54 protein-coding genes and 1 tRNA gene (1 of these 55 only partly in view) are annotated in these 57,024 nt (G+C 55.0%); 31 read left to right on the top strand and 24 right to left on the bottom strand.

Annotated features, from left to right (window positions below):
• From aspA to WFP70_RS24580, 6 genes are all read left to right on the top strand, one after another.
• Window positions 1–1,264, top strand: the 3' portion of a protein-coding gene (gene aspA / locus WFP70_RS24605; protein WP_007886584.1) for an aspartate ammonia-lyase. 173 nt of this gene lie to the left of the window's left edge; only the last 1,264 of its 1,437 coding nucleotides appear in the window; its start codon lies beyond the left edge, outside the window; its stop codon occupies window positions 1,262–1,264.
• A gap of 117 nt (window positions 1,265–1,381) precedes the next feature.
• Entirely contained in the window at window positions 1,382–2,683 is a 1,302-nt protein-coding gene (locus WFP70_RS24600; RefSeq protein ID WP_058961867.1) for an anaerobic C4-dicarboxylate transporter, read from the top strand.
• An 83-nt stretch (window positions 2,684–2,766) separates the two neighbouring features.
• Window positions 2,767–4,467 (top strand): protein-disulfide reductase DsbD, encoded by a 1,701-nt coding sequence (locus WFP70_RS24595; protein WP_337024664.1) that lies wholly within the window; start codon window positions 2,767–2,769, stop codon window positions 4,465–4,467.
• 66 nt (window positions 4,468–4,533) lie between these two features.
• Window positions 4,534–5,112 carry a division control transcriptional repressor DicD gene (gene dicD / locus WFP70_RS24590; RefSeq protein WP_337024665.1) on the top strand — a complete coding sequence of 193 codons (579 nt, stop codon included), beginning with the start codon at window positions 4,534–4,536 and terminating at the stop codon, window positions 5,110–5,112.
• A 190-nt stretch (window positions 5,113–5,302) separates the two neighbouring features.
• Window positions 5,303–5,378, top strand: a tRNA-Phe gene (locus WFP70_RS24585).
• Window positions 5,379–5,638: 260 nt separating this feature from the next.
• Window positions 5,639–5,968: a helix-turn-helix domain-containing protein gene (locus WFP70_RS24580; RefSeq protein WP_045831892.1), complete on the top strand. Its 330-nt coding sequence runs from the start codon at window positions 5,639–5,641 to the stop codon at window positions 5,966–5,968.
• A gap of 195 nt (window positions 5,969–6,163) precedes the next feature.
• Here WFP70_RS24580 and WFP70_RS24575 read toward each other — a convergent pair whose 3' ends face one another.
• Entirely contained in the window at window positions 6,164–6,463 is a 300-nt protein-coding gene (locus tag WFP70_RS24575) for a helix-turn-helix domain-containing protein (protein WP_034826692.1), read from the bottom strand.
• Window positions 6,456–6,815: a type II toxin-antitoxin system RelE/ParE family toxin gene (locus tag WFP70_RS24570; protein ID WP_034826694.1), complete on the bottom strand. Its 360-nt coding sequence runs from the start codon at window positions 6,813–6,815 to the stop codon at window positions 6,456–6,458. The genes WFP70_RS24575 and WFP70_RS24570 overlap by 8 nt, the downstream gene beginning before the upstream one ends.
• Window positions 6,816–7,111: 296 nt before the next feature.
• Between WFP70_RS24570 and WFP70_RS24565 the strand changes: the two genes are divergently transcribed.
• Window positions 7,112–7,936: an SDR family oxidoreductase gene (locus tag WFP70_RS24565; RefSeq protein WP_160834328.1), complete on the top strand. Its 825-nt coding sequence runs from the start codon at window positions 7,112–7,114 to the stop codon at window positions 7,934–7,936.
• A gap of 329 nt (window positions 7,937–8,265) precedes the next feature.
• Window positions 8,266–8,961 (top strand): RraA family protein, encoded by a 696-nt coding sequence (locus WFP70_RS24560; protein WP_034826696.1) that lies wholly within the window; start codon window positions 8,266–8,268, stop codon window positions 8,959–8,961.
• 79 nt (window positions 8,962–9,040) lie between these two features.
• Here the strand turns inward: WFP70_RS24560 and WFP70_RS24555 are convergent, their stop codons facing one another.
• Complete coding sequence (locus tag WFP70_RS24555; protein ID WP_337024666.1) at window positions 9,041–9,961, bottom strand: DMT family transporter; 921 nt, start codon at window positions 9,959–9,961, stop codon at window positions 9,041–9,043.
• 259 nt (window positions 9,962–10,220) lie between these two features.
• Here WFP70_RS24555 and WFP70_RS24550 point away from each other — a divergent pair, with 259 nt between their 5' ends.
• Genes WFP70_RS24550 through WFP70_RS24535 form a run of 4 tightly spaced genes read left to right on the top strand, consistent with a single transcriptional unit; the run spans window position 10,221 to window position 13,548 of the window.
• Window positions 10,221–11,060 (top strand): transporter substrate-binding domain-containing protein, encoded by an 840-nt coding sequence (locus tag WFP70_RS24550; protein WP_058961861.1) that lies wholly within the window; start codon window positions 10,221–10,223, stop codon window positions 11,058–11,060.
• 11 nt (window positions 11,061–11,071) lie between these two features.
• Complete coding sequence (pxpB, locus tag WFP70_RS24545) at window positions 11,072–11,773, top strand: 5-oxoprolinase subunit PxpB (protein ID WP_442956369.1); 702 nt, start codon at window positions 11,072–11,074, stop codon at window positions 11,771–11,773.
• A complete protein-coding gene (locus tag WFP70_RS24540) occupies window positions 11,770–12,756 on the top strand; it encodes a biotin-dependent carboxyltransferase family protein (protein ID WP_337024668.1) in 987 nt (328 codons plus the stop codon). Before pxpB ends, WFP70_RS24540 begins: the two co-directional genes overlap by 4 nt.
• 21 nt (window positions 12,757–12,777) lie before the next feature.
• The gene (locus WFP70_RS24535) at window positions 12,778–13,548 is read left to right on the top strand and encodes a 5-oxoprolinase subunit PxpA (protein WP_182056997.1); all 771 of its coding nucleotides are present in this window, start codon (window positions 12,778–12,780) and stop codon (window positions 13,546–13,548) included.
• Window positions 13,549–13,612: 64 nt separating this feature from the next.
• Here the strand turns inward: WFP70_RS24535 and WFP70_RS24530 are convergent, their stop codons facing one another.
• Complete coding sequence (locus WFP70_RS24530; protein ID WP_034826708.1) at window positions 13,613–14,815, bottom strand: pyridoxal phosphate-dependent aminotransferase; 1,203 nt, start codon at window positions 14,813–14,815, stop codon at window positions 13,613–13,615.
• Between the two features lie 456 nt (window positions 14,816–15,271).
• On the opposite strand from WFP70_RS24530, the gene nac reads away from it, so the two are divergent.
• The 6 genes from nac to WFP70_RS24500 all read left to right on the top strand — a co-directional run bounded on the left by nac (window position 15,272) and on the right by WFP70_RS24500 (window position 19,836).
• On the top strand, window positions 15,272–16,195 hold the full coding sequence (nac, locus tag WFP70_RS24525; protein WP_034826712.1) for a nitrogen assimilation transcriptional regulator NAC: 924 nt from the start codon (window positions 15,272–15,274) through the stop codon (window positions 16,193–16,195).
• A 114-nt stretch (window positions 16,196–16,309) separates the two neighbouring features.
• Window positions 16,310–16,726 (top strand): acetyl-CoA carboxylase biotin carboxyl carrier protein, encoded by a 417-nt coding sequence (locus WFP70_RS24520; RefSeq protein ID WP_337024669.1) that lies wholly within the window; start codon window positions 16,310–16,312, stop codon window positions 16,724–16,726.
• Window positions 16,727–16,857: 131 nt separating this feature from the next.
• Window positions 16,858–17,610, top strand: a complete 753-nt coding sequence (locus WFP70_RS24515) for an SDR family oxidoreductase (RefSeq protein ID WP_058961855.1) — start codon at window positions 16,858–16,860, stop codon at window positions 17,608–17,610.
• A 22-nt stretch (window positions 17,611–17,632) separates the two neighbouring features.
• Window positions 17,633–18,328: an amino acid ABC transporter permease gene (locus WFP70_RS24510; protein WP_058961854.1), complete on the top strand. Its 696-nt coding sequence runs from the start codon at window positions 17,633–17,635 to the stop codon at window positions 18,326–18,328.
• Window positions 18,329–18,333: 5 nt separating this feature from the next.
• A complete protein-coding gene (locus WFP70_RS24505; protein ID WP_337024670.1) occupies window positions 18,334–19,089 on the top strand; it encodes an amino acid ABC transporter permease in 756 nt (251 codons plus the stop codon).
• A gap of 9 nt (window positions 19,090–19,098) precedes the next feature.
• A complete protein-coding gene (locus WFP70_RS24500; RefSeq protein ID WP_045816006.1) occupies window positions 19,099–19,836 on the top strand; it encodes an amino acid ABC transporter ATP-binding protein in 738 nt (245 codons plus the stop codon).
• A 49-nt stretch (window positions 19,837–19,885) separates the two neighbouring features.
• On the opposite strand, the gene WFP70_RS24495 is transcribed toward WFP70_RS24500, so the two are convergent.
• The 3 genes from WFP70_RS24495 to WFP70_RS24485 all read right to left on the bottom strand — a co-directional run bounded on the left by WFP70_RS24495 (window position 19,886) and on the right by WFP70_RS24485 (window position 23,269).
• Entirely contained in the window at window positions 19,886–21,055 is a 1,170-nt protein-coding gene (locus tag WFP70_RS24495) for a Gfo/Idh/MocA family protein (RefSeq protein WP_337024671.1), read from the bottom strand.
• Between the two features lie 10 nt (window positions 21,056–21,065).
• Window positions 21,066–21,989 (bottom strand): TIM barrel protein, encoded by a 924-nt coding sequence (locus WFP70_RS24490; protein ID WP_166933820.1) that lies wholly within the window; start codon window positions 21,987–21,989, stop codon window positions 21,066–21,068.
• A gap of 254 nt (window positions 21,990–22,243) precedes the next feature.
• Window positions 22,244–23,269, bottom strand: a complete 1,026-nt coding sequence (locus WFP70_RS24485; protein WP_337024672.1) for a LacI family DNA-binding transcriptional regulator — start codon at window positions 23,267–23,269, stop codon at window positions 22,244–22,246.
• Window positions 23,270–23,601: 332 nt separating this feature from the next.
• Between WFP70_RS24485 and WFP70_RS24480 the strand changes: the two genes are divergently transcribed.
• Together WFP70_RS24480 and WFP70_RS24475 are read left to right on the top strand one after the other, a co-directional pair.
• Entirely contained in the window at window positions 23,602–24,639 is a 1,038-nt protein-coding gene (locus tag WFP70_RS24480; RefSeq protein WP_337024673.1) for a Gfo/Idh/MocA family protein, read from the top strand.
• 16 nt (window positions 24,640–24,655) lie between these two features.
• The gene (locus WFP70_RS24475; RefSeq protein ID WP_034827178.1) at window positions 24,656–25,537 is read left to right on the top strand and encodes a sugar phosphate isomerase/epimerase family protein; all 882 of its coding nucleotides are present in this window, start codon (window positions 24,656–24,658) and stop codon (window positions 25,535–25,537) included.
• A gap of 35 nt (window positions 25,538–25,572) precedes the next feature.
• Here WFP70_RS24475 and WFP70_RS24470 read toward each other — a convergent pair whose 3' ends face one another.
• The gene (locus WFP70_RS24470) at window positions 25,573–26,583 is read right to left on the bottom strand and encodes a Gfo/Idh/MocA family oxidoreductase (RefSeq protein WP_337024674.1); all 1,011 of its coding nucleotides are present in this window, start codon (window positions 26,581–26,583) and stop codon (window positions 25,573–25,575) included.
• Window positions 26,584–26,683: 100 nt separating this feature from the next.
• On the opposite strand from WFP70_RS24470, the gene WFP70_RS24465 reads away from it, so the two are divergent.
• The 3 genes from WFP70_RS24465 (at window position 26,684) to WFP70_RS24455 (ending at window position 28,977) form a co-directional block, all read left to right on the top strand.
• The gene (locus WFP70_RS24465) at window positions 26,684–27,703 is read left to right on the top strand and encodes a LacI family DNA-binding transcriptional regulator (protein WP_337024675.1); all 1,020 of its coding nucleotides are present in this window, start codon (window positions 26,684–26,686) and stop codon (window positions 27,701–27,703) included.
• 102 nt (window positions 27,704–27,805) lie between these two features.
• The gene (gene yghU, locus WFP70_RS24460; RefSeq protein WP_337024676.1) at window positions 27,806–28,687 is read left to right on the top strand and encodes a glutathione-dependent disulfide-bond oxidoreductase; all 882 of its coding nucleotides are present in this window, start codon (window positions 27,806–27,808) and stop codon (window positions 28,685–28,687) included.
• Window positions 28,687–28,977 carry a DUF1330 domain-containing protein gene (locus tag WFP70_RS24455; protein ID WP_034826742.1) on the top strand — a complete coding sequence of 97 codons (291 nt, stop codon included), beginning with the start codon at window positions 28,687–28,689 and terminating at the stop codon, window positions 28,975–28,977. Before yghU ends, WFP70_RS24455 begins: the two co-directional genes overlap by 1 nt.
• A 73-nt stretch (window positions 28,978–29,050) precedes the next feature.
• Here WFP70_RS24455 and WFP70_RS24450 read toward each other — a convergent pair whose 3' ends face one another.
• From WFP70_RS24450 to WFP70_RS24435, 4 genes are all read right to left on the bottom strand, one after another.
• The gene (locus WFP70_RS24450) at window positions 29,051–30,502 is read right to left on the bottom strand and encodes a methyl-accepting chemotaxis protein (protein ID WP_160834337.1); all 1,452 of its coding nucleotides are present in this window, start codon (window positions 30,500–30,502) and stop codon (window positions 29,051–29,053) included.
• A gap of 207 nt (window positions 30,503–30,709) precedes the next feature.
• Window positions 30,710–31,624, bottom strand: a complete 915-nt coding sequence (locus WFP70_RS24445; RefSeq protein WP_034826747.1) for a substrate-binding domain-containing protein — start codon at window positions 31,622–31,624, stop codon at window positions 30,710–30,712.
• Window positions 31,625–31,697: 73 nt separating this feature from the next.
• The gene (locus tag WFP70_RS24440; RefSeq protein WP_034826749.1) at window positions 31,698–32,477 is read right to left on the bottom strand and encodes a TIM barrel protein; all 780 of its coding nucleotides are present in this window, start codon (window positions 32,475–32,477) and stop codon (window positions 31,698–31,700) included.
• Window positions 32,477–33,496, bottom strand: a complete 1,020-nt coding sequence (locus tag WFP70_RS24435) for a Gfo/Idh/MocA family oxidoreductase (protein ID WP_337024677.1) — start codon at window positions 33,494–33,496, stop codon at window positions 32,477–32,479. Before WFP70_RS24435 ends, WFP70_RS24440 begins: the two co-directional genes overlap by 1 nt.
• Before the next feature lie 197 nt (window positions 33,497–33,693).
• Between WFP70_RS24435 and WFP70_RS24430 the strand changes: the two genes are divergently transcribed.
• Complete coding sequence (locus WFP70_RS24430; protein ID WP_176505789.1) at window positions 33,694–35,652, top strand: sigma-54-dependent Fis family transcriptional regulator; 1,959 nt, start codon at window positions 33,694–33,696, stop codon at window positions 35,650–35,652.
• A 191-nt stretch (window positions 35,653–35,843) separates the two neighbouring features.
• Here WFP70_RS24430 and WFP70_RS24425 read toward each other — a convergent pair whose 3' ends face one another.
• The 4 genes from WFP70_RS24425 to WFP70_RS24410 form a co-directional block, all read right to left on the bottom strand.
• Window positions 35,844–36,521 (bottom strand): SDR family NAD(P)-dependent oxidoreductase, encoded by a 678-nt coding sequence (locus WFP70_RS24425; protein ID WP_337024678.1) that lies wholly within the window; start codon window positions 36,519–36,521, stop codon window positions 35,844–35,846.
• On the bottom strand, window positions 36,518–37,711 hold the full coding sequence (locus WFP70_RS24420; RefSeq protein WP_337024679.1) for a sialidase family protein: 1,194 nt from the start codon (window positions 37,709–37,711) through the stop codon (window positions 36,518–36,520). Before WFP70_RS24420 ends, WFP70_RS24425 begins: the two co-directional genes overlap by 4 nt.
• A 1-nt stretch (window position 37,712) precedes the next feature.
• The gene (locus WFP70_RS24415) at window positions 37,713–39,134 is read right to left on the bottom strand and encodes a sodium:solute symporter family protein (RefSeq protein ID WP_097118993.1); all 1,422 of its coding nucleotides are present in this window, start codon (window positions 39,132–39,134) and stop codon (window positions 37,713–37,715) included.
• A 253-nt stretch (window positions 39,135–39,387) separates the two neighbouring features.
• Window positions 39,388–40,293 (bottom strand): LysR family transcriptional regulator, encoded by a 906-nt coding sequence (locus tag WFP70_RS24410; protein ID WP_337024680.1) that lies wholly within the window; start codon window positions 40,291–40,293, stop codon window positions 39,388–39,390.
• Window positions 40,294–40,377: 84 nt separating this feature from the next.
• Between WFP70_RS24410 and WFP70_RS24405 the strand changes: the two genes are divergently transcribed.
• Both WFP70_RS24405 and WFP70_RS24400 read left to right on the top strand, forming a co-directional pair.
• The gene (locus tag WFP70_RS24405; protein ID WP_337024681.1) at window positions 40,378–41,448 is read left to right on the top strand and encodes a tartrate dehydrogenase; all 1,071 of its coding nucleotides are present in this window, start codon (window positions 40,378–40,380) and stop codon (window positions 41,446–41,448) included.
• A 102-nt stretch (window positions 41,449–41,550) separates the two neighbouring features.
• Window positions 41,551–42,033: an Hcp family type VI secretion system effector gene (locus tag WFP70_RS24400; RefSeq protein ID WP_337024682.1), complete on the top strand. Its 483-nt coding sequence runs from the start codon at window positions 41,551–41,553 to the stop codon at window positions 42,031–42,033.
• 11 nt (window positions 42,034–42,044) lie between these two features.
• Here the strand turns inward: WFP70_RS24400 and WFP70_RS24395 are convergent, their stop codons facing one another.
• From WFP70_RS24395 to WFP70_RS24375, 5 genes are all read right to left on the bottom strand, one after another.
• Complete coding sequence (locus tag WFP70_RS24395) at window positions 42,045–42,317, bottom strand: hypothetical protein (RefSeq protein WP_337024683.1); 273 nt, start codon at window positions 42,315–42,317, stop codon at window positions 42,045–42,047.
• Window positions 42,301–42,834, bottom strand: coding sequence for a DUF2778 domain-containing protein (locus tag WFP70_RS24390; RefSeq protein WP_166933842.1), 534 nt, complete (start codon window positions 42,832–42,834; stop codon window positions 42,301–42,303). Before WFP70_RS24390 ends, WFP70_RS24395 begins: the two co-directional genes overlap by 17 nt.
• A gap of 132 nt (window positions 42,835–42,966) precedes the next feature.
• Window positions 42,967–43,782: a carbohydrate ABC transporter permease gene (locus WFP70_RS24385; RefSeq protein ID WP_337024684.1), complete on the bottom strand. Its 816-nt coding sequence runs from the start codon at window positions 43,780–43,782 to the stop codon at window positions 42,967–42,969.
• Window positions 43,782–44,654 (bottom strand): carbohydrate ABC transporter permease, encoded by an 873-nt coding sequence (locus tag WFP70_RS24380; RefSeq protein WP_337024685.1) that lies wholly within the window; start codon window positions 44,652–44,654, stop codon window positions 43,782–43,784. The genes WFP70_RS24385 and WFP70_RS24380 overlap by 1 nt, the downstream gene beginning before the upstream one ends.
• Window positions 44,655–44,712: 58 nt before the next feature.
• Window positions 44,713–46,056 (bottom strand): extracellular solute-binding protein, encoded by a 1,344-nt coding sequence (locus WFP70_RS24375; protein WP_337024686.1) that lies wholly within the window; start codon window positions 46,054–46,056, stop codon window positions 44,713–44,715.
• A gap of 531 nt (window positions 46,057–46,587) precedes the next feature.
• On the opposite strand from WFP70_RS24375, the gene WFP70_RS24370 reads away from it, so the two are divergent.
• Both WFP70_RS24370 and WFP70_RS24365 read left to right on the top strand, forming a co-directional pair.
• Window positions 46,588–47,187 carry a GNAT family N-acetyltransferase gene (locus tag WFP70_RS24370; RefSeq protein ID WP_166933850.1) on the top strand — a complete coding sequence of 200 codons (600 nt, stop codon included), beginning with the start codon at window positions 46,588–46,590 and terminating at the stop codon, window positions 47,185–47,187.
• 13 nt (window positions 47,188–47,200) lie between these two features.
• Window positions 47,201–48,292 (top strand): ABC transporter ATP-binding protein, encoded by a 1,092-nt coding sequence (locus WFP70_RS24365; RefSeq protein WP_337024687.1) that lies wholly within the window; start codon window positions 47,201–47,203, stop codon window positions 48,290–48,292.
• Between the two features lie 99 nt (window positions 48,293–48,391).
• Here WFP70_RS24365 and WFP70_RS24360 read toward each other — a convergent pair whose 3' ends face one another.
• Window positions 48,392–49,513 (bottom strand): ROK family transcriptional regulator, encoded by a 1,122-nt coding sequence (locus tag WFP70_RS24360; protein ID WP_058961835.1) that lies wholly within the window; start codon window positions 49,511–49,513, stop codon window positions 48,392–48,394.
• Between the two features lie 26 nt (window positions 49,514–49,539).
• Window positions 49,540–50,415, bottom strand: a complete 876-nt coding sequence (locus WFP70_RS24355) for a BadF/BadG/BcrA/BcrD ATPase family protein (RefSeq protein ID WP_337024688.1) — start codon at window positions 50,413–50,415, stop codon at window positions 49,540–49,542.
• 267 nt (window positions 50,416–50,682) lie between these two features.
• Between WFP70_RS24355 and WFP70_RS24350 the strand changes: the two genes are divergently transcribed.
• Complete coding sequence (locus WFP70_RS24350) at window positions 50,683–51,843, top strand: Gfo/Idh/MocA family protein (protein ID WP_337024689.1); 1,161 nt, start codon at window positions 50,683–50,685, stop codon at window positions 51,841–51,843.
• 101 nt (window positions 51,844–51,944) lie between these two features.
• Here the strand turns inward: WFP70_RS24350 and WFP70_RS24345 are convergent, their stop codons facing one another.
• Window positions 51,945–53,183, bottom strand: coding sequence for an MFS transporter (locus WFP70_RS24345; protein ID WP_337024690.1), 1,239 nt, complete (start codon window positions 53,181–53,183; stop codon window positions 51,945–51,947).
• A 417-nt stretch (window positions 53,184–53,600) separates the two neighbouring features.
• Here WFP70_RS24345 and WFP70_RS24340 point away from each other — a divergent pair, with 417 nt between their 5' ends.
• Both WFP70_RS24340 and WFP70_RS24335 read left to right on the top strand, forming a co-directional pair.
• Window positions 53,601–54,194, top strand: coding sequence for a hypothetical protein (locus WFP70_RS24340; protein ID WP_337024691.1), 594 nt, complete (start codon window positions 53,601–53,603; stop codon window positions 54,192–54,194).
• Between the two features lie 289 nt (window positions 54,195–54,483).
• Window positions 54,484–56,874 (top strand): glucose/quinate/shikimate family membrane-bound PQQ-dependent dehydrogenase, encoded by a 2,391-nt coding sequence (locus tag WFP70_RS24335; RefSeq protein WP_337024692.1) that lies wholly within the window; start codon window positions 54,484–54,486, stop codon window positions 56,872–56,874.
• Window positions 56,875–57,024 lie beyond the last annotated feature (150 nt).

Genomic DNA, 57,024 nt, shown 5'->3' with positions numbered 1-57,024 from the left:
CGCGCTCGCCAACAAAGAGCTGCAAACAATCCCTCGCAACATCGCAAACACCATTATTCAGGCCTGTGATGAAGTGCTGAATAACGGTAAATGCATGGATCAGTTCCCGGTTGACGTCTATCAGGGCGGCGCGGGCACCTCGGTCAACATGAACACCAACGAAGTGCTGGCAAACATCGGTCTGGAACTGATGGGCCACCAAAAAGGTGAATACCAGTACCTCAACCCTAACGATCACGTGAATAAGTGTCAGTCGACCAACGATGCTTATCCCACCGGATTCCGTATTGCGGTTTACGCTTCAATTCTGAAACTGCTGGACGGCATCAGCCAGCTCAGTGAAGGCTTCCAGCGTAAAGCGGTCGAGTTCGAAAATATCCTCAAGATGGGTCGTACCCAGCTGCAGGATGCCGTACCGATGACGCTGGGCCAGGAATTCCACGCGTTTAACGTGCTGCTGAATGAAGAAACCCGCAGCATCCTGCGCACCGCAGAACTGCTGCTGGAAGTAAACCTGGGCGCGACGGCCATCGGGACTCGCCTCAACACCCCGGATGGCTATCAGCAGCTAGCCGTTCAGCGTCTGGCCGAAGTCAGTAATCTGCCTGTCGTCCCGGCAGAAGACCTGATTGAAGCGACCTCTGACTGCGGTGCTTACGTGATGGTGCACTCTGCGCTGAAACGTCTGGCGGTGAAACTGTCGAAGATCTGTAACGACCTGCGCCTGCTCTCTTCCGGCCCACGTGCGGGTCTGAACGAAATCAACTTGCCAGAATTGCAGGCCGGTTCATCAATCATGCCAGCCAAAGTTAACCCGGTGGTGCCCGAAGTGGTGAACCAGGTATGCTTCAAGGTTATCGGCAACGACATTACCGTGACCATGGCGTCAGAAGCGGGTCAGTTGCAGCTCAACGTGATGGAACCGGTGATTGGCCAGGCGCTGTTTGAGTCGATCAGCATTCTGACCAACGCCTGCTTCAACCTGCTGGAAAAATGCGTCAACGGCATCACGGCTAACAAAGCCGTATGTGAAGCTTACGTGTTCAACTCCATCGGTATCGTCACTTATCTCAACCCGTATATCGGCCACCACAATGGCGATATCGTCGGCAAGATTTGTGCGGAAACCGGCAAGAGCGTACGTGAAGTGGTATTGGAGCGCGGTCTGCTGACCGAAGCGGAACTGGATGACATCTTCTCGATTCAGAACCTGATGCATCCGACCTACAAAGCCAAACGCTACACCGACGAAAACGAACAGTAATCCGTTCCGGATCAAGTTGCCAAAAGCACGCCTGTATACAATACGGCGTGCTTTTTTCTTATTGGCGGCTACAACTTTAAGAGTCGAGATTTCCCCCACGGCTCAGGAGCGGAATGAATGGTGTTAGTGGAATTATTGATTGTCCTGCTGGCGATCTGGCTGGGTGCACGTCTAGGCGGCATCGGAATTGGATTTGCCGGCGGATTGGGCGTACTGGTGTTGACGCTGTTCTGCGGCATGAAGCCGGGCGCGATTCCCTTCGATGTGATCGAAATTATCATGGCAGTGATTGCCGCAATTGCCGCGATGCAGATTGCAGGCGGACTCGATTACATGGTCGGTTTGGCCGAGCGCCTGCTGCGCCGTCATCCGCGTTACGTCACCTTCCTCGCCCCACTCGTCACCTATGTAATGACGCTGCTGGCGGGCACCGGACACACTGCGTTCTCGACGCTACCCGTCATCGCTGAAGTGGCCAAAGAGCAAGGTGTACGCCCTTCACGCCCACTGTCGATTGCGGTGGTCGCCTCGCAAATTGCCATTACCGCCTCGCCGCTCTCTGCTGCAGTGGTGTTCTTCGCGTCGATTCTGGAACCGCGCGGTGTCAGCTATCTGGCGCTGCTGGGCGTATCGATCCCAGCCACGATGGCCGCGATATTCTGTGCCGCCGTGATCACCAGCTTTCTTGGTAAAGAGTTAAAAGAAGACGAGGTGTATCAGGCGCGCTTAGCCAAAGGTGAAGTCACACTGCGCGGAGAACGCGTCTATGACATTAAGCCTGGCGCCAAACGTGCCGTGCTGCTGTTCCTGATCGGCATAGCGGCAGTTGTGCTCTACGCCACGGCGATCAGCGACAGCGTTGGATTAATCAGCAACCCAGTGCTGCCTCGTAACGAAGCGATTGTGGTGTTTATGCTCACCGTTGCCACACTGATTTGCCTAACCTGCAAAGTCGATACCGGCGAAATCCTCAGCGCCAGTACGTTCAAATCCGGTATGAGTGCCTGTATCTGCGTGATGGGCGTGGCATGGCTAGGCGATACCTTTGTCAAAGCCCACCTGGCGGACATCCAGACTGCGGCTGGCGATATGTTGCAGAGCTACCCGTGGATGCTGGCGTTGATATTATTCTTCGCTGCTACCCTGCTCTATTCACAGGCAGCGACCACCAAGGCGTTGATGCCTGCCGCCCTCATGCTTGGCGTATCCCCTCTCGCCGCCGTTGCCTCCTTTGCCGCCGTCTCAGCCCTGTTCGTGTTGCCAACCTATCCCACCTTATTGGCAGCAGTAGAAATGGATGACACCGGTTCGACCCGAATCGGCAAGTTTGTGTTTAATCACTCCTTTATCATTCCCGGCGTGTTGGCGATTGCCTTCTCCGTGGCGTTTGGCTTCCTGTTTGGTAGCCTGATTCTGTAGCGCCGTTACATCCTGAAAACCTCGTGGCGAGGCGGCCGTGCTATCATCGCGGCTCATTCGCCACCGGAGCTGATTACATCCTCATGGCTGCACGACTTTCTCGCCTGATGGGCCTTTGCCTCGCATTGCTGTTTTGTTTTTCAGCACAGGCCAATATCTTCTCACCGAACAATAACAGCCGCTTTGTGCCGGTGGATCAGGCATTTGGCTTCGATTTCAGCCAGCAGGGCAACCAACTCACACTGAGCTGGAAGGTGAAGGACGGCTATTACCTTTATCGTCAGCAGATTCATGTGACGCCGCAAAAAGCACAGATGGCACCGTTGGCTCTGCCGCCAGGACAGCCGCATGAGGATGAGTTCTTCGGCAAGAGCGAAATCTATCCGCAGGATTTACAGGTGCCGATCACTCTGCATCAGGCTGAGTCCGGTGCCACGCTCACGGTGACCTATCAGGGCTGTGCGGCCGCTGGTTTCTGCTACCCGCCCGAAACCCGCTCAGTGCCGCTCACTCCGGTTGCTGCCAATCACGACGCAACCGCCGTTAACGCGCAGCCTGCGCAACAGCGTACGCCACTGCCGTTTTCACCGCTGTGGGCGCTGCTGATTGGCATCGGCGTTGCCTTCACGCCGTGCGTATTGCCGATGTATCCGCTGATCTCCAGCATCATTCTCGGTGGCCAGCGTCGCTACTCTGCTGGACGCCTGTTCGCACTGGCGATGGTCTATGTGCAAGGGATGGCGCTGACCTACACCGTGCTCGGCATGGTGGTGGCCGCCGCAGGTTTACGTTTCCAGGCGGCGCTGCAGCATCCTTACGTGTTGATTGGCCTGTCAGCGCTGTTCATCGTGCTGGCGTTGTCAATGTTTGGCCTGTTCTCACTGCAACTGCCTTCCAGTCTGCAAACGCGCCTGACACTGTGGAGTAATCGTCAGCAAGGCGGTTCATTGCCGGGCGTGTTTATGATGGGCGCACTGGCGGGATTGATCTGCTCGCCCTGCACCACCGCACCGCTGAGTGCCATTCTGCTGTATATCGCGCAAAGCGGTAATCTGTGGGCCGGTGCGGGCACGCTGTGGCTGTATGCCTTCGGCATGGGCCTGCCGCTGATCGCCGTCACGATGTTTGGTAATAAGCTGCTGCCAAAAAGCGGGCCGTGGATGCAAAGCGTCAAAGAGGGCTTCGGCTTTGTGATTCTGGCGCTGCCGGTGTTCTTACTGGAGCGTGTAGTGGGTGATGTCTGGGGCTTGCGTCTGTGGAGCCTGCTCGGCGTCGCGTTCTTTGCCTGGGCGTTCAGCCTCAGCCTGCGTGCTAATGGCAAATGGCGCATTCTACAAATCATCATGCTCGCTGCTGCGCTGGTGGCCGCTCGTCCGCTGCAGGATTGGGCTTTTGGCAGCAGCGCCAGCGTGCAGTCTGTGGCGCATCTGCCGTTCAAAACCATTGCCAGCAGTGAACAACTGGATAGCGCACTTCAGCAGGCACAAGGTCGCATTACCATGGTCGATCTCTACGCCGACTGGTGCGTTGCCTGCAAAGAGTTTGAGAAATATACCTTCAGCGATGAAGGCGTGCGTGCCGACTTAAGTCAGCTACAATTGCTGCAAGCCAACGTCACCGCGAATAACGCGCAGGATAACGCCCTGTTGCAGCATTTACAGGTATTAGGCTTGCCCACCATTCTGTTCTTTGATGCACAAGGCAAAGAAATCCCTGACTCACGCGTCACCGGTTTCCTTAACGCTGCCGACTTCCGCGCGCATTTGCACAATCTGTCGCGTTAAACGACACTGGTTGCAGGACACTGCCCGTTCGTGCGCGAGCGGGCCCGCACTCCAGAGGAGAGTCACTTGCAACGTGAACAGATTCTTGAGCATGCGCTGAATGTGCTTGAGCAAAGCGGCCTTGCCGCCACCACTTCCCTGCAGCAGTTGGCCGGTGAGACCGGACTTGATGCAGTACATCTTGAGCGTTTCTGGCCCGACCGTGACGCATTATTGTATGACGCGCTGCGCTATCACGGTCAGCAGATTGACAGCTGGCGCCGCCAGATACAGCTCAATGAACATCTCACTGCCCAACAAAAATTGCTGGCGCGTTACGACGTGTTAAGTGAGCACGTGAACAAAGGCCGCTTTCCCGGCTGCCTGTTTATCGCCGCCTGCAGCTTCTATCCGCAGCCTGACCAACCCGTACATCAGTTAGCCGAGCAGCAGAAACGCAGCTCATGGCAGTTCACTCATGAAATTCTGGTGGATTTGGCGCTGGATAATCCGACGATGGTGGCCGATCAAATGGAGCTGATTCTCGAGGGTTGTCTGAGCAAGCTGCTAGTGAAACGCAACGTGCAGGATGTCGCCACCGCGCGTCGTCTGGCAGAGGATGTGCTGAGTATCGCGCTGTGCCGGCAGAACGGGGCACTGGCCTAAACTTTCGCAGGAGGCCCTTAAGCCCGTGCATCATGCAGGTCACGCAATCCTGAATACCGCTTTACCACCAGCAGGCACGTTGAGATTTTGCACACCCTGTCTGAAAAGCAAGCAATCAGTCACGATTGCTACGCTTTTTTGACGAAAGCCGTTGACGGCTGAAAGCCATTAAGGTTTAATGCGCCCCGTTGCCCGGATAGCTCAGTCGGTAGAGCAGGGGATTGAAAATCCCCGTGTCCGTGGTTCGATTCCGCGTCCGGGCACCAACATTCTGAAAACCCAGCTTATGGCTGGGTTTTTGCTTTTCTGCGTTTGACGTTTTCAAAACTTAATCCCTTAGCCCCCCCCCCCTCAACTTTATTATGTCCCACTTTAAGGACTTAACTCACCTTTAATCCTCATAAAGTGCTATATAAGGGACTCTACAATACATCCATTTATCATGACAATGATCCGATAGAGTCCTATAATTTGGACATTAAACGCATGACCGACGATAAAGTGTCTACATTGGGACTTTAAAGATATGACTACTCCTTCCGCATCTGCACTGGCTGAAGAAATTGGCCAGCGACTCAAGCAAGCCCGTCTAAATCGTGACTTAACGCAGACGGAGGTTGCTGAGCGCGCAGGTGTTGCACGTAAGTCTGTGCTCAATGCTGAAAAAGGAAAAGTGCCGTTCGATGTCTTTATCGCCATCATGGTAGCGTTGGATCTCACCGAAAAGCTGGAGCTGTTTCTGCCGCGTCAGGAGATATCCCCGATTCAACTTGCAAAGCTGCAGGGTAAACAAAGGCGGAGAGCTTCAGGGCAACGAAAAGATAAACCGCTCAGGGAGGAGAAATCAGAATGGTAATGGAAGTTATCAATGTTACCTATGCACAACAAGAAGTGGGTGCTTTCTGCAAAGCCGCTGTCTTAGATATTTAAACAGCATCAATGAACATAATCGCATCAAGATAAGCTGCAGGATGCCTCACGGCATCCTCAAACGACCTGCAACCGAAAATCTTCACCATTCATCCAAATGAAATAGAGAAACTTATTAATGTCAAAGCAGAAAAGTTCGCCCATCGCCCGTAGGTAGTTCAACGTTCAAGCTCAGCTTTCCGCCTAATGCCTCAACATACTTTTTTAGGCTTGAGAGTTTTATATCATCGCCTCGGGCTTCAATAGCTGCTATGGCTGGCTGTGAAACGCCCATTTTCTCGGCTAATTGTACTTGTGAGAGCTCAAGCTCTTCGCGTAAGTGTCGTAATTGAACCTCAATAATTTTATCCGCGACTTTAGCCTTAATTCTCTTCTGTGATTCTGGAGATCGTTGTGCAATGAGTTCTTCCAGTTTAGGCATGTATTATTCCTCTCAAATGCTTGCTGTATTCTTGATCTGCTAATTTGATCATTGATCGGTAAAACCGCTTCTGATTGATCCCCGTTTTGTCCCCTGCACACAAGACGATCCCCTTCCTTCTGGGATCGAATGCGAAGAACGCCCGAACAGGCCTACCATTACTTTGCACGCGCAATTCTTTCATGTTTGCATATTGAGAGCCGATGATGGTGTCTACATCAGGCCGCCCTAAATGAGGGCCGAAGATTTTCAACACTTCCAGGCTTGCGAGTACATCTTCAATCATTTCATCATCCTGCGCTTTTAGCCACGCTGCAAAATGCTCCGTTGTATCAACGCTCCAGTTGTTCAAAAGTCCCTCACATGAACTGTAGTTTATACGCCTTGGATATAAACTAGAAGTTATATTTGAAGCTTACCCTTTTTCAATACCTGAACGCTTAAGTGAGTTTGAAATAATGTTGAACTGAGATACATCGCGAATAAAACTGCAAACAGCCTGCAAAGTGCAGTTAGTCATAGGTCCCGCCCCTAAAGCTCAGAACCCATGAGCAGCATTCATAAGCTCATGCCAATTGGCCCTACAGTCATCAATGGCCTTCCCCGCTATGCTTGCCGCATCACTTATTCCTCAAGGCAGGAGAGACAATGAAAGAGATTATGGTGGTTATTGGCGCGGGTGCGATTGGACAAGCCATCGCGCGTCGCGTGAGTCAGGGCAAAACTGTGCTGCTGGCGGACCTCAATTCGAGAAAATGTGCGGCTGCCGCACAAACCTTACGTGATGCCGGCTTTACGGTAGAAACCAGCCAAGTCGATGTCAGTTCGCGCCAATCGATTCAACATCTGGTGCAGCAGGCCACTGCGCTGGGTGTTATCAAAGGAGTGATTCACTCGGCTGGAGTCTCGCCTTCTCAAGCCAGCCCCGCCACCATTTTACAAGTCGATCTTTACGGTACTGCCGTGGTGCTGGAAGAGTTCGGTCCGCACATGGCGTCAGGCGGTTGCGGAATCGTGATTGCCTCTCAATCCGGCCATCGACTGCCTGCGCTCACGGTTGAACAAAATGAAGCGTTAGCCATCACGCCAACAGAGGATTTGCTCAGCCTGCCATTTTTGCAGAACACCGCTTTCAGTGATCCTCTGTTGGCCTATCAATATGCCAAACGCGGTAACGCTCTGCGGGTTATGGCCGAAGCGACGAAGTGGGGCCAGCGTGGCGCGCGTGTCAACAGCATCAGCCCCGGCATTATCTTTACACCCTTAGCGAATGATGAGCTAAATGGCCCACGCGGCGCGGGCTATCGCAATATGCTGGCAAAATCACCCGTCGGTCGCGGCGGCACCGCCGACGAAGTTGCAGCGCTGGCAGCCCTCATAATAGGACCAGAAGGCGGCTACATCAGCGGCAGTGATTTTCTGATGGATGGCGGCGTGACGGCATCTTATTGGTACGGTGATTTGAAGCCTTGATTGATTTCCCCGCCGTACATGTCCTTCGGCGGGTTAAATATAAAATATGCAATACACCTGACCATACTTTAAATATATCTAGCCATAACCATATCCAATAAAATTATTAATCAGTAAGTTAAATACGGTGTGAATATTATTCCGTGATCCTGATTTTGTTAGCTGTAACAACGCATTCGTAACACATCACTAATCCTTTACACTCTCCTGAATTCAGAAAATCATTCATCACATGATCATCTACAAATAAAGTTAAATTTATTAACCGGCGAAATTTGCTGGTCATCCTTTATCGATCACAAGTTAATAACCCTGACAGGAGAAATAAAATGACCGCAGGAAATCGTATTTATTTACGCCGTCCCTCCGATGCCGAACCGTTACTTGAAGCGTTCCGCCGTTTACCCGCGGCGGTAGTCGCCGACTGCATGAGTCGCTTGCCTGCGCTATCGGCAGAGATCAGCCTGAAAACGGCGCCTAAAGCCCCCATCATGTGCGGCCTGGCGGTGACGGTAAAAGCGCGCTCTGGCGATAACCTGATGTTGCATAAAGCGCTGGATATGGCCGGGCCGAACGATGTCATCATCCTGTCGAATGAGGGTGACCGCAGCCAATCATTGATGGGTGAAGTGATGGCCACTTATGCCAGACAGCGCGGTATGGAAGGCATCGTGCTGGACGGCCCGGTGCGTGATATTGAGGGCTTATCACGTATGGATTTCCCGATTTATGCCGCCGGACATACGCCAGGTGGCCCTTTCAAAGATGGCCCAGGCGAAATCAACGTGCCGATTGCCTGCGGTAAAATTCACGTTTCACCTGGCGATATCGTATTAGGCGATGCCGACGGCGTGATCGTCATTCCCCGGCAGGATGCCGCGCGCATTCTCGAAGCGGCACAAGCTTACTTGATTGTTGATGAGCATAACTTTGAGCTGGCGAAAACCGGTTCACTGGAACGCGGTTGGCTGGCGGAAGCACTGCAAAACAAGCAGGTAGAAATTATCGATGATGTTTATCGATAAGCGCACGAGCGCTGTGTTATCCAGGTCGCCCGCTATGGCGACCTGGTATTGCAAACTGCGCAGCGGCTAACACACCGCATCACGGTGTACTGCTCACCATCGCCAATTTGCGCTGACGGTTTTCCCGCCATACCGCAAAGATTCCTGCCAGTGCCACAATCGATGCACCGAAGAGGGTTGTCGTGCCTGGCAGGCTGTTGAGGAACAGATAGCCAATCAGCATCGACCACACCAGCGTAGTGTAATCAAACGGTGCCAGCAGCGAGGCATCAGCATAGCGCAGGCTGAGTGTCACCAGAATCTGTGCCAGACCGCCAAACAAACCACAGCCCACCAACAGCAGCCACTGCAAGCCAGTGGGCTTTATCCAGCCGAAAAATGCCGTTGCCAGGCCAATCAACGTCGTCATCAGCGAAAAATAGAACACGATCGCGCCCGGTTTTTCGATGCCATTCAAAAAACGGATTTGCACATTCGAGGTGGCCGTACAGAGTGCGGCAATCAATGCAAAAGCAACACCAAGGCTGGCCGTAGTACTGCTGGCGCCACCTGCCAGCACGCCGCCGCTAGCCGCAAGACTGGAGGAGAGCATAATCAGTATGCCCGACAATCCCACCACCACGGCCACCCAGCGCGACACGCGCACCCGTTCCTTCAATAGCATCGCCGCCATGATTACCGTGAAAAGCGGTGCGGCGTAACTCAGTGCCGTGGCATCAGCCAGCGAGATATACACCAGCGCCAGATAGTTAAAATACATGCCGCCTGTGCCGGAGAAACCGCGAATGAAATGGCCAAACAAATTGCGCGTTTTGAGATTCTCCAGCACGTTCCCCTGCACTCTCAGCCAGATTAACAGGGGAAATAGCGCGATAAAGCTGCGGAAAAAAATCACTTCGCCGGTGGGGATAGCACCGTTCAGACCTTTAACACAGGCCAGCATCAGCGTAGCGCACAGTGCGGCGAATATCTTTAATAACACGCCTAATCGGGGATTCATGCTCTCACTCTTCTCTCTCTACCACGTGCAATCGGAGGGGTTGCCGAGAGGACAACGCGGCTTACACTAGGGAGAAAAATGTGCGCTGGATAACACTTTTTCGCTCTGCCTGAATAGAAATAACTTATCGCCATCGGTCATATCATTTCCCTATTGCATAACACGCTTTCCCTCTTTTTCGCCGCAAAACAAAGCCGATATAGTCCAGAAAAGCGAGATTTTGCGCTCCTAAGCAGTATCCACCATTGAGGGAATGCACATGACCATGAAAAGAGTGACCACCATTGGCTTGGCAATGCTGCCGTTGCTGGCTGTTTCGGCGGCGCAGGCAGATATGATGGCGAACATTAAATCGAGCGGTGAATTGAAATGCGCCGTTTACTCCGACGTACCGCCCTTCTCTTCGCCGGATCCACAAACGCGCCAGCTGGCTGGCATGGATATCGACCTGTGTCACGCTCTGGCCAAGCAGATGAACGTCAAACTGACTCTGGTGCCGACCTCTGTTGAAGCGCGGATCGCGGTGATCGCCACCGGCCGTGCCGATGTGTTGATTGCTAACCTGGCCTACACCAAAACGCGTGGTAATCAGATCCAGTTCAGCGATCCTTACTACGTGGCGAAAGAGATGCTGCTGGTGAAAGCGCCGCTGGCAGATAAACCACTGGACTATTTCAAAGGCAAACGTATCAGCGCCACCAAGGGCACCACGTCAGAGCAATCGATCCACATCAAAGGCGGTAAAGCCGTCACCTTCCAGGATTCTGCCTCCGCCTTCCTGGCGCTGGAGCAGAACAAATCGGTGGGCTTTGTCACTAACACCATGACCGGGATGAAAACCATCGCCCAGGCGAAAAAAGACGGCATCAATCTGGCGATGGTGAAAGAGCCGATGGCGCTGGAACCGATTGGTGTCGGCATGAAAAAGGATGAACCGGCCCTGCTGGCCAGCGTTAACAGCGGCCTGAAAGCGATGGACGACGATGGCACCATCGACAAAATCTGGAACACCTGGATTGGGCCAAATACCGAATACAAAATGGTGCGCGAAGAGCGCGTACAACCGCTCTCCAGCCTGAAATTTGAACCACTGGAATAATCATGCCCGTGATGTCGCACTCTGATATCCAGCCCGCCAGCGCACCCGCGCTGGCTTGTTCCTCTGCGATCGCCCTTTCCACCATTGGCGCCCGTGCGTGGCTGGTGGAAGCACCGGGCGGATTCGATCTCTCCGCTCAACGCCGCATCTGGTCACTGGCACGTTTGCTGCAGGCGGATGCGGCGGTTGAAGCCCTGATCCCCGGCGTCACTAATCTGCTGGTGCTGTTCCGACACATCCCCGAGGACGAAGCCGCCGTTCGTGCTTCGCTGCATGCCGCCTGGGATCAGGCACAGGCGATTAGCCCTCAGGGCAAACTGATTGAAATCCCGGTCTATTACGGCGGCGAGCACGCCACCGATCTGGATGCGGTTTGTCGTCACACCGGGTTCAGCGCACGCGAAGTGGTGCGCCGTCACCATCAAAGCGAATACACCGTGTTTGCTCTTGGCAGCGCGCCGGGATTTGGTTACTTGCATGGGCTCGATCCGCAATTAGCCACGCCACGCAAGAAAGTCCCCTCGCTCAGCATGTTGAAAGGCACCGTTACCATTGGCGGCGCCCAGGCCGGTGTTTCAGCGCTGACCGGCCCCAACGGCTGGAACGCCATCGGTTTTGCCGAGCTGGAAGTGTTTGATCCAATGGCAGAATCCCCCGCGCTAATGGCACCGGGCGATCGTATCCGTTTTCTGCCGCAGAGGATTGAACTGTGATCGAAATTGAACAGAGCGGCGCCCTGAACACGGTTCAGGATCTGGGGCGTTTCAACTTTCGCCATATGGGCGTCTCGGTGAGTGGTGTGATGGATCCGCTGGCACTGCGCGCCGGAAATCTGCTGCTCGGCAATGAAGAAAATGCCGCCGCCATTGAAGTTCAGCTGTTCCCGTTCCGTGTGCGTTTTTTGCAGGACAGCAGCATCGCCGTGACGGGTGCCGATTGCCGCGCCACCTTAGACGGTGCGCCATTGCCGCCCTGGTGGGGCTGCGGCGTGCGTGCCGGACAGGTGCTGGAAATGCGTTACCCGCGCAGTGGCGCACGCGGTTATCTCTGTATAGCAGGCGGCATTGATGTGCCAATGGTGCTGGGTTCGCGCAGCACGGCACTTCGTGGTGGCTTTGGTGGCCTGGAAGGCCGCCCGCTGCAGCGTGGCGATCGGTTGGCGCTGGGTGAAACACAGGCATCCTCGTTGCCCAGCAGCGGTATTGGCATTGAGCCGCCCGACAGCGCCCTGCGTGCACATTTCCCGCGTAACAGCGCAGGTGAGATTCAGCTGCGCGCCATTCCATCCGGCGAATATCCCTTGTTTGCTGCCGATGCCGGTCGCTTCTGGCAGCAATCATGGCAGGTCTCCAATCAAAGCAATCGCACCGGATATCGACTGGCGGGCGATCCGATTTTCCCGTCAAAAACCATTGAGATGCGTTCTTACGGGCTGATTCCCGGCATTGTGCAGGTGCCGCCTGGCGGCGAGCCGATCATTCAGCTCAGCGATGCCAACACGGCGGGCGGTTATCCCAAGATCGCCGGGGTGATTGAGCAGGATCTGTGGCGTTTAGGACAGGTATTACCCGGCCAATCGATCCAGCTGATCCAGAGCGATACGCGTGAGGCCATCGCCATCGAGCAACAGGTCGCAGGCTGGCTGAGCCGCTTACGTGTGAGCTGCCCACCGCTGCGTAAAGCGTTAACCGCATAATTTTCCGAAGGAACCCAAACCATGAAGATTGATGTGAACTCCGATATGGGCGAAGGCTTCGGCGTTTATCAACTGTGCGATGACGCCGCGCTGATGAAAGTGGTCTCCTCAGCTAATATCGCCTGCGGATTCCACGCCGGCGATCCGGCGATCATGACCCGAATGGTGCGACTGGCGAAAGAGAATGGTGTCGGCATTGGTGCGCATCCTGGCTTGCCCGATCGTCAGGGTTTTGGTCGTCGCGAGCTGCCGTTCAGTGCCGAAGAGATCTGCCAGCAGGTCGCTTATCAACTCGGCGCGCTGACAGCGATTGCTCAGGCAGAAGGCACGAAGGTGTCGCACTTCAGCTTCCACGCTGCGATGGGCAATATCGTCAACCGCGACGAGGCATTAGCGCACCAGGTCATGACGCTCGTCGCCCGTATTAATGCGGATCTGATTGTGTTCGCACAACCCGATACCATCATTGAGCGAGCGGCACAGGCAGCGGGCTTGAAAACCCTGACGCTGTTCCTCGCCGACCGCGCTTACGATGCTCAAGGGCGCTTAGTGCCGCGCGGCATTGCCGGCTCGGTGATCAAAGAGGAAGCGGCGCTGCGTGCCCGCGTGCGGCAGTTCCTGCAGCATGGCACCGTCACCACCTTCGAAGGGGAAGTGATAGCCGTGCGTGCCCGGTCGATCCTGGTGCACAGCGATACGCCAGGCTCACTGGCCCTCGCCACCATCGTACGCAGTGAAATCGAAGCCAGCGGCCATCAGGTGGCGCCGGCGGCAGAGGTGCTTGCTCAATAAGTTTTTTTGAATCGCCCAAATAAAAATGGCTGCCCCATCGGCAGCCATTTTTTTCGCCTTTCGTTTAACGGCAGCCAGCGCAGAATGCCGCAATACGATCGCAGCCCGTCTCTAAGCGCTCCATGCTGGTGGCGTAGGACAAGCGGAAATACGGGCTCATGCCATAAGCCGCACCCTGCACCGTCACCACATGCTGCTCTTCAATCAGCGCCAGCACAAAATCGGCATCGTTGCTGATGAAGCGTCCACCGGCACTGGTCTTGCCGATCAGCCCTTCAATGTTCACAAACAGATAAAATGCGCCTTCTGGCTTATGGCAGCGCAGGCCATCAATCGAGGTCAGACGCTCCAGCACGTAATCACGACGTTCACGGTAAATGCGCGCGCGCTCCTGCAACAGATCTTGTGGACCTTCCAGCACCGCCACTGCTGCCGCCTGCGTCAGGGTACAGACGCCGCCGCTGTTCTGGGTGTTCACATTGCTCATGGCTTTAATTAATGGCGCAGGACCACCGCAAAAGCCCAGACGCCAGCCTGTCATCGAATAGGCTTTCGACACGCCGTTCACCGTCAGTACACGGTCATACAGGCGCGGTTCAACCTGCGCCAGGGTATAGAAACGCACATCGTCATAGATCAGATGTTCATAGATATCATCCGTCATGATCCACACCTGCGGATGGCGCAGCAGCACGTCACCCAGCGCCTGCAACTCGGCTTTGCTGGCCACCGAACCGGTTGGGTTGCTCGGATAGTTCAGCAGCAGCCATTTGGTCTTGTCAGTGATCGCCGCATCCAGATCCGCTGGCAGCGGTTTAAAGCCATTCTCCTGCGCACACGGCAGCGGCACCGGCACACCACCGGCAAATTTCACGATATCGGCATAGCTGATCCATGACGGCGTCGGGATCACCACTTCATCGCCCGGATTGATGGTCGCCAGGATGGCGTTAAAGATGATCTGCTTAGCGCCACCGGCCGTCAGAATCTGGCTGACGTCATACTCCAGTTGGTTATCCCGTTTGAATTTCAGCTGGATAGCTTTGCGCAGCGCAGGCGTACCGTCGGTCGGTGGATAGCGCGTGTCGCCCGCGCGTGCAGCGGCGTAGGCGGCTTCAATCGCATGTTCCGGCGTGGGGAAATCCGGTTCGCCGGTAGAAAGTGCTACCACATCAACGCCCTGCGCCGCGAGATCGCGCGCTTTTTGGGTCATGGCAACGGAGGCGGAAACGGTCACATTCTTTAAACGATCGGCTATCTCGGGCATGTTCAATCCTGGGTTCGGGGGATGTCAGTTTTCCCTGAGCATAGGATTAGGGCCGAAGCCACGGATAATAGTGCTTTGTTGTGGTGATATAACACAAAGCGATGACTGGACCGACTGCACACTTCTGCCATAAAGGCGGCAGATTGACTCAGAATTGCGCGACAGGTCACGCCCGCACGCCTGACGGAATGTTAATAAAGTGTTACTTTCTTTCCCAGGTTACATCCCGAACCCACGATTTTCCTTGCCCGTCACTGGCAATGCTGATGGGTCAACTGCACTTATTCGGTGCAGCGCTGCATTTTTCAACACCCGCCATGCCGGCGGCTCACTAGCTCAGCACCAGCCTCAGGAGGCCCGGTAGCCGTACCCTCCTGTCTGAGTTCAATAACGAAAGCTTATCCTGGCATCAACTTTGCTTGATGAGGATATGCGTTCTGTTTGAGGGAAGTGTCCATGAATCTTCGTCGCCTGAAGTACTTTGTTAAAATTGTTGACGTCGGAAGCCTGACGCAAGCTGCCGATATCCTGCATATAGCCCAACCCGCGTTGAGCCAGCAGCTGGCTACGCTGGAAGGTGAAGTCAATCAACAGCTGTTGATTCGCACCAAACGCGGTGTCACGCCTACTGAAGCCGGGAAAACACTCTATTCCCATGCACAGTCCATTTTGCGCCAGTGCGAACAGGCGCAAAGTGCGATTGATCTGGTCGGCGCTGCGCTGAGTGGCAGCGTTTCCGTCGGGCTGGCACCGGGCACAGCGGCGCAAAACCTGGCGCTACCGCTGATGATGGAAGTGCAGCAGCAGCATCCTGGCATCGTGCTCTATTTTAACGAGAACTTCGGCACCACCCTGAGCGAGCTGATCATGAACGGGCGTATGGATATGGCGGTGATTTACGATCATCGCACCATCCATGGCCTGCGCTTCATGCCGCTGATGAAAGAAGATCTGTGCTTCGTTTGCCCGTTCAGCCTGGCAAAACCGGTGAAAGAGATCCCGCTGTCACAGGTCGCGCAATATGATCTGTTCCTGCCACGTATCTACAACATCATGCGCAAAGTGCTGGATGACGCCTTCGTGCAGAACAATCTGCAGTACCGCGTGAAGTGCGAAATTGAGTCGCAAACCACCCTGAATGCGGCGTTGAGTGCCGGTCTGGGCACCACCATCATGCCGGAATCCGCCGCACGCGCGATGCTGAAAAATGGGGATACCTGGATGGCGAAGATCATCGAGCCGGATGTGCAGGCTTCGCTGTCGTTCTGCATGTCAGATCATCTGCCGCTGTCCCAGCCTGCTGAAGCAGTGAAATCGATTCTGCTGTCGCTGATGTCGCGCCGCAACGTGGAGAATCATCCACTGACCCTGGTGGGATAAGACCCGCTTATCACCGCAAAGCGAAACCCTCTTACTGCCCGTCTGACGAACGCGCTAGATTGATTCGGTCTGTTGCCCGCTTCGGCGGGCGTGTTTCGCTTTGACGGGAACCCCATGGAAAAAACTGCGATACCGCTGCCGACGCTGCGTGCGTTGGCGCGCAAGATGCAACGATCCGGCCTTAACCGCCTGGCGTTAGAGGGCAAACAGTGGTCGGTGCGTCTGACGTTTGACCCGCCCTCCTTCTCATCCCCAACGGCGATCCCGACGCAAGCGTGCCCGCCCGTGACGCATCGCATTGGCGCGCCCCTGCCCGGCACACTGCTGCGTCGCCACCCACACAGCCAGCAAGATTTTGTCCAGCCTGGACAGCAGGTAGAACCTCAGGATCTGCTGGCGATGGTGCAGGTCGGCCTCCTGTACGTGCCGGTGCTCAGTCCCTGCAAAGGGCGGGTGCAGCCATTCCCCTCTGCAACGCGATCTGCGGTTGAATATGATGAAGAAATTCTTATTCTTCAATCGGATAATTAATCATTAATCCGGTTATAAGGGGCTCTTATCGCCTCACAGTTTTTATGTCTTATGCCCTTGCGGCATAACTGCATAAAGTCAAAAAAGACCCATTACGCCGGACACACACCTGGCGAGACGAGGAAACACAAATGCCATTCTCAGATTACAAAACCGCGCTGGTGACCGGCGCATCGGCTGGTATGGGCGAAGCGATTGTTGAGCGCCTGTGCAAAGAAGGGATCACCGTGCACGCGGTGGCACGTCGTAAAGAGCAACTGGCCGCGCTGGCCGATCGCACTGGCTGCATCCCGCATGCCGTGGATGTCAGTGACGTCAATGCGCTGACCGCGCTGTGCAAAGACCTGGAAATCGATATCCTGGTCAACAATGCAGGTATCTCTCATCCTGGTTCGATTCTTGATGCCGACGAAAACGTGGTAGAAACCCAGGTCGATGTCAATCTGCGTGCCGTGCTGCACCTGTGCCGCTTGCTGGTGCCAGGCATGATGGCGCGTGACCGTGGCCACGTGTTCAACATCACCTCGATTGCCGCCATCTACAACTTCAACGGCAACTCGGTGTATCACGCCACCAAAGCCGGGGTGCATGCCCTGTCACGCCAGCTGCGCGTGGACTGCTATGGCAAACGTGTGCGCATCACCGAAATCTGCCCAGGCCGCGTCGCCACTGATATTTTCGGCAACGTTTCAGGCGATCACGATGAGGCGCGTCGCCGCTTTATCGATGGCTTCGAGCTGCCACAGGCCAAAGATATTGCCGACTGCGTGGCCTTTGCGCTGTCTGCGCCAGTCGCCGTCAACATCGGCAACATCGAAATTACCCCGACGCTGCAGGTGCCGGGCGGTCTTTCCACTATGCGACCGGGCGACCGCACCGCGTAAAACCGTACAATGAGGTAACTGTATGGCACTTGATTTCAGCAGTGTGATAACCGGCCATTACGGCCAGATGATCGTTGACGGAACGGTGGTCACCCTTGAACTGGCGTTGGGTGCCTGGCTGCTGGCGATGGTTCTCGCCCTGCTATTGGTGGTGGTCCGCCTGACGGAGAATCGTCTTGCCGTTGGGCTGGTTAAGGCGTATGTCTCCTATCACCGCAATGTGCCCACGCTGATTCAGTTGATGATGTGGTACTTCGCGATCCCCACCCTGCTGCCGGAATCGCTGCAGATGATGATCGTTGACTACAACGCCGAGTTTTTATTTTCTCTTATCGCGCTCGGGCTGTGCCAGGCCGCTTACTTCTCTGAAGATATCCGTAGCGGCCTGCGGGCCATTCCAGACGGACAGAATGAGGCCGCCCGCGCGCTTGGCATGAGCTATGTCCGCGCCATGCACTCGGTGATTTTGCCGCAGGGTGTGCGCAATGCGCTGCCATCCGTGGTCAATCACACCGTGCTGCTGTTCAAAAACACCAGTCTGGCGATGGTGATTGGCGTGGCAGACCTCACCTATGTGACGCGTGATATCGAGAACCAAACCTTCCGTACCTTCGAATCCTACTTAGTGGCAACCGTGGGTTACCTGTTCTTCTCCCTGCTGCTGATGGGCTTGGGCGCGCTGCTGGCCCGCCGCTTCCAGCGCGTTTACGCGAGGTAATGGCGATGTTTGAGATCTTCACCATTTTGCATGACAACGGCATGCTGCTGTTAATGGGCCAGTATCCTAACGGTCCGCTGGGCGGCGTACTCTGTACGCTTTTGATCTCCGTGCTGGCAGTATTGCTGGCCTTCCCCATCGGTGTGTTGCTCGGCCTGGCGCGTCTGTCGCCGTGGCGCTGGCTGAGCTGGCCCGCCACCTGTTGGGTGTATCTGCTGCGCGGCATTCCGCTGATGATGGTGGTGTTCTGGACCTACTTCTGCGTCCCGTTGCTGATTGGCCACAACATCAGCGGCTTCGCCACCATGCTGTGTACGCTGGTGATTTACGAGAGCGCCTACATCGCTGAGATCGTGCGTGGCGGCATTCAGGCACTGCCGCACGGCCAGTATGAAGCGTCACGCGCGCTGGGTATGAGCCACCTGAAAACCCTGCGTTTAGTGATTCTGCCGCAGGCGCTGTTTAACACTTTGCCGAGCCTGGTGAGCCAGCTGGTTTCGATCATCAAAGACTCCACGCTCGGCTACGTGATTAACGTGCCGGAGCTGACCTTTGCCGCTAATCAGGTCAGCAATCAACTGCTGACCAAACCGTTCCAGGTGTTCGCCATTGTGGCGCTGAGCTACTACATCATCTGCTTCAGCCTCACCTGGCTGGCTAACAAACTTGAAGCGCATATTGCGCAGAAACGTCGCCAACCGCCGCAGGCGAATGCCAGCGTTGCACCCGCGGTGATGCTGACTAAAACCTCTTCGCAATAAGGAACCACTATGAGCCCAATGATCATGTTTAACCAGGTCAACAAATGGTACGGCGCGTATCAGGCGCTGACCGACCTGAGTGCCGAAATCAATACCGGTGAAGTGGTGGTGGTGTGCGGTCCTTCCGGGTCGGGGAAATCCACCTTGATCCGCACCGTTAATCGCCTGGAACCGATTGATAATGGCCAGATCGTGTTTGATGGCACCGACATTCACGGCAGCAGTACACGCCTCAACCATCTACGCACCCGCATTGGATTTGTGTTTCAGAGCTTCAACCTGTTCCCCCACGTCTCGGTGGCAGAGAACATCATGATGTCACCCATGAAAGTATTGGGCGTGAAGCGTGCCGAAGCGCGTAAACAAGCGGGTGAGTTGCTGGAGCGCGTTGGCTTATCACACAAAGCAGACGCCTATCCGGCGCAGTTGTCTGGCGGCCAGCAGCAGCGCGTGGCGATTGCACGTGCGCTGGCAATGAAGCCGCCGGTGATGCTGTTTGATGAACCGACCTCGGCACTCGATCCTGAAATGGTCGGTGAAGTGTTATCGGTGATGCGCAGCCTGGCGCAGGAAGGGATGACGATGATGTGCGTGACGCACGAGATGAATTTCGCGCGTGAAGTGGCGGACACCATCTGGTTTATGGATCAGGGGCAAATTCTGGAAAAATCGACGCCAGAGAAGTTCTTCACCCAACCGCAGCACCCACGTGCCCAGCGCTTCCTGAGCGATTTGCGTTCGCATTGATGCATCCCGGTCGGCAGAGCCGCCGACCGGTTTGTTGACTTCATCTCAATCAGCAATCCACCCACACCGCACCGGCATCCGCTGACTTCACGCACTGCTCTACCCAACGCACGCCCATCAATCCGGCATGCACATCGGGATACCAGAAGTCAGCCAGAAACGCCTCATTACCGCGATCGGTGGCATCCATCGCCAGCGCAAAACGGCGATAGAGATTTGACCAGGCTTCAAACAGCCCCTCCGGATGGCCGCCGCCGATACGGTCATCAGCCAGCGCACTTTTGTGCAGATAGCCCATACCACGCTCCAGAATCTGCAGCGGCTCACCCTGCACTTCATAGCGCAATTGGTTCGGCTGCTCATCCCACCACTCCAGACTGGCCTTCTCACCAATCACTCGCACTTTCTGGCCGTGCATCGAGCCACAGTTCACTGCCGAGGCCCACATGGTGCCGACGGCACCGTTGTCGTACTCCATCATCACAAAGGCGTTATCTTCCAGCGGCGCACGGGTTTTCACGAAGCTCTGGCGGCTGCACAACAGACGTTTCACCTGCAGTTTCGGCACCATGGTTTCGGCGATAAACAGCGGGTGCGTCGCCAGATCGCCCAGCACATAGCTAGGGCCAACAAAGCGTGGATCGACGCGCCACCTGGTACTTTCGTTTTGCAGTTCGACCGCTTCGTTATGGAAACCGTGCGCGAACTGCATATTGATAATGCGGATCTCACCCAGCAGCCCTTCCGCGATCATCTCGCGCGCCTGTTGGATCAGCTGATGGCCGGCATAACCGTAAGTCACACCGATGATCTTCTTCTTCTCGGCGCAGAGTTTTTCCAGCTCGTCCGCTTCTTCGGTGGTGAAGCACAGCGGCTTCTCACACACCACATGCAGACCGGCATTGAGCGCCGCACGGCAAATGGTGAAGTGGGTATTGTTCGGCGTGGCGATAGAAACGGCTTCGATGCCGTCTGCACGCGCCGCTTCCGCCGCAAACATCGTTTCGTAATCCGGATAGCAACGATCCGCGTCGACGCCCAGTGATACGCCAAACGCGCGACCGCGTTCGGCGTTAAGATCAAATGCGCCCGCCTGCAACACAAAGTTGCCATCACGCAGTGCCGATGAACGATGGATGTAGCCAATCTGACTGGTACCGCCGCCGCCCACCATGCCCCAGCGCAGTGAACGATCCAGAGCTTTAATGCCGTTAATCATGATGATCTCCTCAGAATCCGACCGATTGCAGGTAGTGAAGGCTGGCAGTGACGTCGCGCAGGCTAGTATCGGCGTTGCGCGGATCGCGCTCCTGCTCGATGGTGATCCAGCCCTGATAGTTGCGCTCAGCGAGAAACGCGCGCACTGCCGGATAATCAATCGCGCCTTTGCCAATCGGGCACATCACCCCTTCGGCGCAGGCGGCAAAGAAGTCCACGCCACGCGCAATCACATCGCGCCAGACTGCGTCATTCACATCTTTAAAATGCAGGTAATCGATGCGATCCCAGTAACGGCTCAGATAAGGGATCGGATCCATACCGGAGTAGTAGAGATGCCCGGTGTCGAGACACAAACCGGCTACCTCGTGTGGAATGTCCTGCACCAGTTGCTCCAGCTCGTCGGCGAACTCAATGCAGCCGCCCGCATGCGGATGGATCACCGCGCGCACGCCATACTCATCCCAGGCAATCTGGCTCAGGGTGGTGATGTGCTGCATCATGCGCTGCCACTCTTCACTGGAGAGGCGCGGCGCTTTATCTGACTGCCCGGCAAATCTGGCACGCTCAGGATTACCGAAATCGATAATCACCAGGTAAGGCGCGGGCAGATTATCCGCGTGGGTTTTCTCGGCAGTAGGAACCTGCGACAGGTTGCGACAGATGTTGTGTGTCAGTTCAACCATCGCCGGGAAATTGGCTTCGCTGACCAGATCGTCAAAGATCGTGCCCGCCACCAGTGAAAGCTGATGGGCTTCCAGCTGGTGACGCAGTTCAGCGGCATCGGTCGGCAGATAGGTCCACGGACCCAGCTCAATGCTTTTGTATCCGGCCTGAGCGGCTTCCGACAGGACTTTCTGCCAGGGCGGCAGGAAAGGGTTTTTAGGATCGTCGACACCCCAGCTGCAGGGCGCATTAGCAATATGAATCGTCATGATCGTTCCTTGCGGTGTTAGATAGCGCAAGTATCAAATAAAAATTTCACCAGCAGCAATCATGAAACATTCATTTTTTGATAGCGATCATGTTATATTTCATCATCAAAATGATAGATAATCTATCAAATCCATAACTGGCGCCACTTTCAGGCCAACCACTCAAGTAATGCCAACGCATTCCCGGTCAGCCAGCCTGAGAGCGAATCAGGCTGACGCTTCTCATCGCGTCGCCAGATTTCGGTGCTTAGAGGCTAAAGATTCTCACGCGTGATGATCTCAAACGGCAGCGTGACCTGAGAGAAATGCTCCCCTGATTCGACAGTTTGTTGAGTCGTGCGGACAAATTGCCGCACCATTTTCTCAATTTCATGGCGAATCATCACGGTGATTGTGCCGTCAATCAGTGCCAGTTCGCCCTCTTTCACCGGGCCGTGACAGATTAACGCCACCTTGCGCTGCGGCTGCTGGCGTAACGCATGAATCACGCCTTCAATACCGCCACAGGGCGCGTAGATTAAGGCGAGATCGGCATGCTCTTCCAGCAACTGACGCGTGGCGTGATAGCCGCCATCAATCGACTCATGGGTTTTCAGCGGCTCTAATACGCGTCGGGTGCTGTCCTGCTCGCGCAGATAGGAGCGGAAGCTGATTTCGCAGCTCTCCTGACAGGTAAAACGATGGTCGCCCACCAGCACGCCCACCGATCCCGGCTGATGCAGCAAATGCGAGGCCACCCAACCGGCAGTGCGTCCGGCTTTCTGATTATCCAACCCGAAATATCCCGCATGTCCGCAGGGCGAGAAGTTGGAAAACAGGGCGTAAACCCGCACGCCCTGGCGTGATATCTGCTCGATGGCATGGCGGATCAGTGGGTGATCCAGCGCGACTAAGCCAATCACATCCACCTCTTGCGCCAGCTTGTGCAGTGAGGCCACCACAGCTGCCACATCATCAATGTCATGCCAGTAAAACCGTGGCTCACTGCCCGCAGGATGCAACGGTTGCGTCTGTTGCCTGAGGGCATCTGTCAGCGAGTGATAGAACGAATACGATTTTGATAGCAGCACAAAACCCATGCGCAGCGTCACGTGCGCGGACTGCGACTCAGCGCTGACAGGCATAACCGGCGCCATGCGATAACCCAGTCGGTTGGCAGCTTCTAACACCTTCTGCTCGGTGGCCGCTCGAACCGGAGCCCGCCGATTCAGTACCCGATCCACCGTGGCGACGCCAACGCCAGCCGCATTGGCGATAGCGTTCATGGTGATTTTGCTCATCAACAGATTCCAGTTTGATAGTAAGTTATCAAAATAATGCCCGAAATGGACCGGGAGTGCGAAGACATTGCGGAGTAAATCGTCATCAAATCTCAATATTTGATAGAGAATCTCTCAGTAATTTGATCGTTATCGCAAAAATGAAATGATCCATTTCATTAAATTACCTACCGGAATAAATGTTTGATATTTTCCTGTTCGAGGACAGAGGTGAGGGCTGATGGATTTGCATCAGTAAATCCATAGAGGCGGCGGTCGCGCCTTTCTATAGTGAAAGCGATCTGCCTTATCGGCTCCCGGCACATGAACGACTCAACAATAACGGAGATGATATGTTCCCTCAGACCCTACCTGCACCTCGCCGTCCCCTTGAAAACCAGATCCCCGCGCTGCGCTGGGGCATTGTTGGACCCGGCTGGATCGCCGACCACTTTGCCAATGCGTTGCGTCATCATACTCAGCAACAGCTGGTGGCCGTATCGTCACGCAGTCTGGAGAAAGCACAAGCTTTTGCCAGCAAATGGGATATCCCGCACGCCGTTGAAGGCCTTGACGCACTGCTGAGCCGGAATGACATTGATGTGGTGTATATCGCCACACCGCACAATCATCACTTCCCTGATGGGCTACGCACGCTGCAAGCGGGCAAGCATGTGCTGATTGAGAAGCCGCTGGCGCTCAATGCACAGCAGGCGTTGCAGTTGCAGCAGGAAGCGCACAAACAACAACGCTTGTGCGTGGAAGCGATGTGGTGTGATTTTGCGCCGAAATACGATGTGATCCGTCAATTGCTGGCCGATGGCGCGTTAGGAGATGTTCATACATTGATCGCCGATCATGGTGAATATTTCACCCAGGATCACCGCATTTTCAATCTCGATCTGGCGGGCGGGCCGATGCTGGATCTCGGCAGCTATTTGATCGGCTTCAGCGTGCTGGTCGGCGGCGCACCCGATAGCATTGTGGCGCAAGGCCAGCCTGCACCTGGCGGTGTGAATGGGCAAACATCAATGCTGCTGACCCACGGCAACGGCATGCACTCAGTGCTCAACACCACGCTGTTCAGCAACACACCGGGCACTGCCGTGATCGCCGGTCGTGATGCCACGCTTTATCTCGACGGCCAGTTCTATGCGCCGGGCAATTTCCGTCTCACTTCCAGCGATGGCCGCCATACGCTGCGCTGGGAAGAACCGACTAATCGCTATATTCAGCTCTGTCATGAAATCGAACATACCGCCTGGTGTATCCACCAGGGGCTGCTTGATTCGCCTGTCCGTCCGCTGGCCACCTCACTGGCCACGCTGCACGCCATGGATGAAGTCAGGAAGCAGATCGGTGTGGTGTTTAATGAAGAGCGCACCGCTTAACGATCAGGAGAACAACATGAAAATCGCTTTTGATGTGGATGTCATCAGAGAAATGGGCATCACGCGCATGGTGCACCAGGTGGCCGAATGGGGTTACAAGTACATCGAACAATCGCCCCATCCACAGATCAATCCGTTTTATAAACACCCGAAAGCCAGCCGGGAAATCATGCGCGAATACAAAAATGCGCTGAATGCCACTGGCGTGGAAATCTCATCGTTTATCACGGTTTATCGCTGGTCAGGCCCGGACGAGTTGCGTCGTCAGGCGGCGGTGAAGAACTGGAAACGCATGATCGAGATCGCCGTCGAGATGGGGGTGCAGGTGATCAATACCGAACTCTCAGGCAATCCGAACGAGCCGGAGATTTGTGAAGAGATGTTCTATCGCTCGATGGATGAGTTATTGCCGATTATCGAACGTGAAGGTATCCGCGTCGAAATTCAGGCACATCCGTGGGATTTCTGCGAACAAAGCAACGAAACGGCAGATATCGTGAAATCGTTCCGCAGCGATAACGTCAAATACATCTATAGCGCACCGCACACCTTCTACTACGACAAAGGCGTGGGCGATGTGAAAAACATGCTGCACTACGCGGGCGACGATCTGTCGCATATGCTGATTGCCGATACCATGAACCACACCAAGCACTGCCGCTATATCGTCAACCCACCGGGTGTCGATGCCACCATCCACCAGCACGTGGCGGTGGGTGAAGGGGAAGTGAACTTCGATGCGCTGTTTGAAGCGCTGCGCGAAATGGATTTCGCCAACCGCACGTATAAGGTTGGCGGTGAATCGATTATCTCGGCGGCGCTGTTTGGCTATCCTGAGAAGATGAAATATCAAGCGGTGGAAACACGTGAATTAATTGAGCGTGAGCTGCTGAAATAAAGTTGAAGGCGCGGCCAGTGTGCCGCGCCCTGCCATCAAATGGCCACCCTCTCCACTTCTGTAAATTCACCTCGCGTCAGCGATAACTGTGCCGCCTCGGCAATCGCCTGCGCGCGCAGGCCGTCGATCAATCCCGGCAGCCCTTCGATTTTCTCTCCGCCGATGTGGCGTACAAACGCATCCAGATGGGTGTAGTAGGTCTCTTTCACCCGACTAAACCAGTCTGCATACAAGCCGGGCTGAGTGATGCCTTTGCCCTGATAAAGTGTGGCACCCCGCGCTGACTGGCTCTCTGAAGCCAGCATCCCTTCACTGCCCATCACGCTGATGCGTTCGTCGTAGCCGTAAGCCGTGCGGCGCGTGTTATCCAATTGCGCCAGCGCGCCCTGCTGCATGCGCATGATCAGCACCGAAGTATCGACATCAAAATCACGGATCTCCGGCATCGCCAGTGCGGCACCGAGTGCGCCAACGGTGCTGACTTCATCTTCTGTCAGCCAGCGCAGCAGATCAAAAAAGTGGATCGCCTGATCGCGCATTTGGCCGCCAGAAGCTTGCAGATAACTGATCGGCGGTAATTCTGACGCGCGGCACACCATCTGAATCAGCTCGGTACGACCAATCAGCCCCTGTTTCAGCTGGGATTTAAGTTGCTGATGACTCTGGTCGAAACGACGGTTAAAGCCGACGGTAACGGGAACCTGCACCGGAGAGATTTTTTCCACGACTTCCCGCGCGCGCTGCAACGACAGGTCGATCGGTTTCTCGCAGTACACCGCTTTGCCCGCCAGCACCGCCTGCTCCAGCAGTTCGGCATGGGTTGGCGTAGCGCTGGCGATCAGCACCGCGTCGATCCCATCACTGCTCAGCGCCTGCTGCACGCTGGCCGCTTTTGCGCCATAGCGCTGTGCCACCGCTTCGGCACGCGACGCATCGATATCACACACCAGCGCCAGCTCAACGCCGGGATGCGCTGCCAGGTTGGCAGCGTGCACCTGGCCGATAAATCCACTGCCAATCAAGGCAAAACGTTGCGGAGTCCGCATTTTAACGCTCCTTTTGTTCACACTTCGGAATAGCCGATGTTGTCAAAATAGCGCTTTCTGGCAGGCTAGCTGTACGCGGTTTTTGATGGAATTACCTCAGATGAAAGCACTGACGCTGGCGGAGCTGGCGAAGCAAGTAGGCGTAGGCGTGGCCACGGTTGATCGGGTACTCAACGATCGCGGTGGTGTGTCCCCGGCGATGACAAAAAAAATTCTGCAGGCGGCGCGGGATGCGGGTTTAAAGCGTATTTTGCCGGAGGAGCATCGCCACAGCTGGCAGATTGAAGTGCTACTCAGCGGCAACGGCTCGTTCTTCTTTCAGCAGCTGGCACAGGACTTTGCCCGTCTCGCTGATGAGCTGGGCTATCGTCGCCTGCGCCTGCATCGCACGCTGATCCCGGAAAACGCCCCCGAGAAGCTGGCTGCACACATTGCGGCCAGCAGTAAGAAAATGGATGCGCTGATCGTTTTCGCCCATGAAAATCCGCTGATTTATGATGCCTTAGCGGCGTGTCAGGCGCGCGGCGTACCGGTGATCACCATGGTCACGGATCTGCCCGATGCAGCGCGCCTGTGTCACGTCGGCATCGATCAATACAAAGCCGGACGCACCGCTGGATTGATGCTCGGCAGCATGATCAATGCACCGGGGGATGTGGTGCTGGTGAGTGGCCGCGCAGATTACTCAGCACATCGTCAGCGCATTGAAGGTTTTCAAGCCGTGCTGGCGGAGCGTTTCCCGCAGCTGCTTCTGCGGGAAATTCTTGCCGGGCAGGATGAACGCGATCGCATTAGCCGCCTGCTGGAGAAAACCCTGGCCGGATCGCAAAATATCGTCGGACTCTACAACACCGGCCTCGGCAATACGCAGATTCACGAAGCGCTGGCGCGCCATCGACTCGGCGGCAAAGTGGTGTACGTGACGCATGAACTTTATGCCACCACGCGCCAGCTTTTTGAGAAGCGCGTGCTGACGCTAACACTCGATCAAAACACCCTGCGCCATGCTCAGCTGGCGCTGACCTTATTGCTAAAACATCTCGAAGAGGGTGAACAGCCTGACACCTACCAGTCCGGCAAAGTCGACTTTATGCTGTTTACGCAAGAGAACTTCGCATAATCACACTTTGCATCTCACCGCCAGCGCGGTTAAATCGCCTTCATCTGTCGCTGCTACACTCAGTAGCAGCAAAAAACGCAATCACAACAAGGCGAAATCATTATGTCGGAAAATCAGTATCAGCCCGCGAAAGTCTGGACGTGGGACCCGGAAGCCAAAGGTAACGGCGCAAAAACCAACCGTCCGTTCGCCGGGCCGACGCATGAGAAGACCCTGCCGGTGGGCAAACATCCGCTGCAGCTCTATTCACTGGGGACGCCAAACGGCCAGAAGGTCACCATCCTGCTGGAAGAGTTGCTGGCCGTCGGGGCAAAAGAAGCCGAATACGATGCCTGGCTGATTCGCATCGGTGATGGCGCTCAGTTCTCCAGCGGTTTCGTTGACGTGAACCCGAACTCCAAAATTCCGGCACTGAGTGACCACTCAGTCACGCCACCGCTGCGCGTGTTCGAATCAGGCAACATTCTGCTGTATCTGGCCGAGAAATTTGGTCACTTCATCCCGGCGGATATTGCAGGCCGCACCGAAACCCTGAACTGGTTGTTCTGGCTGCAGGGCTCTGCGCCTTACCTTGGCGGCGGCTATGGTCACTTCTATTTCTACGCACCAGAAAAAATCGAGTACGCCGTCAACCGCTTCACGCTGGAAGCCAAGCGTCAGCTGGATGTGCTGGATCGTCAGCTCGCCAATAACCGTTTCCTCGCCGGTGAGGAATACACCATCGCCGATATCGCCACCTGGCCGTGGTACGGCAACCTGGTGCTGAACAACATCTATGGCGGCGGCGAGTTCCTTGATGTGCAGTCGTACAAAAACGTGGTGCGCTGGGCTAAAGAGATCGCTGAGCGTCCAGCGGTGATTCGGGGTCGCAAAGTGAATAAGGCATTTGGTGCCGAACCACAGGATCAACTGCTGGAACGCCACGATGCCTCTGATTTCGATACCAACACCGAAGACAAACGTCAGGCGCGAGGAGAGCAGTAATGGCCGCTTATGTGGTGATGATTAAAGACGAAACGCTGGATAAAGATGAGCTGGCGACCTACGCGCAGAAAGCCGGTGAGGCACGCGGCGATCATCAGATCACGCCGCTGGCATTTTATGGCGATCTTGAAGTGCTGGAAGGCCGTGAGGCGGAAGGCGTAGTGGTGCTGGAATTTGCGGATATTGATGCAGCAAAAGCCTGGTACCACAGCCCGGCGTATCAGGAAGCGAAAGCCCATCGGGTCAAAGGCGCGAACTATCGCGTGTTACTGGTCAAGGGTGTGGCTTAATCTGCCAACAGGGGCGCACTTCAATCGGTGCGCCCTGCCAGCCAGAGAGGTCGAGATTTGCTCGTCTCGCCGATCAATCCAGTCTGAATAGCGCAATCGCCTGCTGCAACCGATTCGCCTGCTGTTGCTGCTGATGCGCCACTTGCAAGGTTTCCGCCACGTGCTGAACGTTGTGATGCACGCTGTGATCGATGCTGTTGATGCTCTGCTGAATCTGCTCGATGCTCAAATTCTGCTGTTCACTCATCTCAGACAACTCGGTGACCAGCTGTGACAATCCGCTGATGCTGCTGTGAATATCACGCATGGTCTGTGCAGCATGTTCAATCTGCACGGTGCCATGTTCGGTGCTCAGGCTGCTGGCATCCATCAGTTGGCGAATTTCGCGCGCAGCATTCTCGCTGCGCATCGCCAGATTGCGCACTTCGCTTGCCACCACGGCAAAACCACGCCCCTGACTGCCGGCGCGCGCCGCTTCTACTGAAGCATTCAGAGAAAGAATATTGGTCTGGAAAGCGATGCCGTCGATCAATGCTAAAATCACTTTCACCCGCTGTGACTCTTCGCTGATTTTCGCCATTGAGCTCATCGCCGACTGGATATTTTCCTCTCCGTGCGTGGCCACCGCACGTGCATCCCGCGCGAGTTCGCTTGCACTCTGTGCTTTGTCACGCGTTAAGCTGGCAGCAATGCTGATTTCCGTCATCGCACTGGCCGCGACTTCCAGTGCCTGCGCCTGTTCATCGGTGCGGGTCGACAGTTCAGCGTTGCGTTGCAATATACTTTCAGACTCCGTCAACAAGGCGCTCACGCCGAGACTCACCTGATGAAGCGTGCCATGCATGGTGCCCAAAGTGGTACTGAAGGTGCGGGCGAACGGGCTTTCACTCTGCTGGCTATCCGCATTCAGCGTCAGATACCCGGCCTGCTGATTGATCCGTGAGGCTAGCTCCGCGACTTCACTCGCGGAACGTGCATCGGCGGCCATCTGACGCGCAATCACCAGCAAGATGGCGGTCTGCGCCACCACAAACAGGGCATGAAACACCACCATGTCCCAGCCCGGATGATGGAACACCACCACGCCGAAAAGATCGTTTTCCTGCAGATAATTAAACAGAATGTGATGCGTGGCCGCTGCCGCCGCGCCCATGATCAGTGGACGGATGTCGCGCCACGCCAGCAGCACCGACATCAACACAAATACCGAGAAGTGATATTCGGTTTCACCACCGCCGAGTTGAATCAGTAAACCTGCCCAGCCGATCAACAGGGCTGAGAGCACCAACCTTGAAGTCAGCGTGCCGCGCAGGACGGTGCCAAAGAAGGTCGACAGCAGTGCCAACGCAAGGCCAGCAATCAGCGCTACGGTTAAACTGTCATTCATCCACCCAACGCCGAGTGCAATCGGCCACAATCCCCAGTTGAGGATCACCGCAAGGCTATCTGCGCGCTGTGCAATACGTCGCAGCGAAACCATCTCCACCGGCGCGGCATCCGGGCCTGACAAGGGCGTTGCGATCATGGCAATTTTCCACACCAGAGGTTGATTAAGATGCCCAAACGTCAGGGCAAAGTGCTCAGACTGAGTGGTGAAATTATCGGCGCGTTAATGGGAAAGTTTAGGACCGTGAATAATTGAAAGAGAAGGATGTGAGCAGGTTCACTTGAATGTGATGATTTCCCGGGCAGCACAGGCGCAACGTCGTGCGCCTGTGCCATGACGCTCAACTTACTTTGCAGCAAACTGCGCGTAGTTTTCCGGAGTGATGGTCTGATACGGCACCCAGTTGTACTCCTGCACTTTCTGTTTATCCAGCAGTGCCTTCGTCACCTGTACTGCACCGGTTGCCTGACCTTTAGCGTCCTGGAAAATGGTCAGTGTCATCTTGCCGTTCTTCACAAACTGCTGTCCATCAGGCGTGCCATCGATTCCCGCGACCAGAATTTTTTCATTTTTCGCCTGACTGAGCGCCATGATGGCACCAATCGCCATTTCATCATTGTTAGCGGCAATCGCATCGATCGGACGCTGGTTCAGCAACCAACTCGATACCACATCCACGGCTTCATTGCGCTGCCACTTGGCGGTCTGCTTCTCAATCACTTTCATGTCTTTATATTTGGCGATCACCGCTTCGACCGCACGGGTGCGCTCGCGCGCCTCTTCATTGGACAGTGCGCCCATCAGAATCGCCACATTACCTTTGTAATTCATCTTCTTCGCTAACGCTTCCATCTGCATTTCCCCGCCCAATGCAGAGTCAGAACCCACATAAGCCATGTCGCCCGGCAGTTTCACTTCTGGCTTACGATTGACGAAAATCAGCGGGATATTGGCGTTTTTCGCGGCGGTGATCATCGGCAACACGCCCTGCGTATCGACGGGATTAAGAATGATGGCGTCCACGCCCTGGTTAATAAAATCATCAACCTGCTGTACTTGCAGTGCCACATCTCCTTTGGCATCCACGAACTGGCCGTTGAGCTGATTGGCTTTTAGCTCTGCCTGCATCTGCGTACGCAGAATCGAGACAAAGTTAAGGTCGAAGTTGGCCAGCGCAACGCCGACGGTGAAGGTTTTCGCACTGACGCTCAAACTCAGCAGCAGCGAGCACAGACAAAGCACGATGTTTCGGATGTTCATGAGGTGATTCCTGTAGGTTGAGGTTTTATTGTTATGACGCCGGGCAACAGGCAAATACCCGGCGGTAAAACGCTTAAATCGTGAAGTGATCGCGGAACTGCTCTAGCGCGGCGGTGCTGTCACCGCTGGCCCAGCCCTCCATCGCCACCGTACCGCTGTAACCCACTTCCTGCAGTGCACGCGCGATGGCGCGATAGTTGATCTCGCCGGTGCCCGGCTGCTGGCGACCCGGTACATCCGCCACCTGAACTTCGCCAATGGCGGAACCGCTGCGGCGAATCAGCTCAATCAAATTCCCCTCGCCAATCTGCGCATGGTAAAGGTCGAGATTCATCTTTAGCGCCGGGCTGTTGACCGCTTCCACCAGCGCCAGGGTATCGGCGGCCAGCGCGAACGGGGTGCCGGGATGATCGACCGGCAGGTTGAGGTTTTCGAGGGTGAACACGCGCCCGGCGCGCTCGCCCAGTTGCGCCACTTTGCGCAAGGTATCGACCGCTTTCAGCCACATCGCACCGGTCACCACTTCCACGGGTTTAACCGGCAAGCCTTTGTCATCCAGCCCGGTGCCGTGCAAATTTAATCCAGGGCAGTTAAGCCGCTCAGCCACCGCCAGCGAGGCTTCGGCACTCTGTAAGAGCTGCTGGATCTCGTCATCATCGGTGAGATTGCCAGTGAGATAGCCGGTCATGGAGGTGAATCGCGCACCGGTCGCCACCAACGCATCAATGTCTTTATTGGCCCATCCCCAGATTTCAACGCCAAACCCCAGCGCGTGAATGCGTTTCACACGCTCAACAAATGGCAGATCGAGGAACACCATTTCGGCACAAACCGAGAGTTGATAAGCAGCCATTAGCGCGCTCCTACTTTGACAGGCAGGTTGTGGGTGACCGATTCAATACAGGCCAGCGCAATCTCCAGCGCATTGCGCGCGTCTTCGCCGGTGGCACGCGGTGTTTCGCCGGTGTGGATACAGCGGGCAAATTCGATCATCTCCGCCACATAGGCATCGCGCAGCAGATCCGAATCCATGCGCGAGGTCTCCATGCTGATGCCGCTGGCGCTGTAGCGCACACAGTTAGAAGAGGTGATATGGCCCGCCTGCAGCATCCCTTTGCTGCCAAACACTTCGCCGCGCACGTCGTAGCCGTACACTGCCTGGAAGTTGGCCTCTGCGATGGCAATCGCTCCGTTATCAAAGCGAATGGTCACCACCGAAGTATCCAGTAAGCCTTTATCTTTGAAGTCCGGCCGCACCAGCGCATCGGCGATGGCATACACTTCCACCGGCTTCGCCCCGTGGTTGAAATGCAGCAGGGTGTCAAAATCGTGGATCAGCGTTTCGAGATAAATGGTCCACTGCGGGATGCGCGACGGATCGTGCAGCGCCGGATCGCGCGTTACAGAACGGCTCAACTGCGTAATACCGTTCTCGCCTGCCTTCACTGCCGCAATCGCCGCCGCAAAACCCGTATCGAAACGGCGATTAAAGCCCACCTGCAACACTACGCCTGCGCTTTTGGCGGCGGCAATGGCGCGGTCAGCTTCCTCCAGCGTGACAGCCATTGGCTTCTCACAAAATACGTGCTTACCGGCATTCGCAGCGGCAATCACCCACTCGGCATGGGTGCGAGCGGGCGCCGCAATGGCAATCGCATCAATTTCAGGATCGAGTAGCAGCGCATGCAAATCGCTATAGGCTTTCGCGACACCCAGCTTGCTGGCGAGCTTTTCCGCTGCACCGGGCTGCGGATCGGCGACGGCTGCCAGCGTGGCGCCGGGGACGCGATATGCCAGATTCTCGGCGTGGAAGCTGCCCATTCGCCCTGCGCCAATCAGACCAACACGTACCGGTTGAAGATGAAATGTCATAAATCATTCCTTACTGTTTTGGATATGTCCGTTCGGGACAGGTGAGATAGGCATTTCATTGCAATCCAAATGCCAACTTAAAAGGGGCAATTTATGTGAGGAACCACACAGCGTTGCGCTTTGAATTGGTCATAAACTTTACATGTCAACTTCACATGTCAATAAAATGGACATTCCAGATTGACCAGGAGCCTCTAATGCGCGCCAGCGAACGTTTGCCGTTTAAAGATGAAAGCGACCCGATTTTCAGCCTGCCGGAAGGGGCTGAAGCGGGCGAATGGGATACCTTGCTCTGGCAGGGCTGGCACAGCTTTGTCCGGGGGGAACAACCGGGCTGGATGCGGCGCAGTATTTTGCAGTCATGGCAGCGATCGCAGCAGCGCGCCATCGATCCACACACCTTCATCTACACTTCGCCTCCTGCGGATGAGCTGAAGGCCATCCTGGCGCACAATGCCGAGCTGATTGCGGTGGCGCGTAACGTAATGGAAAACCTGCTGGCCTATAACCCGGATGGCCATATCAACCTCACCGACGCGCAAGGTGTCACGCTGCATTTTTGCGGCGCTGATTTGACGCCGATTGGTAGCATCCTGAGCGAAGAGGTGCTCGGCACCAACTGCACAGCTCGTTGTCTGATTGAGCAACGGCTGGTGTATGTGTTGAGCGGTGAAAACTGGAAGATCGATCTGCGTAAGCGCCACTACCAGTGCGCAGCCGCGCCGATTCGAGATGCCAGCGGCCAACTGCTCGGCGTGCTCACACTCACCGCCACACCGGATAACTTTAATGCGCACACGCTGGGCACGGTACAGGCCGCTGCAGAAGCGGTGGGACAACAATTAATGTTGCGCAGTTTGCTGGCAGAACAACAGTCGATCCTCGAAACCCTGAATGAGGGCGTGATCGTCTGCGATCGCCACGGACGGATCAAAACGTTAAACCGCTATGCGCGGCAGATCTTTAGTGGTCTCGATCCTCAAGCCGGGCCGATTGATGTGTTACTGCAACCCCAGGGAGGATCGCTGCTGACCATGCCATTCTGTAATGACCGTGAGTTGCAGTTTATCCCGGACGGCGTGCAGCCCCTCTCCTGTCTGATTTCATTGATGCCGGCACCCGATGGTGGACGTGTGCTGTCTCTGCGCGAGAACCAGCGCATCCGGGCGATTACGCGGCAGGTAATGGGCGTCAGCGCCAGTTATACCTTTGAGATGATCCGCGGCCACGCTCCGCGCGTGCAGCAAGCCATTCAGAAGGCACGCGCCAGCAGCCGTACCGATAGCACCGTGCTGTTAAGCGGTGAAAGCGGCACCGGCAAGGAGTTGTTCGCGCAGGCGATCCATAACGCCAGCCCACGACATCAGGAACCCTTTATCGCCCTCAACTGCGGCGCCCTGCCGCGTGACCTGGTGCAGAGCGAACTGTTTGGTTATGTCGATGGCGCATTCACCGGTTCCCGGCGCGGCGGCTCCGCGGGAAAATTCGAGCTGGCGGATGGCGGCACGCTGTTTCTGGATGAAATTGGCGAAATGCCGCTGGAGGCGCAAACCAGCCTGCTGCGCGTATTACAAGAGAGTGAAGTGGTGCGTATTGGCGCCGCGCATCCGCTTAAGGTCAATGTGCGCATCATTGCCGCCACCCACTGTAATCTGCTGGATGCGGTGGAAAAAGGCGCCTTTCGCCGCGACCTGTATTACCGTCTTAACGTGATTTCATTAGCCATTCCGCCGTTGCGAGAACGTCAGGAAGATATTCCAGGTCTGGTGAATACGTTTATTCAGGCGCTCTGTACTCGATTGAAACGTATCGCGCCGCAGGTGTCGTCTGAAGCCATGCACTGCTTGCAGACGTGGCACTGGCCGGGCAACGTGCGTGAACTGGAGAACCTGGTCGAACGCATGGTGAATTTGTGTGAAGGGCTGGAGATTGGCAAGCCGGATTTGCCGGAAGAGATGACGCAGCGCGTCTCGCCGCCACAATCCAGCGTTTTAACATCATTGCAGGAGAATGAGCGCCAGCATGTATTGCAGGTGGTGAGTGAGCAGAAAGGCAACCTGCGCCAGTCAGCACAGCAACTGGGGATTTCACGTACCGCGTTGTATAACAAACTGAATGTCTGGCAGGTAGATGTCACGGCATTGCGAGGGAGATAGGTTAAAAAGGGTTCATGTGCTTCCTTTAGCCCACCCGCTCTCGTACCAACACTCCCTGAATCCCGGACGGGATTCAGGGAAGACGGATGAGGGGGAGTATATTGACCGCCATCTACAATGACGCTCTACCGTAAATCATTCACTCTTGCCCGGTGATTGCATCAGCTGCGGATAACAACACGAATCGCTATCTACAACGACGCTCCACCGCAGATAACCAATTCCTGCCCGGTTATTGCATCAGCAGCGGGGGACAGCACAAAACCCGCCAGCGCCGCCACTTCCTCCGGCTTGATGTAGCGCCCAATGGGCGGCAGCTTGGGTGGTGAACTGGCACGGCCAGGTTGCAGCAACATGGGCGTTTCAGTGGCACCGGGCGCGATCACATTCACGGTGATCCCCTGCGGCGCTAATTCAGCCGCCCAACTGCGCGCCATCCCAACCATTGCCGCTTTGGTGCTGACATACTGGCTGCGATAAGCGGCGCCGCGTGAAGTGCGACTGCCGATCAGCAAAATACGATCGCCCTGCGTCATCTGCGGCTGCAACGCGTTCGCCATGATCTGCGCCACCTGCACATGCAGATACCACAGGCGCGCGCTCTGCTCCTCATCAAGTTCGCCGAGTGGCGCAGCCGCCATCATGCCCGCGGCATGCACCAGCGCATCCACCTTTGGCAAAGCGGCCAGCGCCTGCTTCAGCAAACTGGCATCGAACAGATCCACGCTCACCGAGGTAAAGCCCGGATGATCTTTCTTGACCAGTGTGCGACTGAACCCCGTCACCTGCCAGCCCTGCGCCAGCAGATGATCAGCAATCGCCGCGCCAATACCTGAACTGACACCCGTGACCAGCGCGTGTCGACTCATTTTTCGCCCCTCACCCACGCTTCGTTAACGCGGACGTACTTAATCGCCTGACGGAAATAGGTGTAGGCGATATGCAGTGCGCCATCCTCACTCTGCTTGATGCTGGGATAGGAGAACTCACGGTTGAGTTTCTGCTGCGAATTGTTGGTCATGCAGTAGCCGTCGCCTTCATCGAGATGACGCTGCCACGGCCAGCTTTTGCCGCCGTCTGGGGAAATGGCCAGCGTCATCGGTGCGCGCGGTGCGCCCCAAAATGCGGTGCGTCCGCTATGCACCACCGGTTCAGCGGCCACCGCCACATCGTCATCCTCATCCTCATCTTCGATTTCGTCATACAGCGACAGGCGACGCTCGCTGGCATCTTTGGCGCTCATGGCGTTGAACACCAGCGCCAGATGGCCGTTGTTCAGCGTGGTCACCTGAATTGAGGAGTTGTTGTTGGGCAGTTCCGTCGCCACCGGCGCACTCCAGCTTTCACCACCGTCAACAGAACGACTTTGGTAGATAAAGTCTGCCCAACGACTGCGATACAGCGCCAGTAAGCTACCATCCTGCAATAAAGTAATGTTCATGTGCACGCAGCCGAGGCTATCCGGCACCGGCACATCGCGCCAGCTTTTGCCTTTATCGCTGGAGATTTTTACCGCGCTAATGTCGTCATTACCGACCCATTTTACGCCCGGCTGAGTGCGGCAATAGAACACCGGCAACAGCCAGTTGCCATTCGGTAACACCGTAATCGGCTGGCGAATAAAGGTGCCGGGTTGATCGAGCAGCGTGTCGATGGCGCTCCAGCTGCGGCCAAAATCACGTGACTGGCGATAGCGCACAATCGCCGTGTCCTGATTACCGGACTTCTGCGCTGTCCATAACAGCCACAATACCTGGTCAGGATCGAGGAACAGCACCGGGTTCTGCTCAGAGCGCGTCGAATCATCAGAAAGTTTCTGCGCCTCACTCCACTGGCTGCCGCCTTGTTCCAGGCGCGAGCACCACACGGAGATATCGGCAATCCCTTCCTGCGTACCACCAAACCAGACACACAGCAGATCACCGTTGGGCAGCGGCAGCAGATTAGCGGCATGATTCTGCGGACAGACCGAAGGCAGCATCGCCGTGAGCTGCTGCGCATCCTGCGCGTGCGGATGAAGGTTACCGTTACGTTCGACGGTAATCGTTGATTCGGTCATATCAGGCTCCACTGTTTTGCATTGAAGATTTTGGTGCTTTTTTGTCGTGCGTTTGTACCGAAGGGATCAGGCGATCAATCACCATGATCACTGCAGGCGTAATCAACGCCACGTACATATTGTTGATGCCGAACGGATCGCCGAGCAGATACCAGACGGTGGTGACCACGCAGGCCCCAATCAGACCGGCATTCGCCCCTCGGGTACTTTTATAGAACGGCAGGTAGAAGGCAATAATCGCCACCACCGAGATCGACAGACGAATCGCGCGGGTGAAGAAGGAGAGCTTCAGCACCTCGGGGACGAACAGCACCAGGATTAACGGCAGGAAACCAATCAGCAGCGACAGCCAGCGCGTCATACGGAATTCACGTTCTGGCGTTGGGTTGCGATACGGTACATAGAAATCTTTAACCACCAGCGAGGCAATCGCCAGCGCCACGGTACTGACGCTGACGAAAATCGATGCCACCAGCGAGGTGGTCACAATCCCCGCCAGCCATGGGCTCATATCCTGCAGAAACACCGGCAGTGCATACAGGCTTTTGATATCCGGATGCAGGTACTTCGCCGCCACGCCAATCAACGCAATGGCAATCGCAATCGGCATGCAAAAGAAGAAGGCAACCCAGGTTGCACGCTTAGCGGATGCGGCACTTTTGGTGGAAGCAATGGCCTGAATGACAAACTGGGTGCAGAAAATCGAACCGATGGTGCCAATCATCCAGGCAAATATGGTGCTGGCCCCAATGTTGCCGTCCCACGTCCAGTAGAAATGCGGCATCTCTTTGATCATCGGGCTAACGCCGCCGGTCATATGCAGTGCGACGCCGAGAATGATCAGGATACCGATATATTTCAGTCCGCTGTGCAGCAGCGTGACCCAGGCAATGCCCTTCATGCCACCGAACATAAAGTAGAAGGTACTGACGATTGCGGTGATCACGGCCGCCGTGGTGAGATCGAGGTTCAACACGGTCGAGATCGCCGCTGCGCCGCTCACATAGTTCCCCACGTTCACCAGCAGCAGCGCATAGATCATGATGAGGGAAATGATGTTCTTGGTTGAGTTGCCGTAACGTTCAGCAATCGCACCCGAAATGGTGATTTTTCCGGTGTTATAAATACGCTTAACCAGCAGGAATCCAAACAGCGGGAAGCCAATCGCGGCACCAATCACCGACCAGGATGCGGCAAACCCACCTTCAAACGCCGCCTGGGCGGTACCAATGGTCGATTTTGCGCCAATGTACTCAGACATTAACATCACACCCACAACAAAAGCCGGCATCACGTTGGATCCCGCCATAAAGTCGCCGCTGTTTTTACTGCGCAGGCGCCAGGTCAGCCAGGTGGTAAACAGAATATACGCGATGACGATCCCGACAATAATCATCATCCCTTCTGCAGAAAACTGTTTCATTTTAGCCTCATTGATAACGTAGGGTCGTGGCCTGCGCTGGGCTTCACGCTTGCCGTTAATGAGGTTGCCTGTTTTGTTATTTAGTGTCTGTGCACAAAGGCAACCCTGTTTATGCTCATTGATTTATTTCACTCACATGAGAATGAACTCACGCATAAGCAGGGCAATTTATAGGCTAAATAGCCAATGATTTGTTTGATCATGCTCACAAACAGTCAATGGTGATTATAAATAATCAAATATTATTTAATAGTTACAAGGCGGACTGCAAAAAATCCACAAAGGCGCTAATGCGGGCGGGTAACTGACGCTGTGGCCGCCATACGGCAAAAATATCCCCGTCCGCGCTGCTCCATGCGGGCAGCACATGTAGCAGATCGCCGCGTTCAATCATGTGCTGGGCATCCCACCAGGAACGCAGCAAAATGCCGTGCCCATCCATCGCTAACTGCATCGCCACTTCGCCATCGTTGGTGATCAGGCTGCCCTGCACTTTTTGCGTCACCTGCTGCTGGCCATCACTCAATCGCCACAATGCGAAATCGCTTTCGTACTGGCGTAGCAAAATACAGTTGTGCTGCGCCAGCGCCGCAATACTGTCAGGCAAGCCGTGACGTTGCGCATAAATCGGGGCGCAGCATAGCACGCGTGGATTGGTGCGTAGCTTGCGCGCGATGAGTCGCGCATCGGGCGGTTCGCCAATACGGATATCAATGTCGATGTGCGAATCGATGAAATTCAATGGCTGGCTGCTGAGCTGTAGTGATAACGAGACTTCAGGATGCAGCGCCGCAAAGCGCGACACGCAGGGGGCAACATGGCGGCGACCAAATCCAAACGAGGCGTTAATGTTCAGGCGGCCACGCAGCACCGCCGCCTGACTGCTCACCGACTCCTCCAGTTCTGCCAGTTGATCCAGCAACGGGCGAGCCCCTTCCAGATAGCGTTTTCCTTCAGCGGTGAGCTCCAGTCGCCGCGTGGTGCGTTTCAGCAGTTGCACCCCCAGACGCTGTTCAAGGTGGCTGAGACGTTTGCTGACGGCGGGCAGCGACAACCCCAGTTCACGCGCCGCAGCGGTTAAACTCTCCAGCGCGGCGACGCGCACAAAGAAGGCCAGATCATCAGTCGAAGTGCGCGATTCTCTACTTTTATTCAACATTGGCTTGCCGCTCAGGCTAATTATTTCCCGGTGATGCATGGTTATACTGCGTTCAGAACATCAACAGCAACCTGTGAGAACCCTATGAGCGGCAAAACCTACAAAATCGCCGTCATCCCTGGCGATGGCATTGGCAAAGAAGTGATGCCAGAAGGCATCCGTGTAATGGATGCAGCGGCAAAGAAATTCGATATTTCTCTGGAGTGGCAATGGTTTGACTTTGCCAGCGCTGAGTACTGGCAGCAGCATGGCAAGATGTTGCCGGATGACTGGTTCGCCACTCTGAGCCAGTTTGATGCCATCTACTTTGGCGCGGTGGGCTGGCCAGATGTGGTACCGGATCACGTGTCGCTGTGGGGATCGCTGCTGCAGTTCCGCCGCGAGTTCGATCAGTACGTCAACCTGCGCCCGGTTCGCCTGATGCCAGGCGTCAAAGCGCCGCTGGCCAATCGTCAGCCCGGCGATATCGATTTCTACGTGGTGCGTGAAAATACCGAGGGCGAGTACTCGTCCGTCGGCGGCACCATGTTCCCTGGCACCGACCGCGAGGTGGTGATTCAGGAGACGGTGATGACGCGTACGGGCGTCGATCGCATCCTGAAGTTTGCCTATGAGTTAGCGCAGAAGCGTCCGAAAAAACACCTGACCTCTGCCACCAAATCCAACGGCATTGCCATCACTATGCCATATTGGGACAGCCGCGTCGAAGCCATGGCACCGAGCTATCCGGAAGTGAAAGTCGATAAGTATCATATCGATATTCTGACCGCGAACTTCGTGCTGCATCCGGATTGGTTTGATGTGGTAGTGGCCAGCAACCTGTTTGGCGACATTCTGTCGGATCTCGGCCCGGCCTGTACCGGCACCATCGGTATTGCGCCCTCCGCCAACATCAACCCGGAAGGGAAATTCCCCAGCCTGTTTGAGCCGGTGCATGGCTCAGCGCCGGATATCGCGGGCAAAGGCGTGGCAAACCCGATTGGACAGATCTGGTGTGGTGCGATGATGCTGGAGCACCTCGGTTACGCCGAAGCGGGTGCCGCCGTGCTGGATGCCATTGAGCGCACCCTGGCCGCCGGTAACAGCCTGACGCGCGACCTCGGCGGCAGCGCCTCAACGGAAGAGTTGGGTGCGGCGATCGCGGCTGCGCTGTAAAAATTAAGTGTCAATAGAGATCACAATAACCACAAAATAAGCATGGGAAATGAATTTTATTGATGTACCTTATTTTCAGGACAACGGTAAAAAGGAAATAATATGCCTATCCCGGCTTATTTGTGGTTAAAGGATGATGGTGGAGCGATTATTAAAGGCTCCGTAGATGTAACAGCAAGAGAACACAGTATTGAAGTGCAAGGATTCTCTCATGGCGTCACTTTACCGGTTGATGGTGCCACGGGTAAGATTACGGGAACGCGTACACATATGCCGGTAAGTTTTGAAAAGGTATTCGATTCATCAAGTCCCTACCTTTATAAAGCAGCCACATCAGGCCAGACATTAACTTCAGCAGAATTTAAATGGTACTGTATTAGTGATACAGGGCAAGAGGTCGAATACTTCAATATGCTTTTCGAAGGTGTAAAAATTGTTTCCGTCATTCCTGGCATGGCAAATATAAAAGCGAACAACCTTCAAACTAACCATGTCGAATCCGTTGCGATGATGTATGAAAAAGTCACATGGCGATATTGTGATGGCAATGTACAGCACACTGATGCATGGAATGAACGAAGCTAATCAAACCCTGATCAGTGACGCTTTTTGAACACCTTTATCAGATAAAGCGTGAGTGCTAAAAGACTCGCGCTTTCAATAACAGATGAAGCAATAATCAATTCACCGTAAAACCCCTCCGCATCACCCAAACCATATGCATAGGTAAAGTCAACAAATGCAGACTGATTTCCTTCGAGAAAGGTGAATGCTATTGAGTGATTAATCGGAATAAGGATAAAAAAAGCAAGGAAGAAAAATAAAATTTTTAGTGGAAATCTGATACCAGAACTATGCGCTACAGGCATCTGAAACACTCCCATCAATGACCTCAATTGTCCCATAAGAATAGAAACTGGTGCCTGGGATGTTTTTATTCCCATAAGTGTAAGTCATCAATGCCTGACGGATTTTTAGAAAATCACTACGATACTGCAAGGTAATACAACCTTGTGAGATACCGGCAGGGCCAATTGGATGAAGACGGAAGTTGCCGCGTTTAATACCTTCAATAAACGTATAATCGTCAATGAGTGCATCGTGGCGAAAAAGTCCAAACCACTCTGCATGAACAACAGGTGAACTGCCGGGCCATGACCAAAACTCTCGGCTCATATTATATAACATACTTTTCACGCCATTTGTTGGTCGCTTAACGATGTAATACAGACCTAAGGGTAAAGGTCCATTAAATGGAATGGATGCACATGCCGGGCGATTGCGATAATGATTATTACCTGAGAAAGCCATGAAATGGCCAATCCCCGGCAATATGAGTGGCGAGAACTGAGTACCCGTAAGAATAAACTTTCCGTTGATAGCCATGTAATTTCCTCCTGAAATTAACCATGGCACAATAACCACAAACGGTTTATGGGTGTTAATTAAATATCCCTGGATAGTCCAACACTGTGCATTCCATCACAGGTTGCAATCCAGACGCCGCAAAGGATGTCCCTACTTCACCGCCCCTTCCGTCACTCCACTGATAAACTTGCGCTGGAACACCAGGAACACCGCCACCAGAGGCAGAATCACAATCATCGCGCCCGCCATTAGCACTGGAATATCAATGGTGTTTTTGTTCTGGAAAAACATCATGCCGATTGGCAAAGTGCGCAGTTCATCCTTGTTGACCAGAATCAGCGGAATCAGGAACTCATTCCACGTCCAGATAAACAGCAGCAGCGCCAGCGTTGAGAGCGTGGGCCAGATGGCGGGCACCAGAATGCCCCACAGGATTTTGCGCCGGGATGCGCCGTCCATCACTGACGCTTCCACCAGTTCGCGCGGCACCTGCTGCAGTGCAGTGGCAATCATCAACGTGGTAAACGGCAGTGATAAGGCAATTTGTGGCAGGATTAGCGCCAGATACGTGTTCGTCAGCCCCATCCAGCGCAGTTCGTGGTAGAGCGGGATAATGAAAGCCTCGCTCGGTAGCACCATGCCCAGACCCAGCATCGCCGCTATCACCTTCTTACCAGGGATTTTCAGCCAGGCAAAACCAAATCCCGCCAGAATCCCTAACAAAATGCTGCTGATCACCACCGGAATCACCACCAGCACCGAGTTCATAAAGTAGACGTTGAAGTGCCCCTGCTGCCAGGCCGTCACGTAATTTTTAAAGTTCAGCGATGAAGGCAGCGTGAACACGCCCTGAAACAGCTCCATCTGCGTTTTGAACGAGGTCATCAGCGCCATTAAAAACGGCAGGATGGTCATCAGCGCGACAATCCAAATCAGTGCGCGTGAGACAACAGGCGTACCGCGCATCAGTGACGCTCCCGAATAGCAAAATGAATACAGGCGTTGATCATCAGCACAATCAACATACTGAACACGGCAACCGCAGACGCGTAGCCAAAGTAGTGCAGATCAAAGCCGTGCTTATACATAAAGATGTTGGTCACCATAGTCGAAGTGCCCGGCCCGCCTTGTGTCATCACATACACCAGATCGAAGGCCTTCAGGCTGGCAATCACCGTCAGCAGCAGCGCAATGCGCAGTTCCGGGCGCAGTGAGGGCAGCGTGATACGCATAAACTTCTGACGCCGTGAAGAACCATCCAAATCGGCGGCTTCTAACAGCGAAGGATCCATGCGCTGTAATCCAGCCATAAACAGCACCAGACAGAATCCAAAGAAATACCAGGTGGCGACAAAACCCACTGCCGGTAACGCCCAGGTGAAATCACCCAGCCACGACAGAGCCAACTGCGGCAAGCCAATCGCGCGCAGGAACTGATCGATAGGACCAAACGCTGGGTTATACAGCCAGCGCCACACCACGCCCAATACCGCCATCGGCATGATGTAAGGCAGAAAAAACAGAATACGCAATACGCTGCGCTCTTTGCCGTTGCGCGTTTCATACAGGAAGCTGCACAACAGCAGACCTACGCCAATTGGCAGCAAGGTGTAAAACAACATCAGCAGCGCGTTGTTGCCCAGCGCCACCCAGAACACCGGGTCCTGGAACATACGTACGTAGTTGCTAATACCGGTGAAAATCGGCAGGGAAATGCCATCCCACTCGGTGAAACTGATGCCGAGCGAGGCCAGCAGCGGCAGGAGTAAAAACACCGCATAGACCAGTACGGCAGGCAGAAGATAGAGCGCATTGCGCCAGGCAGATTTGTTCAGCATAACCTTACTCGCTTGCAGGCTAATTCACGGCCCGGCATTGCTGTCGGGCCGGACGTCATCAGTGCTTCAGGGTTTTCAGGTAACGTTGATAGTTGTTGTCGAAATTGGTGACCATCTGCTCCGGCGTCTGTCTTCCGGCCAGTAACAGCTGCACGTTCTGATTCAGCTCGGCGTTCATGGTCGGCGTGGCCCAGTCCAGATAATGGCCGAGGCCATCATGCTCGTTGAGGGTCACCCAAACCTGATATGTCTCTGCCAGCAACGGGTTATCCGCCGGGATTTGTGCATTCTTGCTGGTGCCTGCCGGCAGGAAGCCCACTTTCAACCAGCGGTTAGCCATCTCATCGGAAACGATGTAATCGATGAATTTGGCCGCCGCATCCTGCTGCTCTTTGGTTTTCGCGGTGTTGGTGATCGAGAACGCCAGATCGGTACCGCCCACCATTAGCGCATGCTGTACCCCCTCACCCATCGGCATCGCCGCGAAGTGCACATCTTTATTGTCTTTAAACTGGCCGAGATACCAGGTGCCGCTCACCAGGAACGCGGCCTGACCATTCTGGAACAGGGTGGCCGCATCATCATGACCAATGCCTTCAAAGCCGGGGAAGAAGTAGCCTTTGTCTTTCCAGCTTTTCATCATGCTCGCCGCTTTCACCAGCTTGTCGTCTTTGAAGGTGCCGCCGACGTCGTAGATCAGATCGTCGAGGGCTTTGCGATCTTTACTCTCAATCTGTGCTTCCCATACCGTACTCAGCAACTGCTGGCCCATATTGCCATCCAGCAGGCCGAGCATCATCGGCGGCGTACCCGCGGCTTTCAGTTTCTCCATTGCCGCTTCCAGTTCAGGCAGGGTTTTCGGTACCGCAACACCCGCTTTGTCCAGCAGCGCCTTGTTGTAATACAGACCCACCATTTCACCGAGACTCGCCACGCCATACAGTTTGCCGCTACCAAAGTCTTGCTTATCAGACCAGCGGTTACGCTTGAGGATCGAATCCGGGAAGCGCGTGGTCCAGCCGTAAGTTTTGGCATAATCGTCCAGCGGCCACAGCAGTTTGTCTTTCACCAGCGAACCCATATCGCCACCGCCCTGATTGACCTGCGCGATTTGCGGGCCATCACCGGCAGTCAGCGCCAGCTTCAGTGGAATGCGTGTGTCTTCAAAAGAGTGCACCGAGCGCTGGATGGTAATGCCCGGATTCTTCTGCTGGAACGCTTTCACCGCTTCATCCACGGCTTCGGTTTGCTGCGGATAGTTATAAATATCCCATTCGTTCAGCGTGACCGCTTGTGCCGTCGCCAGGGTCGCACCGAGCAAAATCCCGGCTGAAACCAGACGCGACACACTGCGCAGTGAGCTTTTCATAAGGGACGGACGTTTGGTTGAATCACACATCATGCTCGGTTTCTCCAACAGATGACTGGCATCCCTTCATCGCGACACCTGCATGTCCTGGCAGGTTGATTCAGCAGCAGTAATAACGACGTTAATTCATACTTACTTTATGAACAAAAGAAAGTCAAACACCCTCACTGCGGAATTTTTGCTCTGTGATACAGTGCAAACTGTGAGAAGAAAAGCGGGCTATGCAGTAGAGAATTCTGCATGACAGCCGCTGAAGCGCACACCATAAGAAGACATGCCTCTGCCGACAGCACAAATCACTTACGCCATTCAGCCGCATTAACCCACTGACAGACCATATGAAAATTCTATACTTATTGAGAGAGGTGAGAGGCCTCTGCGGCAAAATCATCCCAGAACACAGGCACCACAGGCTCTGCGCCGCTTCACGTGGCCGTTCACGCCACCGTCCGCCCTCAGGATTTACCTCGATGTTGTGCGGTAGCGCAATTATTACACCTTGAAAACTAAGTCAGCTTTATTTACCGTAAAATCTGTTTATCTCATGACCACAGAGGCACCACCATGACGGCTAAAGGTGTTATTCGCCGCGCCAGCGAGAGCGATTTTCCTGCCCTGTCGCGCATCTGCTTAGAAACGGCCAATGCGGGCACTGACGCCACCGCGCTCTATTCCGACCCGGCACTGCCCGGCCTGCGCTTTGTCATTCCCTACGCGCGCTTTGCGCCGGACTTTGCTTATGCCCTTGAAATAGAGGGGGAAGTGATGGGTTATGCGGTGGCAGCACCGGATACACGCGCCTTCGAAGCAGAACTGGATGCGCATTGGTGGCCACCGCTGCAACAGCAATATCGCGACTACACGCCGCGAGCCCCCCTCGACAGCAAAGTGCTGGACGCCATCCTCCAGCCAGATGCCGCTGCGGAACAACTGGTAGCGCAATGGCCTGCACATCTGCACATCAATCTGCTGCCGCCAGCCCAGCAAGGCGGCTGGGGACGAAAACTGATTGAGCAACTGCTGCAGGATCTGCGCGCCGCTGGCGTGTCGGGTGTTTATCTGGGCGTGAGTCTGCAAAACGAGAAGGTATGCGGCTTTTATCAACGTCTTGGTTTCACACACATTATGCGCAGCAACGCCATCTACATGGGTCAACTACTCTGATTGAGGCCTCACCATGACCAGCCTGCACCTGCAAAGCGTTAAAAAGTCCTACGACCATGTGAATGTGATCCACGGTATCGATCTCACCATTAACAGCGGCGAGTTCGTGGTGTTTGTCGGCCCTTCCGGCTGCGGTAAATCGACCTTGCTACGCATGATTGCCGGGCTGGAGGAGATCAGTGACGGCAAGCTGCTGATTGAAGGCGCAGACATGACGCACCAGCCCGCCACCGAGCGTGGCATTGCCATGGTGTTTCAGTCCTATGCGCTCTATCCGAATATGACGGTGCGCGGCAATCTGGCTTACCCGCTGGAAGTGATGAAGAAATCTAAAGCGGAAATTGAGAAAGCGATTAGCCAGACGGCTGCGCGTCTGCATCTGACAGAGTTGCTGGATCGCCTGCCACGTGCGCTCTCCGGCGGCCAGCGTCAGCGTGTGGCCATTGGTCGCGCCATCATCCGCCATCCACGCATTTTCCTGTTTGATGAGCCGCTCTCCAATCTGGATGCTGAGCTGCGGCTACAGATGCGCATTGAGATCGCTCGCCTGCACGCCTCACTGGGCAACACCATGATTTATGTCACGCACGACCAGCTGGAAGCGATGACGCTGGCCGACCGCATCGTGGTACTTCGTCAGGGCAAAATTGAGCAGGTGGGTGCTCCGATGGCGTTGTATCACGATCCCGACAATCTGTTTGTCGCCGGGTTTATCGGTTCTCCGAAGATGAACTTCCTGCAGGCGGAAATTGCCACGATCGCGCCAGGTGCCGTGCAGCTGCGCGTGCCTGCCTTAGGCATTCACACGCTGACCATGAAGATCGACGCAGCCTGCCATGAAGGACAAAAAGTCACGCTGGGAATCCGACCTGAACACTTCTCGCCGGCTAATCAGGATACCGATGCGCTGAGCTTTAGCGCTGATTTGTCATTCAGCGAGATGCTGGGGCACACCAACTATCTTTACCTGGATATCGGTGAGGAGAATTTACTGGTGATTGAGGAGCGTAACGCGGCAGAACATGAGATTGGCGACCGCGTCAGCTATCAGATCAATGCTGAGCGCGGAATGTTGTTTGATGAGCAGGGATTGCGCCTGCGTTAAGCGCCTGAACGAAGCAAGCGCCGTAGTTATGCTACGGCGCTCTCCTTATAACGAGCGAACAACGTCGATGCAGATCGCGCCACTACAGCTATTGCTGCTTTAAGACACCGTCTCTTCATCAGCCTGCGCCGCCAGTAAATCCAACAGCTTATTCACCGCAAAACCTGCCGCACCCTGTGCCCACATCCGATTCGACTCAGTGAGGAACTGCAGCGGCGTCATCTGCGGCGTGATCTTCAGGCGATAGGTCTGGAAGCTCTGGGTGATGTGGTCGAGCAGGATGCGCGAGGCCATCTGCGGCTCCATCGCCAGATACACCACGTCAGGATCGTAAGCCACCGACAGATTCGCCAGCGACATGCCCAGATGCTGCCCGGCCTCCGCCAGCGCGCTAAGCACTTCAGGTGTGGGCTGGCTATCCAGATCGCGTAACGTCTGCGGCAGCGCCTCTTTCAGTGAAACTGCCACACGCTGCAAAATCGCCTGTGACGAGGCGACATCTTCCAGCAAACGTTCGGAGCCATCACCGAGCAATGACACACCAATCTCACCGGCTTTGCCATGGCGGCCGCGATAGAGCTGGCGATCCAGTAAGATTCCCGCCCCGATCCCTTTGCCAAAGGTGGCGATCACCGCTGACTGTGCATGGCCCAACTGGCCAAATACCAGCGCGGCCATGGCTAAGGCATTGGCATCATTTTCGATAAAGACCGGCAGTGAAAAACGTTCTTCCAGCAGGCGGGCAATCGGCACGTTGTTCCAGCCCAGCGCGCGTGACAAGACGCAAACACCGTTGCTGGCATCCACCAGCCCCGAGAGGGCCAGCCCAATGGCACCGACTTTCTTTCCTTCCACACCACGCAAAAACTTCGCCAGCGCATCACCCAGTTGCTTGGGGGTCATCGCGCCTGAAGGGATCTGCTGTTCACCAATAATGTTGCCGCTGAGATCGGTTAAGACGATCAAATTACGTTCGGCGTTAAGCTGAATGCCGACCACGCTGGCGTGATCCGGGTTGAGGCCGAGCAGGGTTTTCGGTCGTCCCATTGATACACGACGCAACCCCAGCTCCTGCACAATACCGCCGGAGAGCAAGCGGTTGGTGGCCTGCGAAACCGTGGACATACTCAGGCCGCTACGGACTTTGAGGTCAGACTGGCTGATTGGCGCATTTTCGACAATCAGCCGCAAAATGCGTGCAGTTACGTTGGGAGCGCTCATGGATCTCTTTTTTAAGTTATAAGAGGCTAAGCCGGTTGCTGGCTGAACTGGCTGGCAAGGCGCAGTGCGCCGCTTAAGGCATCGCCCTGCGGCTGCACAAGCTGTGCAGCAATCTCGGCCGGTAACCAGGGCTGAATCGGCGCCGCGAGCCCCCCCATCAGGGCCAGTTTGCCGTGACTGCGTGCCAGCAAGGGTTGCACCATCTGCACGATATCGGCAGCGGCCTGCTGCACCAGCGCAATACCATGGGGATCGCCCTGCTGTGCAGCGGCAAAGACTTCAGGTACCACGCTGCCCCACTCGGCGGGTGTTGCCTGCTGTGACCAGAGTAACATCTGTTCCGGGCTGTGTTGATGCAACGCCATAATACGTTCAGTCAGCGCTGAAGCAGGCACGATAGCTTCGTGCGCCAGCAACGCTAAGCGCCGTGCACGGCGTCCAAGGATGGCGCCTGAACCGGCATCCGACAGGGCAAAACCCCAGCCACCCAGCAGGGTAAACTGCGCGCCGTCCCAGGCTGCGCCCTGGCTGCCCGTCCCGACAATCAGCACCGCGCCTGGTGCACCATCGTGCGCACCCGCGCAGGCGATCTCGACATCGGTAAACAGATAACGCGCCTGACAACGAGGCTGCCAGCTTTGCAGCCGTGAATGCACCGATGCCACATTGGCCCCCGCCAAACCCGCCACCAGCAGGGTGCGGTCACGCGCATCAGCAGCCAGCCCCGCTTGTTGAAAGAGCCTGTCGATGACCGATTCAATGGCGTTGATGGCGGCATCATACTGCGACCAGACATTGGCGGGCCCGCCCGTTGCTTCCGCCAGCACGTGGCCAGCGTGGTCCGTCAGGCGCCCGCGACAGTGTGTACCACCGCCATCAATACCCAGCAAAAGTGATTGCACGCGCTTCCTCCTGCCTGCCACGAACGGCATGATGCTTATAGATGTGCGAAAGATAGGGGAAAAAAACTTAAATCGCAATCACAAATAAATACGCATTCCTTATAGTTAATTAATATTCATTTAAAACATAAAGATAACAAAAAGCACCAATTTGAGATCGGCGTTAAGGATTGACATTAGTTTTTCTGCCGTAATAAGTTAATGGTCAGATTATCAGCAGCCTGATGGGTCGGGCAGCTAACAAGCAACGGGCTTCAGGGGTACAACATGAAAGTGGGCATTATTGGTCTGGGCTTTCGTCTTTCTCATGTGGTGAAAGAGTTCAACAAAGCTGACGCAGAGTTCTCCGTGGTGGGTTACGTCGATCCGGCTCCCGCTGGCTTGCCAAATCTTCACACCTTCGGCATTGATGCCGGGCAGGCGTTCGACAGCGTGGATGCGCTGCTCCAGCACGGCGGTTTCGAACTGTTGCTGGTAGGGTCACCCAACTTTATGCACCTTGAGCATATTCGGCAGGGGCTGGCAGCCGGTTACACCGTGTTTACCGAGAAACCGGTGGTGATCAATGAAGAACAAACCATGGCGATGGCACAACTGGTACAACAATATGGGCATGAGCGCATTCTGGTCGGCCTGGTGCTGCGTTACTCACCGCTGTATCACGATCTGTTGAACGCACGCGATGAAAATCGTCTCGGTGAAATCACCTCAATCGAAGCCACTGAACACATCAAGCCTTATCACGGCGCCTTCTTCCAGCGCGACTGGCGACGTCTGGAAAAATACGCCGGTCCTTATATTCTGGAAAAATGCTGCCACGACATCGATCTCTATCAGGGATTGGTCGGTGAACGCCCGGTGCGCGTAGCCAGCTTTGGTGGACGTAAGAACTTCACCCCGCAGCATGCACCCACCGGGGCTGTCACGCCGCAATCAGAGGTGTATCACGTGAAGCCCAGCGGCTGGTCGAGCACGGATGCGGTGTTTGACGGCGACGCCGATATCGTCGATTACCAGACGGCGCTGATCGAATACGCCAATGGCGCAACTCTCGCCTTCCACGCCAACCTCAACGTGCCGGATGAATTTCGTCGTTTCTGCGTGATGGGCACCGACGGCATGGCCGAGGGCGACTTTGTGCGTAACTACTTCCGCGTACACAACGCCCGTACCGGCGAGCGCGAAGTCGATACCACCTACAGCGGCAATGCTTATGACGGTCACTATGGTGCCGATGCGTTGATGGCTGAAGAGATCGTCAAACACATTAAACAGGGAACGCCACTGAAAGTATCCGTGGTGGATGCACTGGAAGCGGGTCTGACCGCGATCAAAATCGATGAAGCACGAAAATCGAAAACCGTGGTGGATATGACAGACAGCTGGAAACAATTTGACGCCAGCCTGGGGAAAGCCGCGACCGTATAAGGTCAACCTCCCCGCGCAGATCCCCCTTTGCGCGGGGCTTTTCATGGCAGTGCAGAGTGGTGACATCATTAACCGGCCCGCGAGCCGGTTTTTGTTGGCACTTAACCTGCGTTTTCATTCTCCAGCTTCTGCCGTTTGCGCAGATGCGGGAAAATCGTCATCCAGACCGCTACCACCACCAGCGTGCCAATACCGCCAAGTGCTGCGGCAGGCACCGCACCCATCCACGCTGCCAGCATGCCTGACTCAAACTCACCCAGCTGATTTGAGGTGTTAATAAAGATGGCGTTGACCGCATTCACGCGACCGCGCATGTCATCCGGCGTATCCAGCTGCACCAGCGCGCCGCGAATCACCATGCTCACCATGTCGAACCCACCCAGCGCGGCCAGCGCCAGCAGAGAGAGCCATAATTGCGTGGAGAGCGCGAACACCAGCGTGGCGACCCCAAAGCCCGCCACCGAACCAAACATAATCATGCCGACGTGTTTTTCCAGCTTGTGACGGCTGAGCCACACGCCAACAATGAGCGCCCCTACAGAAGGTGCACCGCGCAGCATGCCCAATCCCCAGGGGCCGGTATGCAGAATATCCTGCGCGAAGATCGGCAACAGCGCGGTGGCACCTCCCAGTAACACGGCGAACAGATCGAGAGAGATCACACCCAACACATCTTTGCGCTCACGAATAAAACGCACGCCCGCAAACATGGTGGTGAGATTCATCGGCATCCGCGTTTGGGGTGGACGTTCATAGCGAAGGCGGCTGACCAACACCAGAGAGAAGAGATAAAACAGGGCGGAGACGCCGTAAACCACCTCGGGACCGGCCACATACAGCAGGCCACCTAAGGTTGGGCCGACGATCACTGCAGCCTGGCCGCCCACTGAACTCGCCGCCATGGCACGCGCGAGAATCGGTGGAGGCACCAGCGCAGGGAGCATCGACGTGATCGACGGCCACTCCAGCGCTTTGGCCACGGAGATCAGAAACACCAGTCCCCAAATTTCAATTTTATCCGCCCAGTGCATCAGCGTCAGTGCCACCAGGCCAAGCAGAGCTAGCCATTCAATCAATTGCCCGACCAGCACAATGCGGCGGCGATCAAACTGGTCGGCAAGATGGCCGGCCGGCAGAGCCAGTAATACCGAAGGCAGGAACTGCATCAGACCAATCATCCCCAACGCCATCGCGCTGTGCGTAAGGGCGTAGATTTGCCAGCTAACCGCCACGGAGAACATCTGGAAACCAAACGATGAACAGGTGCGCGCCAGCCAGAAGGCGACAAACGACCTGTGCCGCAACAGAGAGTCTTCTGCTGCGGATAACGGTGAAGCCATATTTTATCCCATCCTAAATCATCTTCCGGCCAGCATCATTGCACCAGCCTGGTGAAAAGCCGTTTACCGACTCTCATTATCATTTTGCGGCCACAGAGTGCGACATCTGACGCTGGCAAGCAATGGCTAGCCGTGCGCTTTAAAAACAGTTGCTTATCTAAAATTTAACTAAGCATAGAGTTCTGAATATTAGCAGGCTGATTGTTTTCACCTGAAAATATCTGAATCATTCCAGAAATTCCAATAACTCAATATTAAATACATCTTTTAGCCGCCATATCTCTCTATCAGAGACAGCTAAAAAAGGTGACCTTAACAAACATTTCGATCTATATTGGAAGCGTAAAGATCACAGCAACCTTGCCGTCCTTATAATAATTAAGACGTTCCAGTTAATTAATTTATTCATAGAGATAAATGGAAAACAGTTCATACAATCCTTATGTTACTGAGCGTATCCGTCGCCTCGACGGGGCACTGATGGGCGTGTGTTATTCAGCACCCTTTATGCATTGTGAACAGGAAAGCACAGTATTACTTAACGGAAGCAACATAATTTCACTGCACAATCAGTTGCCCGATACGCCCGAACGAATAATTATCCCTTTAGTGGGAAATACTCTTGCGCGCTTTTTAAAGGCGCCAGAAAAATATCCCAGCCTGCAAATGGAAAATGTCTCCCTTGCTATCAATTATGCCAGTTTAGTTAAGCATGAAGCGGCATTACGAGAAGCCGCACAGCATCACGCATTCTGGCTTTATGATTTGGCTCCGCCAGGAACGTGCTGGAAGAATATTGCCTCTTTTCCCTTCAGGGGAATTGTCCTGAACGATGATTTCTTCAATGATAATTATCTCAAGTTCAGCTTTCCCTTTTTGCTCGGATCCTGCCGGGAAAGAGAAGCAGAGGTGATATTACGCACTCCGCAATTAACTCTGCCGTTGTCTGTCTATGAAGACCTGCAACTTTCTGGCTGGCAGGAACAACGCATCAGCAACACCCTGTTTTAAGTGTAAACGCTTACACGAAATGCCGCCTCTTGCCGTTATGTCCCGATCTCTTCGGGCATAACGTTAGAATCTCCTCATAAAATGTCGCACTACTACCATTCCACAAGCGCAAAGCACTAAAAAAATCAAACCCGTTAACGTTTTTAAGATAAAATTTAACGCAAAGGGATCATCTGGCGTAACGGAAGCGCTGCGATCGAACATTTTAAGTCACTTCGTACTCTATGTCGGGAAACAACCTAATGCGTTGTTTCCTTTTAAGTTTATGGCAAAGAAAGAGGTTAATATTATGGGGAAAGCTTCCTCATCTTTTGGCGTGATTCGCTTTATGACGGTGCTGTTCGCACTGCTCACAGGCGCATTTATGCTGGTAGGCGGTGTATGGCTAGCCGCAATTGGTGGTTCCTGGTACTACGTTATTGGCGGTGTGATTATGTTGATCACCGCTATCCTGCTGTGGCGCCGTAGCGGTGCAGCGATCATGCTGTATGCACTGTTGCTGTTGGCAACGCTGGTGTGGGGCGTTTGGGAAGTTGGTTTCGACTTCTGGGCGCTGGCACCACGTACCGATGTGCTGGTGATCTTCGGCATCTGGCTGATTCTGCCGTTTGTGTATCGCGGTCTGAATCACGCAGGTAAAGGCGCACTGGGTCTGATGGCCGTTGCGCTGATTGCCAGCGTGCTGGTGCTGGCGTGGGCAGTGTTCCACGATCCGCAGGAGCTGAACGGTGAAATCCCAGCGGCGGCAGATAATGCCCCGCAAGCACAGCCGCTGAGCAACATCAAGGATGCTGACTGGCCTGCGTACGCGCGTGACCAGCAAGGCACGCGCTTCTCTCCACTGAAGCAAATCAACACCGGTAATGTGAAAGAGTTGCAGGTAGCCTGGCAGTTCCAGACGGGCGATCTGAAAACCCCGAACGACCCAGGTGAAATCACCGACGAAGTGACGCCGATTAAAATCCGCGACACCTTGTATCTCTGCTCACCGCACCAGATTCTGTTTGCGCTGGATGCAAAAACCGGTAAGCAGAAGTGGAAATTTGATCCGGGCTTAAAACCGAATCCAACCTTCCAGCATGTGACCTGTCGTGGTGTCTCTTACCATGAAATGCCAGCAGCAGCGGATGCGTCTAACACCCAGCCTGCGCTGTGTTCACGTCGCATTTATCTGCCAGTGAACGACGGTCGTCTGTTCGCGCTGGATGCCGAAACCGGTGAACGTTGTGCCGCGTTTGGTAACAACGGTGAGCTGGATCTGCAGCACAAACAGCCGGTACTGACCCCAGGCCAGTATGAGCCGACTTCACCACCGATCATCACGGATACCACTATCGTGATCGCCGGTGCGGTCACCGATAACTACTCAACCCGTGAACCGTCAGGCGCTATTCGTGGCTTTGATGTGAATACCGGTAAACTGCTGTGGGTGTTTGATCCGGGCGCGAAAGATCCCAACGCGATTCCAGATGATGAACATACCTTCACCATGAACTCGCCGAACTCCTGGGCACCGGCAGTATACGATCCAAAACTGGATACCGTATTCCTGCCAATGGGCGTGACCACACCAGACATCTGGGGTGGTAACCGTACGCCTGACCAGGAACGTTTCGCGAGCAGCGTACTGGCACTGAACGCCACCACCGGCAAGCTGGTGTGGTCGTATCAGACCGTGCATCACGATCTGTGGGATATGGACCTGCCGTCACAACCGACGCTGGCCGATATCACTGACAAAGATGGCAACACCGTTCCGGTGATTTATGCCCCGGCCAAAACCGGTAACATCTTTGTCCTGGATCGTCGTACCGGTAAGCCAGTTGTCCCCGCACCGGAAACTCCAGTGCCACAGGGCGCTGCGAAAGGTGATCACGTATCCCCAACTCAGCCGTACTCCGAACTGACCTTCCGTCCGAAGAACAATCTGACGGACAAGGACATGTGGGGCGCAACCATGTTCGACCAACTGGTGTGCCGCGTGATCTTCAAGCGTCTGCGCTACGAAGGTCCGTTCACCCCGCCGTCTGAGCAAGGTACGCTGGTGTTCCCTGGTAACCTCGGTATGTTCGAGTGGGGCGGTATCGCGGTAGATCCACATCGCCAGATCGCGATTGCTAACCCAATGGCGCTGCCGTTTGTCTCTAAACTGGTGCCACGCGGTCCGGGTAATCCGATCGAGCCACCAGCCGATGACAAAGGCGGTTCAGGTACTGAAACCGGTATCCAGCCACAGTACGGTGTACCGTACGGCGTCGAGCTGAATCCGTTCCTGTCTCCGTTGGGTCTGCCATGTAAACAACCGGCCTGGGGCTATGTCTCAGCGGTTGACCTGAAAACCAACGAAACCGTGTGGAAAAAACGTATCGGTACCGTTCGCGACAGCGCGCCGGTTCCGGTTCCGTTCAAAATGGGTATGCCAATGCTGGGCGGCCCAATTACCACGGCCGGTAACGTGTTCTTTATTGGTGCGACTGCCGATAACTATCTGCGCGCGTTCGACACCAACACCGGGGAAATGCTGTGGCAGGCACGTCTGCCAGCCGGTGGCCAGGCAACACCGATGACCTACGAAGTAGATGGCAAGCAGTACGTTGTCATTGCTGCAGGTGGTCACGGTTCGTTTGGTACTAAGCTGGGCGATTACGTCATTGCCTACGCACTGCCAGATGCTAAATAAGTTTCTGGATTGATGTGACAAAGGCGGGCTGTGAAGCCCTAATGCTTGTCAGTTAAGATCTTAATGGAGGCCGCAACGGATAACGTTGTGGCCTCTTTTTTACCGCCCTTGGGTAATGCCGCACTCTTCTTTCCGGCAGCACCAGCCCTG

Origin of the sequence: Pantoea sp. USMM079 (assembly GCF_037153115.1) — a bacterium.
GTDB classification, from domain to species: domain Bacteria; phylum Pseudomonadota; class Gammaproteobacteria; order Enterobacterales; family Enterobacteriaceae; genus Pantoea; species Pantoea communis.
Note: the sequence above shows the minus strand (reverse complement) of the source record. Positions and strands in the feature narration are given on the sequence as shown.

Excerpts from the sequence above, each read along its gene's own strand:
- WFP70_RS24600 (WP_058961867.1), top strand. The coding sequence starts at position 1,382 with ATGGTGTTAGTGGAATTATTGATTGTCCTGCTGGCGATCTGGCTGGGT.
- WFP70_RS24595 (WP_337024664.1), top strand. The coding sequence starts at position 2,767 with ATGGCTGCACGACTTTCTCGCCTGATGGGCCTTTGCCTCGCATTGCTG.
- WFP70_RS24580 (WP_045831892.1), top strand. The coding sequence starts at position 5,639 with ATGACTACTCCTTCCGCATCTGCACTGGCTGAAGAAATTGGCCAGCGA.
- WFP70_RS24575 (WP_034826692.1), bottom strand. The coding sequence starts at position 6,463 with ATGCCTAAACTGGAAGAACTCATTGCACAACGATCTCCAGAATCACAG.
- WFP70_RS24565 (WP_160834328.1), top strand. The coding sequence starts at position 7,112 with ATGAAAGAGATTATGGTGGTTATTGGCGCGGGTGCGATTGGACAAGCC.
- WFP70_RS24560 (WP_034826696.1), top strand. The coding sequence starts at position 8,266 with ATGACCGCAGGAAATCGTATTTATTTACGCCGTCCCTCCGATGCCGAA.
- WFP70_RS24555 (WP_337024666.1), bottom strand. The coding sequence starts at position 9,961 with ATGAATCCCCGATTAGGCGTGTTATTAAAGATATTCGCCGCACTGTGC.
- WFP70_RS24550 (WP_058961861.1), top strand. The coding sequence starts at position 10,221 with ATGACCATGAAAAGAGTGACCACCATTGGCTTGGCAATGCTGCCGTTG.
- pxpB (WP_442956369.1), top strand. The coding sequence starts at position 11,072 with ATGTCGCACTCTGATATCCAGCCCGCCAGCGCACCCGCGCTGGCTTGT.
- WFP70_RS24535 (WP_182056997.1), top strand. The coding sequence starts at position 12,778 with ATGAAGATTGATGTGAACTCCGATATGGGCGAAGGCTTCGGCGTTTAT.
- WFP70_RS24530 (WP_034826708.1), bottom strand. The coding sequence starts at position 14,815 with ATGCCCGAGATAGCCGATCGTTTAAAGAATGTGACCGTTTCCGCCTCC.
- nac (WP_034826712.1), top strand. The coding sequence starts at position 15,272 with ATGAATCTTCGTCGCCTGAAGTACTTTGTTAAAATTGTTGACGTCGGA.
- WFP70_RS24520 (WP_337024669.1), top strand. The coding sequence starts at position 16,310 with ATGGAAAAAACTGCGATACCGCTGCCGACGCTGCGTGCGTTGGCGCGC.
- WFP70_RS24515 (WP_058961855.1), top strand. The coding sequence starts at position 16,858 with ATGCCATTCTCAGATTACAAAACCGCGCTGGTGACCGGCGCATCGGCT.
- WFP70_RS24510 (WP_058961854.1), top strand. The coding sequence starts at position 17,633 with ATGGCACTTGATTTCAGCAGTGTGATAACCGGCCATTACGGCCAGATG.
- WFP70_RS24505 (WP_337024670.1), top strand. The coding sequence starts at position 18,334 with ATGTTTGAGATCTTCACCATTTTGCATGACAACGGCATGCTGCTGTTA.
- WFP70_RS24500 (WP_045816006.1), top strand. The coding sequence starts at position 19,099 with ATGAGCCCAATGATCATGTTTAACCAGGTCAACAAATGGTACGGCGCG.
- WFP70_RS24495 (WP_337024671.1), bottom strand. The coding sequence starts at position 21,055 with ATGATTAACGGCATTAAAGCTCTGGATCGTTCACTGCGCTGGGGCATG.
- WFP70_RS24490 (WP_166933820.1), bottom strand. The coding sequence starts at position 21,989 with ATGACGATTCATATTGCTAATGCGCCCTGCAGCTGGGGTGTCGACGAT.
- WFP70_RS24485 (WP_337024672.1), bottom strand. The coding sequence starts at position 23,269 with ATGAGCAAAATCACCATGAACGCTATCGCCAATGCGGCTGGCGTTGGC.
- WFP70_RS24480 (WP_337024673.1), top strand. The coding sequence starts at position 23,602 with ATGTTCCCTCAGACCCTACCTGCACCTCGCCGTCCCCTTGAAAACCAG.
- WFP70_RS24475 (WP_034827178.1), top strand. The coding sequence starts at position 24,656 with ATGAAAATCGCTTTTGATGTGGATGTCATCAGAGAAATGGGCATCACG.
- WFP70_RS24470 (WP_337024674.1), bottom strand. The coding sequence starts at position 26,583 with ATGCGGACTCCGCAACGTTTTGCCTTGATTGGCAGTGGATTTATCGGC.
- WFP70_RS24465 (WP_337024675.1), top strand. The coding sequence starts at position 26,684 with ATGAAAGCACTGACGCTGGCGGAGCTGGCGAAGCAAGTAGGCGTAGGC.
- yghU (WP_337024676.1), top strand. The coding sequence starts at position 27,806 with ATGTCGGAAAATCAGTATCAGCCCGCGAAAGTCTGGACGTGGGACCCG.
- WFP70_RS24455 (WP_034826742.1), top strand. The coding sequence starts at position 28,687 with ATGGCCGCTTATGTGGTGATGATTAAAGACGAAACGCTGGATAAAGAT.
- WFP70_RS24450 (WP_160834337.1), bottom strand. The coding sequence starts at position 30,502 with ATGATCGCAACGCCCTTGTCAGGCCCGGATGCCGCGCCGGTGGAGATG.
- WFP70_RS24445 (WP_034826747.1), bottom strand. The coding sequence starts at position 31,624 with ATGAACATCCGAAACATCGTGCTTTGTCTGTGCTCGCTGCTGCTGAGT.
- WFP70_RS24440 (WP_034826749.1), bottom strand. The coding sequence starts at position 32,477 with ATGGCTGCTTATCAACTCTCGGTTTGTGCCGAAATGGTGTTCCTCGAT.
- WFP70_RS24435 (WP_337024677.1), bottom strand. The coding sequence starts at position 33,496 with ATGACATTTCATCTTCAACCGGTACGTGTTGGTCTGATTGGCGCAGGG.
- WFP70_RS24430 (WP_176505789.1), top strand. The coding sequence starts at position 33,694 with ATGCGCGCCAGCGAACGTTTGCCGTTTAAAGATGAAAGCGACCCGATT.
- WFP70_RS24425 (WP_337024678.1), bottom strand. The coding sequence starts at position 36,521 with ATGAGTCGACACGCGCTGGTCACGGGTGTCAGTTCAGGTATTGGCGCG.
- WFP70_RS24420 (WP_337024679.1), bottom strand. The coding sequence starts at position 37,711 with ATGACCGAATCAACGATTACCGTCGAACGTAACGGTAACCTTCATCCG.
- WFP70_RS24415 (WP_097118993.1), bottom strand. The coding sequence starts at position 39,134 with ATGAAACAGTTTTCTGCAGAAGGGATGATGATTATTGTCGGGATCGTC.
- WFP70_RS24410 (WP_337024680.1), bottom strand. The coding sequence starts at position 40,293 with ATGTTGAATAAAAGTAGAGAATCGCGCACTTCGACTGATGATCTGGCC.
- WFP70_RS24405 (WP_337024681.1), top strand. The coding sequence starts at position 40,378 with ATGAGCGGCAAAACCTACAAAATCGCCGTCATCCCTGGCGATGGCATT.
- WFP70_RS24400 (WP_337024682.1), top strand. The coding sequence starts at position 41,551 with ATGCCTATCCCGGCTTATTTGTGGTTAAAGGATGATGGTGGAGCGATT.
- WFP70_RS24395 (WP_337024683.1), bottom strand. The coding sequence starts at position 42,317 with ATGCCTGTAGCGCATAGTTCTGGTATCAGATTTCCACTAAAAATTTTA.
- WFP70_RS24390 (WP_166933842.1), bottom strand. The coding sequence starts at position 42,834 with ATGGCTATCAACGGAAAGTTTATTCTTACGGGTACTCAGTTCTCGCCA.
- WFP70_RS24385 (WP_337024684.1), bottom strand. The coding sequence starts at position 43,782 with ATGCGCGGTACGCCTGTTGTCTCACGCGCACTGATTTGGATTGTCGCG.
- WFP70_RS24380 (WP_337024685.1), bottom strand. The coding sequence starts at position 44,654 with ATGCTGAACAAATCTGCCTGGCGCAATGCGCTCTATCTTCTGCCTGCC.
- WFP70_RS24375 (WP_337024686.1), bottom strand. The coding sequence starts at position 46,056 with ATGATGTGTGATTCAACCAAACGTCCGTCCCTTATGAAAAGCTCACTG.
- WFP70_RS24370 (WP_166933850.1), top strand. The coding sequence starts at position 46,588 with ATGACGGCTAAAGGTGTTATTCGCCGCGCCAGCGAGAGCGATTTTCCT.
- WFP70_RS24365 (WP_337024687.1), top strand. The coding sequence starts at position 47,201 with ATGACCAGCCTGCACCTGCAAAGCGTTAAAAAGTCCTACGACCATGTG.
- WFP70_RS24360 (WP_058961835.1), bottom strand. The coding sequence starts at position 49,513 with ATGAGCGCTCCCAACGTAACTGCACGCATTTTGCGGCTGATTGTCGAA.
- WFP70_RS24350 (WP_337024689.1), top strand. The coding sequence starts at position 50,683 with ATGAAAGTGGGCATTATTGGTCTGGGCTTTCGTCTTTCTCATGTGGTG.
- WFP70_RS24345 (WP_337024690.1), bottom strand. The coding sequence starts at position 53,183 with ATGGCTTCACCGTTATCCGCAGCAGAAGACTCTCTGTTGCGGCACAGG.
- WFP70_RS24340 (WP_337024691.1), top strand. The coding sequence starts at position 53,601 with ATGGAAAACAGTTCATACAATCCTTATGTTACTGAGCGTATCCGTCGC.
- WFP70_RS24335 (WP_337024692.1), top strand. The coding sequence starts at position 54,484 with ATGGGGAAAGCTTCCTCATCTTTTGGCGTGATTCGCTTTATGACGGTG.